Below are 57,671 nucleotides of genomic sequence, written 5' to 3' on the forward strand. Positions count from 1 at the left end.
TTATTGCAGGTTTCTCCGGCATACTACATTCCTCCTATATTTTTTTCTACTTTATTTTGCTCTACAAATGATACAATATACCAAATAAATTTCCGTACTTTACTACGTTTATTGAATTATTAAAATATTATTATTTCATTTAGCTAGAATATTTTAATGGTGTATTTATGAAAATAAACTTGCCTGAAAAATTCGATGAAGAAAATTGGAGGAAATTTAGATGGAGGGATAGAATAACTACCCCATCTCCAAATAGATGCGAAATAGTAAAAGAAAAGTGATAGAAGTGAATATCAATGATAACAAAAGATGAGCTTGAAAAAATCCTTTGGAGTATTGCTTTACCTGGGTTTGCCCAAATTCTGAACAAGAAATTTTTCAAGGGATTACTTTTGATTGGATTAGAAATATTGATTAATGTCCAATCCAACTTTAATAATGTAATTATTCTGAGTTTTCACGGGGAAATTGAAAGAGCCATTGGACAAACGAATTACCAATGGTTGATGTTTTATCCTTGCCTTTATTTTTTTGCGATTTGGGATGCATATAGTGATGCAATTGGTAAAAAAGCATCCTTAGTGTTTCTTCCGTTTGTGTTTTCCGCGTATTTAGTTACAGTAGGTCTTATTTACTCACCAACATTTAAAGTAAACGGAATGTTATTCGGACCTATTTGGTTACCAATGTTGACATTACCCATCGGAATACTGATTGGAATTTTTTTGAGATATATACTTTTAAAATTCATATATCGTGTCGAGGAGACTTAGGTACAATAACTCAAAGAAATTAGTGAGTCTACAAAAAAAATAAACGCAAAAGGGTTCAATAGGCGTTTATTTTTCTTGAACTCCCTCAGTTTGATACGAATATCTCTTGAATGCTCACTTATTCGCAGGATTTCATAACCCTTGTAATTGGATTTACGGGTAATTGAAATGAATTCAGATCATTTGGCTTCGCGAAGGCATAGTCAAATAAAGGAGTTAGCTACTACTCCATATTTTACCATATAATGTACATCTCCACGCCGCCCCTGGAGGCTTTCCCTCCCATGTCTCAACGGGTCAATCGCCCTCTCATTCCTTCGTCATGCCTATCCAAGGGGTGGAGGCCAGTTATGCTAACCTGATGGGTCACAATGCCCTTTTGTTCAAGAAACCTGGTACTCCGTACATATTTGAAATCCTACGAATAAGACAACATTCAAAATTTAAGATAACTATTTAACTATAAGACTTTTAGTCATACTGCTTCTATGCTGCCAATGGGATTGTTTCTTGTAATTTATTTGCACAGTAAGATTCGTTTCGCTTAGCTATACCTACAAAAATTCTTGCTAATTTACCGACCAACTTCATGATAGACTTCATTTTCTTCATCTTCTTGACCTTCACATTATATGCATGGATAGCTTTAAACTCAGGGTTATTCATCACAAGGCTCATGGTAGCTAGGTAGAGGAAACGCCGTAGTCTAGACCTCCCTCGTTTTGAGAGAATAATCTGCCCTTTCCATTTTCCTGAGCTTGCTTCAGCTAAATGGAGTCCTGCATGGCGTAATAGAGAATTCCCATGAGAAAACCCACTTAGATCTCCAGCCTCTCCTAAAATCCCAGCTAATGAAATTTCACTTATACCTTTAATCATAAGCAGCTTGCTTGCAAATGGTACTTTATTAAGAACTTCTTTAACTTGTTGTTCAACTCTTTCGAGTTGTTTTATGGCAAGGTCATACTCCTCCAGTAATTGTTCTAAATGGAACTTATAAGCGTCCAATGCTTGACCAGTTCCAATCGAGGTTTTTGCTAGATTTATTAGTAATTGAGCCTTTTTGGGTCCTGGTTGTCGCTGCATTATAGACTTCCATCCCCTCATGACATCTAGAGGCTCAAAGGAAGCTATTTCATTAGGAGTAGGAAACAATCGGAGGGTTGCGATTGCCCCTTTACAAGTAACATCTTTAAATACTTGTCTAAGTTCTGGAAACACAATATCTACCCATCTATGGATCTGATTGGTAGAGCTTACGAGACGTTTAACAATCACGTCACGATTAGAAATTAAAACTCTAATTTTCTCAAAGGATTCAGATGAAGGGCGAACAAAGGAATAATAGCCGTTTTTCACCATATCAGCGATAACGAGTGCATCTTTTTTATCACTCTTTGACTGAGTGTTATCACGATTCTCCTTGTTTCTCTTTACTAGGTGGGGATTGACTGTTACTACCTCAATTTTTTGTTTAATAAGCCATGTAGACAGGTTTTTCCAGTAGTGGCCAGTAGGTTCCATACCTACTATTGTGGAATCTAGATTTTTTAGTCTTTTTAACTTTTCAATCCAATTTTGCAGTTTAACAAACCCCTCTTTATTATTTACAAAAGTAAGGGGATCTCCGACTACAATTCCACGGAAGTTTACAGCTCGAGCAACGTGAAATTGTTGAGCAATGTCTACACCAACAATAAGATGTGTATCGGAAATTCTTTCTATTAGTTGATTTTGTTTGTCTTGCATTTTAAAATTCATAGTAGGGCTTCCTCCTTAAGAGTCTGAGTTAGAGTGGTGTCTATACTCATATCTTACTGAGGGGCTTTATTTTTTTCAAACCTGATATTTAACGATCTACAGGAATGCTAACCTGCTTCGTTAGTACTGAAAAGCAGCTTCAGAAATATGTATAAATATTAACAACTATACAGTTCCTCATTGAGATTTAATTCGTAAGATTAATAAGAATACAGCCAAAAAAGACATCAATTAATTGCCAGAAACACTATGGGTAAGATTCATGTTGAAAGGCTGAAGCAGTTGTTTTATCAGGCAGACAAGCCTATCATCTCCACTCTACCAGAAAGCACTATGTTTGTTAACATTAATAACTATAAATACTTACTGTAGATAACACTTCTCAAAGATAGTAAACAGACATTTTTCGTATCTTTGCTTACGCTTAATACGGTGTAAAATCATACTGTATATAGGGCAGTTTAGTGCAATAACAACTAAAAATTAAACAGTGGGAAACGAATGCTTCCCACTGCATTACGTTATTTAACTGGCGTTTTCATTAGTAGTTTAGAGAATGTGACTGATTTAATTTCACTAACAAATGTTGAGCCTAATAGCAATGCACCACCAAGCATTTGAATAAGTGTCATTTGCTCTAGCAATATAACAGCAGAAATCAGTATAGCTACAAATGGGTCTACATAGCTTAGCATAGCAATACTCTGTCCCTTTAACTTTTGCATACCTGAGAAAAATAACCAAAATCCCATACCAGTGTTAACAATCCCCAATAGTATGATAAAAGGAATGGATGAACTTGATACCTCCAAAATACTGAATCCCTCAGTAAATAGCACATATGGCAAGAGAAGTAGAGCAGTTGTTGCAAGTTGGATGATTGTAATCTCTAACTTAGCCATGTTTTGAATAAATTTATTTAATAACATTAATGCAGCGTAAAATGCAGCTGCAACTAATCCAAAAAAGACCCCTAGTACATCACCTTTTCCTGACGCACTTATGCCATTTCCAACAATCAATAACATACCTAATATCGCAACACCAATACAAACAATCTTTTTGAGAGGTAATTGCTCCTTTAGGATAATTGGTGAGAGAATCATGACAAACACAGGTGCAAAGTAATATCCTAAAGTTGCGTTAGTGATTGTTGTATATTCGTAAGATTGATAGAGAAAAATCCAATTTCCTCCTAATGCAATACCAGAGAGAAATAAGATGGAAGCATTAGCTTTCACTAATTTCCATGGAATAGATTTTTTCATCATCAAAAATAAGAAAATTAAAAATAGACATCCGATAGAACTACTTAGTAAAGCTGTTTCACTCGAAGATAAATCAATGTTCCTTTGAACTAAACCAATCGTACCAAAGATTATCATTGATAATATAAACTGAATTTTAGGTTTCATCGTCTACTCCTTCGAACCTGCGAAACAGCTTATATTTCGCAGATTCTTAATCTGTTATTAATATAAGCTTATTCAGTGCTGATTCAACGGCTGGAGTAAACGGTGGTGGCGGTGATGTTGAAAATGGCTTCCAAGTGTATATATTTAAATTTGATAATGGCATAATAATCCCCCTATTTCAATTAGCATATTAAATTTATCTATTATACTAGCTTATTTGACTAACGGGTAGCTTGAGTTTGATCAATGCTTCATTAAGGCTGCCTTTTCTTGTTGAACTACGGCAGAATACTTCAATAGGTATTCACAAATAAAATAGAATATAATGGTAAAATAATAAGAGTTAAACAATCTGGGGGAGATTATATGAACGCAAGCATTGATAAGCACCTTCAACTGAAGATGGTGCTTTTTTTGTTTTAATCCAAAAATTACTGTTATAAATTACTCTGAAGAGGGAAACTAGAATCTTAAAAGGGGGTTTTATAAGAAGTGCATGCATTAGATTTACACCATATTTTTAAACTTGCTATTACCTTAGTTATGATTGCGGCTGGAATAACAGCTATCGCAAAAAAAATCAACCAACCATACCCAATTGCATTAGTTATAGTTGGGACAATCATTGGTCTCGTAAACATTCCAGCTTTAGAGCCATTAAAGGATTTTATTACTGAAAGTGAGGTTTTCAACTTTGTTATCATTACACTGTTCTTGCCTGCATTATTAGGTGAAGCGGCTTTAAAGCTGCCATTTCCCCATTTAATAGAGAATAAAAAGCCGATACTTGCTCTAGCATTTGGGGCAACTCTTTTATCCTTTCTCCTTGTTGGTTTTTCCGCCATTTGGTTTTTAGGTTTTTCGATTTCGGCAGCATTTGTTTTTGCAGCATTAATGAGTGCAACTGACCCAGTAAGCGTAATATCTATATTTAAAAGTGTCGGGGTAAACAAAAAGCTTGCAATTGTATTAGAAGGAGAAAGTTTATTTAATGATGGACTGGCGGTTGTCCTTTTTAACATTTCCGCTTACTATCTACTCACTTATATTGATCTTGGAGTTGTGGGTTTAGGTTTTGGATTATGGGAATTTATTAAAGTAATCTCCCTTGGAATCATCATTGGCGGTGCCCTTGGCTATGTTTTCTCTAAATTAACCAGTTATTTTGACGATTATCCGTTGGAAATCATCTTTAGTCTTATTCTATTTTACGGTTCATTCTTACTGGCTGAAGCGGTCCATGCTTCGGGTGTCATTGCCGTTGTTGTGGCTGCATTGGTTCTAGGAAATTACGGAGCAAAAATTGGAATGAGCCCTACGACGAAGTTAAATATTAATAATTTTTGGGAAGTGACTGCACTGCTAGCCAACTCCATTGTATTTCTGATGGTAGGCTTGGAAATAACCAGGATTACCTTAACAGATAAATGGGGCTATATTTTTCTTGCCATTTTCATTGTGTTAATTTCTAGGAGCATTTCGGTATATACCAGTATATTATTCATCAATAATTTCCCAATCAGTTGGAAGCACGTTATCAATTGGGGAGGTCTTAAAGGATCCTTATCTATTGCACTTGTTTTAAGTCTTCCTCGTGACTTTACAGGACGGGAGAAATTTTAATTATATCGTTTAGTGTGGTATTGTTCTCATTAGTATTTCAAGGACTTTCTATAAAGCCGTTATTATCCATCTTAGGAATAAATAAAAAAGAAGAAGGGTTTAAGGAATATGAGAAACTTATAGCAAAAGGATTTGGTTTCGAAACGGCTATTAGTGAAGTGCACAAAGTAAGAAGGAATTTGTTTCTTTCCGAAACAGCAGCAAAAGATGTCACCAGCCAATACGAACAAGAACTTGTAGTAATACATAGTAAATTAGAGAAACTTTTTGAGAAGTATCCGAATTTAAAAGCGAAACAAAAATCCATCTTACAAAAACATGCCTTGTATGCACAACATGAGGCTATTGAAAAATTGAACAAAGCAAATATTATTTCTGATGAAATAGCTGAACACGAATACAACCAAATTATAGACAAAATAGTAAAATTAGATGGTTACATTAATAATTAAAATTTTATTAATAAATTCATAAACAAAAACCATTGAGTGTACCATAAAAAAGACATTTCATTTTTGGGGAAATTTTTTTAAAAGAAAAATATTACATGAAATTATAGGTGTTAAGGGGAGAAAAATTATGGATTTGTTTAGGAAAAAAGGGAATTTAGTTAGTTTGCATCCTGCCCAAATACTTGTTATCGGTTTCGGCAGTCTTATTCTATTGGGGACATTTCTTTTTATGTTACCAATCGCTACCTATGAAGAAGGACGTGGACTTAGCTTTATAGATGCATTGTTTGAAGCCACTTCTGCAGTATGTGTTACAGGGTTAGCAGTTGTTGATACGGGAACAACCTTTACTTTATTTGGAGAAATCGTACTTCTCTGTTTAATTCAAATTGGCGGTTGGGGTTTTATGACCACTGGTATTTTTATGTTTATTATCTTAGGGAAAAAGATTGGCCTTAAGGAACGCTTATTACTGCAAGATTCATTAAATGTATTTTCACTTTCAGGTGTAGTAAACCTAGTAAAAAGAATTATAGTGATTACTTTTATTGTTGAACTAATTGGTGCTATTACTTTAGCAATCCGTTGGTCATTTGAAATGCCGTTAGGGAAAGCCATTTACTACGGTATATTCCATTCCATTTCAGCCTTTAATAATGCTGGGTTTGGTCTCGAACCTGACAATCTGAGTAAATGGGTAGGTGATCCCACAGTTAATGTAATGATTACTTTCCTTTTCATCACAGGGGGGATTGGTTTTACTGTCATACTAGATATTTTTCATAAAAAATCCATTCGTAGATTATCCCTACATTCTAAAATTGCATTGTTGATGTCACTAATACTTGTCATTATTGGACCTTTAATTATTTTGGTTTCGGAATTTAATAATCCTGCTACGATTGGAGGTTTGCCGTTGGGTGATAAATTATGGGCCTCCTACTTTCAAGGTGTTGTAACTAGAACCGCTGGGTTTAATACGATTGATATTGGAGCCATGAACCTTTCTTCCCTAGTGTTTATGATGGCACTGATGTTTATTGGTGCTTCTTCTGGTTCAACTGGTGGTGGTATCAAGGTAACGACTTTTGCCATTATTATTTTTGCTTTTTGGGCAGTAGTAACGAATCGGAATGATGTGAATATTTTTAAACGGAGAATTTCGTGGGAACTGGTTAATAAATCATTATCGATCGTGGTGGCGGCAATGTTTTTTATCTTTCTTATTTTCTTTTTATTAACTTTTACAGAAAATGCTGATATGAGCAAACTTTTATTTGAAACGATTTCCGCCTTTGCTACAGTAGGTTTGTCTGCAAATTTCACACCCGACCTATCTCCTGCTGGTAGAATCTTAATAACCATTATGATGTTTATCGGAAGACTTGGACCTTTAACGATGGCTTTTGCACTCTTACATACTAGAAAAGAAGCGAAGGTTAGATATGCAGAGGAAAAAATATTAATCGGCTAGCGTTTGATCCATCAAAATTGATTCTTTGGGGTGAATGATGACTATGGTAAAGCAAAGTTATGCTGTTATAGGGTTAGGGAGATTCGGTTTAAGTATTGCGTCCAAGTTATTTGAAGCAGGACAAGAAGTTATGGGAATTGATATTGATGAAGAACGTATTGATGATGGTAAATTATCGCTAACTCACGCTGTCATGCTCGATTCTACAGAAGAGGAATCACTAAAATCGGTTGGGATTCGAAATTTTGATTATGTGATTGTGGCAATCGGCAATGATATGCAAGCTAGTATATTAACTGTATTGCTTTTAAAAGATATGGGGGTAAAAAAGGTAATAGCAAAAGCTCTAAATAAACGCCATGGACAAGTTTTAACAAAGGTTGGAGCAGATTGGGTTATACATCCTGAAAGAGATATGGGGGAACGAGTTGCCCATCAACTCCTTTCACCTAACGTGTTAAACTATATAGAACTGTCAAAGGAATACAATATTGAAGAACTAATGATTCCACCCGGTTTAACACATAGAAATTTACGAGAGCTTGACTTACGAGCAAAATATAATTTGACTGCCATTGCAGTTGTTAATAATGAAACTATAATCATATCACCATCACCGGACCATATTCTGCAACAAGAGGATAAGTTGGTTGTACTTGGACACCGTGATAATATCAATGAATTTGCAAATATAAAGTAAAAAGATTAAAAGACATTAAAGACATCCATGGATGTCTTTTTATTTTGCGTGCCCAGCAAGCCGTTAATTGCTAATTGGTGAAAGTCCAATCTGAGTAAGTGCCAGGACGCTCAGTAGCTGACAGGCATCTGGTGAAGAAATTCTAAGGATGAAGCCCTGTGACAAAGTAACTCTCTTAAAGAGTGCGAGCAAACTAACAGGTTGTAACATAAAGTGAATCCTGCCGTCTCGTCAAAAGAACCCACCAACGGTGGCCAAAGAGAAGTCGAGCCTTGGGAATATGGGCGAAGACCATGGAAGGTGTGAAGAACTTGGAACAGCAGCACCGATGAATCTCTCGGGGTAAGGGGAACGACATGTTAGGAAAGTAATTAGCGGAACTGGGGATACCCTCCTCGTCACTTTCTTACGAAAGTAAAGCAGAAACCTATAAGTGCAAACGAAGTGGTGGATGGATGAGAGGGAGTCGGAGGGGGTCATAGTACCAATGATGACAATGACAATACAACATTGTCTAGGGAAGGACGGCAAAAGCCTATACCCTACTTCGTTCATATGTCAGAAGGAGGTAAGAGTCAGTGAATGTCAAGAAAATGACTAACTACACCAATAATGCAAAAGCTCAAGAATTCTGGAAGACGTTATATCTTTGTGCCAAGGAAAATCCAACTCGTAGATTTCACGTTTTATATGACAAAATCTATCGTCCTGATATTCTATGGGAGGCATGGAAACGAGTGAAAAGTAAGAAAGGAAGTGGAGGTGTCGATGGACAGACGATTGAAAATATCGTCCTGGACTATGGGGAAACGAAATTTATGAACGAACTCTATCTAGAATTAAAAGATAAATGTTATCACCCAAGCCCTGTCCTAAGAACCTATATTCCGAAGGATGGTGGAAAGAAACGTCCACTAGGAATTCCCACGATAAAAGACCGAGTTGCACAAATGGCAACGAAAATGGTCATTGAACCCATTTTTGAAGCAGACTTTCATGACTGTTCGTTTGGTTTCCGACCAAAACGAAATGCCCATCAAGCCATGGGGAAAATAAGGAAAGCTAGTAAGAAATGTTTTTGGGTAGTCGACGTCGATATCCAAGGATATTTTGATAACATCAACCAAACCAAATTGATGAAATTATTGGAGCAACGAATTAGTGACCGTAGAGTCTTAAAATTGATTCGTAAATGGTTAGAGTCAGGCATTATGGAGGAAGGAAACGTTCGAAACCCAATAACGGGCACTCCGCAAGGAGGGGTAATTTCTCCGCTCTTAGCAAATATTTATCTAAATACAATGGATAAGCTTTGGAAAAAGAGATTTGAACATCTTGGGGAATTAGTGAGATACGCAGATGACTTCGTCATCATGTGTAGAACAAAACAACAGGCACTAGAGAGTATACAGGTGATTCAATCAATCATGGGTAAACTCGACCTTTCTATTAATCGAGATAAATCAAGATTAGTCAACTTATGGAACGACATAGATGGCTTTGATTTTCTTGGATTTCATAATCGTAAATTCCCTATCAGAAGAAAAGGTGGAAATACGTTATTCGTCATGTCACACATACCGAAAAAGAACGCAATGAAGAAAATGCGTTCAAAGATTAAAGCCTACACAGAGCCGAGAAATAAACTTTATCTGGATATTAGCGAATTGGTGAAAGGGCTAAATAAGAAACTGCAAGGTTTCAAGAATTATTATCTCCTCTCCACACACGCAAAGATATGGTTAAATCGCATTGATTGGTATGTGTTGGAACGCCTTACCTTGTTTTACAACAAGAAAAGGAATAGTCGAAAGAAACATAGAAATTTGACGAACGTAAGGAAAGAAATAGAACATATTTTAGTGAAATTAGCTAGTTAGATACCGTAAAGCCAAAGAAAGAAGAACGTCGGAAAGCCGTATGAGGGAAAACCTCATGTACGGTTTGATGAGGAGGAACTGAAAGTAAAAGAGATAGCCGAAGGCTATCCCATTGAAATCAGTTTCTTACTCTACTTCATAGTATTAGATAATTTTACTATTTATAATTTTTGCAATATGTTATTGCATGTTTTTTATTCATGTAATATTATTAACCATATTGATGTTAGGAGATGTAACATAAGTAAAGAGGTGAAGATAAAATGAAAAAAATAGAGGCGATTGTAAGACCGGAAAAACTGACCGAGACGATTAAAGGTCTAAAGAATATAGGAATTACAGGCTTTACAGTTTCACAGGTTGTAGGTAGAGGGAAACAGAAGGATACTAAAGGAGTTTATCGTGGTAAGAATTATAACGTGACTCTTCATCCAAAAGTTAAATTGGAGATTGTCCTTTCAGACTACATGGTTGAGCCTACAATTAATACTATTATTGACTCCTCTCGAACTGGGGAAGAAGGCGACGGGAAAATTTACGTCTATCCCATCCTAGAAGCCTATAACATTCGAACAGGTACCACAGACTTTGATATAGATGATCTCGCAAATAAGGAGGACTAAACCACCATGGAATTAATGTATTTAAATACCGTTTGGGTCGTGTTAGCAGCAGCAATGGTCTTATTTATGGAAGGCGGATTTAGTTTGCTGGAAGCGGGTCTTGTCCGAACTAAAAATGCTGTCAATGTAACAATGAAAATCTTTGTAGATTTAACCATTGGGGCTTTAGCTTTTTGGTTGATTGGCTTTGGTATTATGTTTGGAAAAGATGCCTTTGGAATTATCGGTACTAATTTATTTGGAAGTCCAGAGAAGATTGCTCTTTCGATCGAATTGCCAAGTGCTGCTTTTGTGTTATTTCAAATGGGTTTTGCAGTGGCTTGTATATCAATTGTTTCTGGTGCAGTAGCAGAGCGGATGAACTTTAAAGCGTATATTTTAACAGCGGCATTGATTTGTACGGTCATTTATCCCCTTTCAGGTCACTGGATTTGGAATAGCGATGGTTGGTTAGCGAAATTAGGCATGAAAGATTTTGCTGGTTCGGCTGCTATTCACGCGGTTGGAGGTTTTGCGGCTTTTGCTATGGCGAAAATTTTAGGAGCAAGAAAAGGAAGATTTAATTCAGATGGAAGTGCGAATGTATTTGCACCAAGTAATATTCCTTTAGCTTCAGCAGGTGCGTTTATTTTATGGTTTGGGTGGTTTGCTTTTAATGCAGGGAGCACATTAGATGCTTCCAATACAGCCCTCGCTTCCATTGCGATTAATACGATGCTTGCGGCAGCAAGTGGAGGTACATCAGCCCTTTTTATTACAATGAAAAAATTCGGAAAAGCAGATCCAAGTATGACGATTAATGGAGTATTATCTGGTCTTGTAGCTGTAACAGCTGGATGTGCCTTTGTCTCCCAATGGAGTGCCATAATAATTGGAGCAATCAGCGGAGTAATTGTGATTTATGCAACACTTTTCGTTGACCAATTAAAAGTTGATGATCCAGTTGGAGCCGTAGCCGTTCATGGTTTCAATGGTGTATTTGGAACCATTGCGGTTGGATTATTTGATACAACTCAAGGTCTTTTAACAACAGGTGATTTCTCACTTATCAAAGTACAATTATTAGGTGCAGCAGTAGTAGTGGTATGGGGGCTTTTAGGCGGTGCATTTATGGCAGCAGTATGTGAAAAGACCGTTGGTTTACGAGCGAGTGAACGTGAGGAAGAAGAAGGATTGGATATGTCATACCACGGTATTCCTGCTTATAATGAATTAGAACGATTTACAGATTTACCTACAAGCCTATATAACTTTGAAGAAACAACAGGAATATCGGTTGCTCCCACAAGAAAAGAGAAAGTAAGGGAAGTAATCTAAATATGTAAAGAAAGCTGTCCTTAGTGACAGCCATGATATTCTTAAACGTTATTTATAGGTTCTGTATTTTGTTCATTTATGGGACCACTACTGTACCTTTTTATTTAATAAAATAAAAAACAGGAGCCTGCATTATTAACATCTTAAGGATGAGATAAAGCAGGCTTTTTTTAATGAGTTATTTGGTAATTACAACAGCAATATCTTCCTGTTGTATCATAAATTCTTGTGGCGGATTAATATGAGTTTTGTCTCCTCTTTGTATTCCAACTAACATTTTATTCTTTTTCAAAAATAGTTTACACGCTTCATAAAATGGTTTTCCTATTATCTCATCAACAGGTTCACAGGTTAAGAGGTGGTGGTTATCAGAATCACGAATTAAGTTCAGGATGGAATTCATGGTAGAGTGAGATTCAAGACTGTTAAGGATAAGGGAGCTTGTTAGGACATTGGATTGGATAATCTCATCTGCTCCTGCTCTCCTTGCATTTTCCACTTGTTCAGAAGTTAGAATCTCTGCAATGCAGCGAATAGTTGGGTGAGTTCCTTTTATCGCTAACAGGGTAATAATCGTATTCATGTCAGCGTGCAATTCGTTTTTATTTTGGTCAGCAGTGATCACTACACATTGTGCTTGATGAATGTTTGCCTTTAATAAAATGTCGTCTAGATTGGCACGTCCCTTGATAAAGTGCACATTTTTGTATTCTGTTGGCATCGTATCCAATGTTTCATCGATAAGAACCACTTTCTTTGATGGATTTTTTTTAGATATGGTAGAAATCAATTCTTTGGAACGTTCATTCCATCCGATTATGATCATGTGTTGATGCCCCTTAAAAATAAGTTTGCCTTCCATATAGGCTGCTTGCATGGTGACTGCTACTGTGGCCAAGCTAACAAAATAAGAGGAAACAATTGCAATCCCAACTATCATAAGTATAATTCCTGTAATTCTCCCAGCAACTGATACCGGAGCATAGTCCCCATATCCAATCGTAGCCGTTGTAACAACTGCCCACCAAATACCTTCAAAAACCGTTGGGAAATTATCTGGTTCTATTAAATGAATGATATACCCAAAAATTATTGTAATAAATGAAGCTAATAAAAAAATTGTTACAACAACAGGTAGTCGTAAAAACTTAGCCAACCAATGCTGGACCATCTTTTCCCACCCCATAAAATTCATTCGTTCTTTATTATTCCCGAATTTCACTTGATGCATAATTGTAATAGTGATGAGATTAATCTATATTTACATTTTTGAAAACAATATTTGGGTTTTAAGTATCAAATTCAATTTGTTGACTAATGTAATGAAATGAATTTTTTATTGGCAGAATATATGTACAGTAAAGGCGATGTACGCCAATATGAAAAACACAATTCTATAACGACTAAAGGAGCTACCCGTGGGTAGCTCTTTATAGGATTTGTAAATAAAAAATAAATAACAGGTGGTACACGAATAAACTTACTGTTAAAGATTATCTGTATCAATTCTTGGGATACCTGGTTCATTAGCCGCTGCTGCCCTAGCATTTTCATTATGTCGATTGTTGTTGTAATTATCTTGATTACTGTTTCTTTCAATCGGTTTAGAAGTTCTCTTTTTGTCAGTCACCTTATCACCTCCTATGGATAATATGTCCAATTTTCAACTTGAAAATAAAAATGGTGGAGCAATTGGTAATATTACTATGGGTAAAATTGATAGAAAAAACAAATCTGCAAGAGTTGGAAAAGTTTTAGTCGGGGATAAAAACAAAAGATGGTTAGAGTAGTATCAGTCTAAATATCTCAATATTAAACATAAGAATTCTTCTTTTTTTAGAGGGAATCATATTTATAAAATTTATCAATATAAATATTGATGTAAAAAAATAATGTAGTTGTTTAAGAGATTACCATTTTCAATAACACCGTTCAAATCATTGCAACTTTGCAGGCAATTAGGATAAACGGTATAATAAATTTAAATGCATTTATTTTATGAACACTAAAGTTTTACAGAAATTTTTAACATGACAAAGAAACTAGTATGTTTATATAGTTGGGATAATTATTGAATCTAAGGTTGAAAGGGGTTAGATATGTTAGGGATATTATTCGCTGGATTTGCTCCTGGTTTAGCATTATTAAGTTATTTTTATTTGAAAGATAAGCATGAACCAGAACCCGTTTCTATGGTCCTTTTTACATTTATATCTGGGGCATTGGTTTTATTTCCGATAGCATTTATTGAATATATACTGAAAGTAGAAAATGTTGTTCTATATGATTCCATGAACGCTATATTTTCTGCGAGTTTAATTGAAGAAGTTTTCAAATGGTCCGTTTTATTTTTCTGTGCTTACAGGAGTGTTGAATTTGATGATCCTTTTGATGGAATCGTCTATGGAACCTCCGTATCTTTAGGGTTTGCAACTGTCGAAAATATATTTTATTTAATGACTAATGGGTTGGATTATGCACTAACAAGGGCGATGCTCCCTGTTTCGAGTCATGCGTTGTTTGGTGTTATTATGGGGTATTATATTAGCAAAGCCAAGTTTGCAAAAAATTCAAAATGGTTTTGGTTGATTATATCAATATTACTTCCAGTACTATTACATGGTGTGTATAATTTTTTATTGTTAAAAGCGGGTACTTGGTTGTCGGTGACTCCTTACATGGGGTTCTTATGGTGGCTAGGTTTGAGAAAAGTACATTTGGCTGAGAAATCTAGTTATGATTACTTCCAAAAAAATCCTTATACTAAACAAGGAACTAAACTAAAGCCAGGAATGAGATTCCACCTTCCAATAAGAGGATAGGGATTAATTATAGTACCCACTTCAGAAAAAACATATATAAATGCAAGTATAAAAGCAGGGATTTCGAAATCCCTGCTTTTTCGTATTATTTTGAATAAAAATTATTTTTAACTTAATAAAAATATGAAACTTATACTCTAATTAATTCGTAAAATAAGATAAGAATCATTTAATAATGTTAGGGAGGAAAGAAATAGTGATTTTCACACCTTGGACTATACTGATTTTAATAGCATTTGGATTAAGTCTGTTGGCACAATTTAGGGTAAAAGGAACGTTTAATAAATATATGAAGGTAGCTGCTTCATCTGGATTAATAGGTGCTGAAGCAGCGCGTAAAATGCTTGACGAAAATGGGTTAAATAACATTCCCGTAGAGTGTATAAGAGGTCCTTTAACTGACCATTATGATCCCATTTCGAAAGCGGTAAGACTATCAGAACATGTGTATTATGGGAATTCAGTTGCTTCCATTTCAGTCGCTTGTCACGAGATTGGACATGCAATTCAAGATAAAGTTAACTATCCAATGCTGGTTGCAAGACACAGACTATTTCCAGTAATTAATTTTTCATCTGGAATTGCTCCATTATTATTCCTAGGAGGATTCTTCTTTAAAATTTCAGGACTATTATTATTGGGAATTATCGCATTTAGTGCAGCAGTAGCTTTTCAAATTATTACTCTTCCTGTTGAGTTTAATGCTAGCAAACGAGCAAAAGATTATATGATTAAACTCGGATTTATAAAAAATAATGAAGAAAGAGCTGCAAGAAATGTATTAGGTGCCGCTGCATTGACTTATGTTGCTGCAACACTTGTTTCTGTTTTGCAGTTAGCTGAATATCTATGGATATTTAATAACAATGATGAAGATTAAAGGTTTTATCCAGAAGACGGAATATGAGAAAAACCCTTCAATCTTGTATTGGTAAAAGGATATGCTCTTGATTACATTAATAGAAACTGATAATCATAGTTTTTTAGTTGAATCCGCCTCAAAGAGACCTCCATCTCTTTGGGGCTTTATTTTTGTCCTCCTCCCTCCATGGAATGATTTACATTTCTGCATTTTCGCATAATTTTCTTCAAAAGTACCGACATAGAAATTTCCTAAAACAACAAAAAACACTGCCATTGAAAATGGCAGCGGACACTAGCAAACGAAAAATCACCACGGTATCGCTTTCATTATAAACGCGAACAATATATTTATTTTTTCAAATCAATGTTCGTGTTTTATTGAAAATATTTGCTTGTAATCATCGAAAATATAGGATATTATAATCAAAAGACAAACAATAGGGGGTTTTGTTTGGTGATTGGTAACCAGATAAAAAAGATAATGGTACTTGGTTCAGGTGAACTTGGAAAAGAGACTATTATTGAGGCTCAGCGTCTTGGGATGGAGACGATTGCCGTTGACCGTTATGAAAATGCTCCGGCGATGCAGGTGGCTCATCGTTCTTATGTAGTGGACATGCTTGATGGAGAAGAACTTCGTAGAGTGATAGAACGAGAGAAGCCAGATTTGGTGGTTCCCGAAATTGAAGCGATTGCGACAGAAACGCTAGTAGAACTTGAACAGGAAGGATTCTGTATCGTACCGACAGCGAAGGCTGTGAACTTAACGATGGATAGGGAAGGAATCCGACGATTGGCTAGCGAAGAACTTGGGCTTCCAACTGCAAAATACGCCTTTGCGGATACCCTTTACGAACTAAGGAATGCCGTCCAGAAAATCGGGACACCATGCGTTATTAAACCCATTATGAGTTCTTCTGGAAAAGGGCAAACGATTTGCCGTTCGATGGAGGATGTTGAATGGTCTTGGAATGAGGCGATGGCAGGTGGAAGAGGTAAAAAGGCTCGAATGATTGTAGAGGAATTTATCCATTTTGATTCTGAAATCACGCTTTTAACCGTCCGCTCCGTTTCAGGTACAACATTTTGTGCTCCTATTGGGCATGTGCAAAAAGATGGCGACTATATTGAATCCTGGCAGCCGCATTTCATGTCAAAGGACCAAATCCGAGAGGCGCAGGATATTGCCAAAAAAATCACGGATGCGCTGGGTGGGTACGGCGTTTTTGGAGTGGAATTATTTCTTTCTCCACAAGGTGTTTATTTTAGTGAAGTGTCACCACGACCACATGACACGGGGATGGTTACCATGGTTACGCAGGATCTATCCGAATTTGCTTTACATGTAAGGGCCATTTTAGGCTATCCGATCCCGGATGTTCAGTTATTGAAAACCGGGGCAAGTCATACGATTAAGGCTACCAAAGAAAGTAAGATGTTCCAACTATCTGGTATCGCTGACAGCTTAGCTGTTCCTCATACACAGGTTCGGGTATTTGGAAAACCAGAAACAAAAGTGGGACGACGAATGGCGGTTGTGTTAAGCAACGGGGAATCTGTGAATGAGGCTAGAGAACGAGCAGAATTAGCAGCTTCTAAATTAATGATAACATATGAAGGTTAACTCTATAGAATCAACAAGACCATACAATATGGAAAGAGGGATGAAAGAATGCATACAAAAAATCGTTGGCTAATCGCTTTATCTGCGGTTGGCATACACATTTCGATTGGTTCGGTTTACGCTTGGAGTGTTTTTACAAAACCACTGCAACAAGAAATGGGCTGGGGATTAAAGCAAATATCCTTAACATTTAGCTTAGCCATTCTTTTTTTAGGATTGTCTGCGGCCTTTTTAGGGCATTTTGTAGAGAAGTTTGGTCCGAGAGCAGCCGGAACACTAAGCGCAGTGTTTTTTGGAGCTGGAGTTGCTGGGGCAGGTTTTGCCATTCAAGTGGAATCATTGTTATTACTCTACTTATTTTATGGAATGATCGCTGGAATTGGGTTGGGAGTTGGATATATTACACCGGTTTCTACGCTGGTAAAGTGGTTCCCTGACAGAAGAGGTCTTGCTACAGGACTAGCGATTATGGGATTTGGATTTGCTTCCTTAATCAGCAGTCCAATTATGAATCATTTAATCGTGAACTATGGGATTTCCAACACCTTCTATTTACTTGGAGCGGCGTACTTCATTATCATATTTTGTTCTGCTCAATATCTTGCTCCGCCGAAAGCGGGTTGGGTACCTAAGGGTATGGCAGCGGCAGGCGAAAAATCAGGCAGTGTGAAATTAAAAGAGGATCTGCGTCAGTTAACTGCCAACGAGGCAGTCAGAACAAGACAGTTTTGGGCTTTATGGTTGATGTTATTTATCAATGTTACCTGTGGAATTGCGATTCTATCTGTTGCATCGCCAATGGCACAAGAGCTTGTAGGAATGTCAGCAGCAGGGGCAGCAGCAATGGTTGGAATCATGGGGTTATTTAACGGTGGAGGAAGGATTGCTTGGGCTGCCATCTCTGATTATATCGGAAGACCAAATGTCTACACACTCTTCTTTGCTTTTCAAATTGTTGCCTTTTTCATGCTTCCAAATATTACTGTAGGAATTCTATTTTCGATCATGGTTTATATGATCATGACCTGTTATGGAGGAGGCTTTGCATCGATACCTGCCTATATCGGTGATTTGTTCGGAACCAAGCAGCTTGGTGCGATTCATGGGTATATATTGACTGCATGGGCCGCAGCCGGTCTGGCAGGACCAATCTTTGTATCCTGGGTCAGAGAAACAACAGGAAGCTATCAGGGGACATTAGTAATTTTTTCAGGAATCTTTATTGTCGCTCTAACGGTTTCACTCCTCATTCGTCTTGATATCAGGAAAATTAGGGCGATGAGCGAAAATCAAATGATGAAAAATGCGGGAAATTTTTAGAAAGTAAAGTTGCTATAGTTTCTAGTGCCCTAATTTTTTATAGAAAACGGGTATAAAGGGAAGAGGAAAAAAGCTGCCAGTTTGGCAGCTTTTTGTGTGACGGGCAGTCGCTTGGTGTGTTGACTTAGTCGACACTCTTCTTTTTAAGTTGTTTTGTATATTTTTCAAATTAAAACAGAGAATAAAAAGATGAAAGAAAACAATGGAGGAATTGACAATGAAGGAAAGTAATCGAAATCAGAACAATCCTGAAAATAAAATGAAAAGATTTAAAAACATAAATCAGTCAGCTTTAAACTACGTGCAGCCAGCTATTGAAAATGCGGCAGAGTCGTCTCGAGATGCAACACAAAACTTAGTTAACAATACAATCAATAACCAAGAAAGGTAATAGTTAGTCATTTATATCTGATTGACTTATTTTTTATTACGACTCGAATGTTAGAAGTGATGGCGGTTGTATTTGATAGGCCCGGACTGCTAATTTTGGCAGATTGAAAGCAATTCCCAACAAGGAGAATTGCTTTATTTTTGGTATTATTCTATCCAATATCGATTTCAATTTCTCTTCTTAATATTCTTATTTCCATTCATCCCAATATAAAAAGACATACTCTGGTTCATGCTGTTTTTTCAACTCATCAATGCTTGCTATTTTATCTAATGTTTTCTGTTTATTCGTAGGTAAAGTATTACTTGCGTTCTGTTTTAAGCCCTTTTCATCCATGATATACACTCTCCTTTTTAGCATAGTTTGTACCCTGCCCCTCTTCTTATTCTTATTTTGCATGGAATGTAATCAACTTCACATAAGTTCTTTTTGTTGAAGCATACTGAAATAAAAAGGAGGCGACATGAATAAGTTTCAAGAAATAGAAAAGCACTATGAACAATTACGAAAGTTGTGGATGGATTACTGGACTCAAGAAGTGGTTTTTACTCATCAATGGTGGATAATGATTTTTACCTTAATTTTCCCTTTTTTCCTGTGGTGGAGATTGGTAGATAAAACTCGAATAAGAGAAATAAGTCTGGTTGGACTTATTGTATCTTGTATGGCATTCATATTAGACCAAATTGGTTCATCACTCGGTTATTGGACTTATCCATATACTTTAACACCTTTAGAAAGAGACTTATGGGCAGTTGCTGATGTTTCTATCATGCCATTTTTTTATATGATGCTTTATCAGTGGTTCCCTAAGTGGAAAACATACATATTAGGAACTATAATATTTTCACTTTTCGCTGCATTTGTCGGGGAAACCATTTTCCAATGGCTGGGGATTTATGAATTGTTACAGTGGGAGCACATTTACTCTGTACCACCTTATATTTTACTGGGTATATTTGTAAAAGTCGTACTTCAAAAGCTCAAAACAATTGAGACTACCTCCAAAGGTAAAGAATAATGTCCTTGTTAGGTTAACGGGTAGACGGACAGTGTTACTTAACCAATAAACACACTTCAGTAAACGCCACTGAAGCAAATTGCGTGTAAAATACATGCCTAACCCCTATACTATATGAGAAAAACGAATTGGAGGGACTAGTATGCATATTGAAATGTGGACAGATTTTGCTTGACCATTTTGCTATATTGGCAAAAGGCGTCTGGAGGACGCCATTAAACAGATTGACCATCCCATCGAAGTGACGTATCGGTGTTACGAATTGGATCCGACAATGGGCCGTGATAATAAAGAAAACATGTACGAATTATTAGCCAAAAAATATGGCATGAGTATCGCTCAAGCCAAAGCAAACACGGATAGAGTCGTTCAAATGGCGAAGGAAGTGGGATTGGATTATCAAATGGATACCTTAATCTTAACCAATACCTTCGATGCACATCGATTGACGATGTATGCGAAAACTCAGGGGCTCATGAAAGAGATGACAGAGCGAATTTTACATGCGTATTTTACCGAATCCAAACATATTGGAGACCATGAAACCTTAACGGAGTTAGCAGTGGAAGTAGGGTTGAACAGGGAAGAGGTAGCGAAAATGCTCGCCAGTGATGACATGAGTGACGTTGTTCGTGCCGATGAGCAGACAGCCAAACAATATGGAGTTACAGGTGTCCCATTCTTCCTGATTAATAAAAAATATGCCCTTACCGGTGCCCAGCCTACTGAGACGTTGGTTCAGGCTTTGAAAAAAGTGATTGCAGAGAATGAAATCACCGTTTTAAACAGCGAAGACGGTCTAAATTGCGATGATGACGGCTGTGAAATCCCTAAAAAGTAAAGCACAGCAGTTTGCGTTGCGTTTTGATGTGAAAATAGATAGCCCAGTCCAACTATTTGGACTGGGCTACTTCAGTTTTTATTTAAAAGCTTCTTCTCGTAGAATTTTTACACTTCTACTATCACTATAAGGGCTCTATAGTTACCCAAAACTATATGGAATCTGTTTTGATGATTAATCAAGCTCGACAAAGCCACCTTCTTTGATTTGATTCTTTTCAAACCATCCAATATTGACTTCAAGAGCATAATGATAAGAAAGTTCTGGATCATAAGTTGGACATATATCCTCCTTACAAGGCAACATATCTAGTATTTTTAGTATTTTCCCATCTGAATCCAGAAAAGCAATAGATAAAGGAATGAGGGTGTTTTTCATCCAGAAACCGCCATATGTTTCTCCTGAAAACACAAAAAGCATCCCCTCGTTGTTGGGTAAATTTTTAACAAACATTAAGCCTTTGTCTCTTTTTTGCGGAGTATCAGCAACTTGAACGGTTAAGTGGATTTTCCTGTTTCCACTGACTACTTTTATTATTTTAGTTTGAAGATCTGGTTCTTTTTTTTGACGAAAAAGATAATCCACTAATTTAATCCTATTTTTCAATCTATTCACTCACCTAATCTTTTCTCTTCCAGTACCTATGATACGGTTTTATTGTGGTCTTTGATACTTATTCACTGATTTTCTTATGGTCTAATCGCACCTTAGAGAAACAATTAGTGTTGAATAATTTTCTTCTGATTTTTATCCTGCTTATTTTCATGATATTCTAATGATGAATTAAGAAAACAGGAGGTTATAAAATGGCAATTGTTGATATTACAGTAATTCCAGTTGGGACAGGGACACCTAGTGTTAGTGAGTATGTAGCTGAAATACATAAAGTACTTCAACAGTATGAAGGAAGGGTGAAGTATCAATTAACCCCAATGAGTACGTTAATTGAAGGTGATTTAAAACTATTGCTGGAGATTGTTCACGAACTACATGAGGTTCCGTTTAGGAAAGGATTAAAGAGAGTATGTACAAACGTTCGAATTGATGACCGCCGCGACAAGGAAAACACGATGGAGCGAAAGTTGCAGTCTGTACAAGCGAAACTATAAAGCAATCCGCAAGACATTTTAAATTATTATTTAAGTTATATGTAATAATATTATGTTAACTTAGAAATGAATCCAAAGCTAGGAACCATCTTAAAAATGAATGGGTCCTGGCTTTTAATCGTTTAGGAACATCATGTTTAATGAAAAAGATAGCGCATTCACTCATTAATTGGATCCGAATAAGAAGAGTATCCAAACCCGATACTTTTCAATAATGTAATCATTTACAGCCGAAATCATCTTATGTTGATTTCGGCTGTTAGTTTCATTGATTGATAATTGTATGTTCATGAAGAATGGAGTGAATAATGTGCAAAGAGTTCCATTCCCCCGAAGATAACAGGGTAATGGGATATTTTTTTGGAAATAGGTTATGACTTATCTGAATCGGTGATAACCCATCTTCGTAGAGTTTGATAATATTTGCTTGGAGTTCTAACAAATAATCTAGCTTTCTCTGTAAAGCACCACGTCCGTCCTTTAGGAAGCCAGCATGGCAGCAAAATACCTCTCCAAAATCATAGGTTAATACTCTCGTTAACGAATCAATAATGGTTGGCATGCTTTCTTCACGTAAAATAACCTTTGTCTTCTCCTGACAATACAAGTCCCCAGTAAATAACTGACCCGTTTCACGATTTAGAAACGCCAAATGATCGATAGCATGCCCAGGTGTGTCAATTACGTCCCATATGGCATTTCGGGACGAAAAGGTTTTACCAATGGCGATTGCATGAAAAGGGCGGCGCTTCCCCCAGAAAACCTTTCGATACAATGGATAATCTGGCTTCCTTTTACAATAATCCAGCTTCATATCATTCATATAAATAGGGAGATTCAGCTCTTTTTGTAAAAAAGATGCACAGCCGGTATGGTCTTCATGAAAATGTGTGATCACCACTTGATCAATATCTTGTCGTTTGAAAAAAGGTTGAAACTCCTTTTCTAAGGAAGCGGCACCCGTATCAATGAGAACACCGTCTACGACGAAGCAATGAACATTTAATTTTACCCCTTGAAATGCGACTGTACCGTTTCCAGCCTGAACACCATTTATCGTTTGCTGGATGAAATTTTTCTTAAGCAACATAAAATGAAACCTCCTAAAGCCCTTTGTAAAATTTTAATACAAAATGAATAGTTATTCATTATAATATAAGAATTGTAGAGTTAAATAATAAATAATAATATTATGTTAACTTAAAAACAAATAGCGATATCATTCTAAAGGCGGGGGCACATATCCTCACGCTTCCATACGACTGTCCGAATAAATTGACATAGAAGTCAGAAGTATGGAGGGATAAAAATGAAAAAAGGTAAATTGTTTCGGATCATCTTATTAAGTGCTTTCTTCGTTCTTTCAATAATCCTTGTTTTTTTTCATCAATATTCCACGCCAACAACTACAGAACCTGCGAAAGAACCACAAACTGTAACAGAGACTGGTAAAGAAGGGGAGGCACCAGATAAACCACCTCAGCCTCAAGAATCTGTACAAGAGCCTCAACCTGCACCGCCAGCCCAAGAGCCGTCTCAAATTTTATGGGGAGTCGATACCGCTAGTCCGCTAGACCAAGCATTTTTACAATGTGTAGTGGATAACTATGGCAAGCCTTCTGTCTTTGGAAGATATCTAGAGACTAAGGAAGGGGTATCGGCTGGTTTGACACCGGAAGAAGTGGAGCTTCTTCATCAACAAGGAATTAAGATTATCCCCATTTACAACCATTTTTCAAACGCGACAACCTATGAAGGCGGGGCGCAAGAAGCACAAGCGGCGATTGCCTATGCACAACAGATCGGAATCCCAGAGGGGAAAGCGATTTTCGCAGATATTGAACCGACTTACCCAGTGGATGAAGCATTTATCCGTGGCTGGGTCGACACTTTACTTGGTTCACCATATAAGCCTGGTATTTACGGTGTCTTTACAAACGAAAGTGCTCTTACCACCGCATACCAAGCAGCTATTTTCTCCAATCAGAATGTTCAATCTCAATCCATTATATGGAGTAGTAACCCAGATCCTGGCGTCACTCCACAGGTCAATGCACCACAATTCCAGCCAGGCGCACCCGAAAACGTACCAGTCTCAATTTGGCAATATGGAATTGACGGCGAAACCTGTAATATTGACACGAATCTTATCCAATCCAATATCATAGATTTTTTATGGTAATGGATAGTTGTTAAAAGAGAGTTTTGGAGTTTAACAGGTTCCGTTTCCTTCGCAAACAATAAAAATGTAATGCTAAATGACCTTCAAATTGTATGGTAATTTGGAGGTCTATTTTTTTGTTGATATTATGAAAAATAAACGGAAAAATTCCGGCTAAATTGGGAAATACCCATATTTCCTTAAAAATAAGGGGAGTTTTTCCGCTTATATTATCCAAATCTTTGGATTTTGTCTTATTTAAAGCAGTTAATCGGAATATATCCGCTTATATCCATTATTAAGCCTCACTTATATAAATTAGCAGGAAATTCTCCGCCTATGCATTCTCATACCTACACTCTCTTTATTTTTTAGTTAGAGGGATTAGTCAGTACTAGAATCTTTCGGTAAAGAGTCTTGCAATTTCATGATAGGTCCCTTTGTTATGCAACTCTAAGGTTACTTGTTCTTGACAAGCAACCACAGGGTTACTTATACTCTAAATATGAATTGGGACAAAGACGCCATTTTTAAAGCACTAAGTGACTCAACGCGCAGGCTTATTTTAGATGAACTATCCGACCGTAACGAGCAGACCTTGTATGAACTTACGGTTCGTCTCATTACAAAGCACAATCTTTCCATTTCGCGACAAGCGATAGCTAAACATCTTTCTGTATTGGAAGATGCAGGACTCGTAATATCAAAACGAAAGGGAAAATACAGAGTCATTTTCTTCAACAACGAACCACTTAGAAATTTGCTAAAAAGATGGATAGAGTAATTTTATAAAATCGTAACAGAACTTTTAAAGGTACATGAGCACTAAATCAAAGGAGGCAAATAAAGTATGAAAATCGTTGTTACCAGTTTATTCGTTGAAGATCAAGCCAAGGCATTAGAGTTTTATACAAAAAAGCTTGGCTTTGTAAAAAAGCATGATGTTCCCACCGGAGAATATAGATGGATAACGCTTGTTTCTCCAGATGAGCAAAACGGTACTGAACTTTTGCTCGAACCCAATGTTCATCCTGCCGCAAAGGAATATCAAAAGAGGATATCTTCCGAAGGCATCCCTGCAACGATGTTTGGGGTTGCAGATATTCATGAAGAATATAAACAACTAGTAGAAAACGGCGTAAAGTTTACGATGGAGCCCACAAAAATGGGTGATGTCACAATAGCTGTTTTCGACGACACATGTGGCAACCTTATTCAAATCATTCAGCAGTAGCTTTATAACGAGTTATGCTAGTTCTAACGCTTTTTAGTCGTTAAGTCCGGTGAAGTGTGCTTTATAAATATTAAGCAATAGAAGGCGATTGTTCAATGATGAACAGTCGTCTTTTTAGCAGCTGGTGAAAACCAAGGCCATTATGGTATAAGCGATTTTAAAATAGGTGCCGAACCATACAAATCTTTCATAATTTAATAGGCAATTGTGCCGTAATATACTGGATAAATTCCCGAACTGCAGGTGAAGCATGTTTTCTCTTTTTTGAGATAAATCCTAAATTCCAGGGAATACTTGGATTTTCGATGGTGATTACCTTAATTAAATCTTGATTCATTTTTTTTGCTGTGGGTTTTGGACAAATCGAAACGCCTATGTTTTCTCCAATCATTTCGCTAATAAAACCCCACTCGGAAATTTCATAGGCAATTTTCGGATGAAAACCAGCTTTTAAGCATTCCTGAATAATCAGGTTATAAATCAGTGCTTGGTTAAATAAAATAAAGTTTTCATTTTTTAACTCACTTAATTCAACTTTTTCCCTATGTGCCAATCGATGGGTATAGTGGACGAAGAGCGCTAGTTCCTCATAAACAAAGGGAGTTACATCAAACTCCTTTTCATCTACCGGCAGCATGACCACTCCAAAATCCAATATTCCGTCACGGACTTCCTGTTTAACACTATTTGAATCATTTTCAAAGATATTTATTTTTATATCGGGGTACAGATTATTGAACCCTTTAATGATTTTCGGAAAAAATAAAAAACCAATAATGGGCGGAATACCTATTTTTATTTTTCCTTTTTTTAAATTCATTAAATCATATAGGTGGATGGATAAATCATTGATTGATTCCATAATAATCTCACCTTCCGCCAAAACGATTTCACCTGCGTCGGTTAATTCAATTTTCTTTGCGGAACGGTCAATCAGTTCTACCTTTAATTCTTCTTCCAAACTTTTCACTACTTTACTTATGGTAGACTGTGACAAGTGGAGGGACTTGGAAGCTTCGGTAAAACTTTTGTATTTGGCTACTTCTATAAAGTAAGTTAGATGACGTATGTCCATGAATGTAAACTCCGATCTATGAAAAATATGCATATTTTATATTCTTATTATTCATTTTACTCATAAAAGTATAAGATGTATACTAAGTGTGTCGAATTTGTGAACAAAATTTATTTTGCGGGGAGTGAACGAGGAGAAAACAACGGATTATGTTATCACTTGCGCATAATTGGTTGTTACAGCTGTTCAAACAGACAGGAATTGGTATAGTTATTTTTATTTACTTCGAATTTGAGATGTTTTAATTAAAAATATAAAACTATTTTTGCCTACCTCTGTAACGATTAAAAACTATAAAATGCGTAGCAGTCATCATTAAGAACTAGAGAATAAAGGGGAAAAATTACAAATGGATCTATTAGGATTACTGGGGATATTGTTAGGTATAGCAACAATTATTCTATTTATTATTAAAAAGTTCAATATTATCATTGCTGCACCGATAGCGACGATTGTCGTGTTATTGTTTAATGATGTACCAATACTAGAATCCGTTTTTGGTAAAGAAAATTCATATATGACAGCGCTTGCTAAGTTTGTTGGATAGGCGGTATTACGGCTTCAACTGTTGGAGCAATTGGCATTTCTGTTGCGAATTTTGCCCCTATCTATTTAGAAATGGGACTAGATCCAGAAACGGTTCACCGTGCAATCGCAATCGGTTCTGGTGCTCTATCCATTGTTCCTTATTCGGGATTCCTGATTATTTTTAATAATTTAACGGGACTAACGATGAAAGATACCTTTAAAAATGGATTTATCAGTATAAGTGTTACCCATTGGATCGCAATGACTGTTATCGTTATCATGGCGCTCTTGGGTTTAGCTTAATAACTGTAACAAGTTTTCAAACTTGATTACGAATGATTTAACAATGACGAAACATTAAGAACTTTATTTGAAAGTTTTTTATGTGATAGATTTAATGACTGAAAAATATAGAACAAAATGGAGGAATTTATCATGAGTAAAAAAATTGGATTTGTAGGTTTAGGAACAATGGGCTTCCCAATGGCAGTTAATTTAAAGAAAGCTGGTTTTGAAGTAATCGGTTATGATGCGTATAAAGGTGTATACGAGAAGGCAGAAGCTGCAGGATTCACAATGGTAGAAACATTAAAAGAAGTAGCGGAACTAGCTGACGATGCCATCATTTCAATGGTTCGTGACTATGCCCAAAATGTTGATATTATATTTAGTGAAGGTGCTCTATTATCTGCCCAACCTAAAGATAAAACCATTATTGTTATGAGTACACTTGACCCTGACACCATGAATGAATTAGGCAAAAAAGTCGAAGCAGAAAGTGAATTCAGATTAATTAGTGCTGCAGTTAGCGGTGGTGCTTCAGGTGCTCAAGCTGGGACATTATCAATTATGACATCTGGTTCAGAAGAAATCGTGAAATCTTTTAAAGCCTACTTTGACGCAATTGGATCTAATACTTTCTACTATGGTGAGGAACCAGGCAACAGCCAAGTAGCAAAATTAGTTAATAATATGATTCTAGGTATTAACATGAATGCTGTAGCGGAAGGACTTAAATTAGCGAAATACTATGGTTTACCTCAAGAAGAGGTTGTAAGCTTGTTAAAGGTGAGTACAGGTGATAGCTGGGTAGCTAGAAATTGGAGCGATGTTTCTGAATGGACAGCGGACACTGCCTTGGCTGTTTTACTTAAAGACTTAAAAGCGGCGTACAACGAAGGGCTTAAACACAATGTAACTTTACCATTCAATGCCTTATCATCTACGCAATTATTTGACTCAATGGGAAAAGAAAAACCAAAAGCTTAATAATTTAATAAATTGACTGATTATACAATCTATCAAATAGGAAAGTGTACTGTGTTAAACAGAATGCTTTCCTTTTTTTGTTTACAGTGAACATTAGTAGAAGATCCTAGCTGTCATTTAAGCGGCTTATTTGTGAAAAACGGAGCAGAATACTTCAATAAGTATTCACAAACAATCTCGAATCTAATGGTAACTCCCATTTCAATTCCGCTGAATGGCGAAAGATCGATACAATTAAAATAGTTTGAATTATATGTAGATTTAAAGAGAATTATGTTAAAATCTAGTAATATAGCAAGAGATTTGCCCCATGAAGATACATAGGAGGTTTTGTATGAACACAAAAGACAAATGGAATTTAAAACATCTGGATCGAATCACCCAGCTAAAGGAACCTCAACCAAATCCAAGATTAAAGAAGCTGGCCTCTTATTTTAAGGAAGGCGGTACGGCCTTGGATATCGCTTGTGGTCTTGGTGGAAACAGTTTGTTCCTTGCAGGGATGAACAATCAAGTGGAGGCTATTGATATTTCAGACGTTGCAATCAACTATGTACAAGAACAGGCAGCGAAAGATAATTTACGTGTGCAGCCTCGCGTAACCGATCTAACAGATTTAGATACTCTAAATTGGCCGAATAACCCTTTTGACTTTATTGTTATGTCCTATTACCTAGATCGCTCACTGTTTCCTATTGTAAAGGATGTTTTAAAAGATGGTGGTTATTTTTTTATGGAAACCTACTATCAATCACCATACATAGAGGAACAAGGAGTATCCGACCAATATAAATTAAAGTCAAATGAATTGTTAACAGAATTTGGAGATTGGAAGGTTCTTTATTTTGAAGAGAATGAACAAGAAGGCTGGCAATCAATCTTTTGCCAGAAACGCTAAGGATAGTTTGAACCGCATTATTAATGCGGTTCACTTTACTATTAGGACATTTTATTGTCGTTAAAATCAGAGGAGTCGTTGTAATCATACCGAAACCCGTCTTCTTGAGCAGGGATACTTTTGTTCGTTTGCATTGTGTCTGTTTCATTTGTTAGTACCGATTCATTGTTTAAACCTTTGTTTGATTTCCCATTCTTTGACTTCATCTGCGTTAGCCTCCTACATTAGATTATTATCTCACCTATTATCTCCCATTTTTATAGGCAAAAACACAACCTGCAAATTATTTCATATTTTAAATTATAAACAGTGAGACAGAGGGGATGGACCAATGTGAAAAGCTCACTTCGAGAGCAAGTTTTAAAAAAAGAAGGTACAACTTTTCCTTCTAAAACCTATACATCTATGGTACTTGAACCTGCCTATAATGAGGCTAAGCAACAATTTATAGACTCCATGATGGAAATTCATTATGCCCATTTAATCATGCTTACAGAGCAAGGAATTGTTGGAAAAGATGAAGCAGAAAAAATTGCGAAAGCAGTTTCTAACTTAGATGTTGAAGATGTTAAAAGAAGAAGCTATACCGGTGAATTCGAGGATTTATTTTTTGAAATCGAGCATTCTTTAATGGAAGATGCAGGTGATGTTGCAGGGAATCTTCATATCGCAAGAAGTCGAAATGATATGGGAATAGCCATTTACCGCATGACATTGAGGAAGAAACTATTAATCTTGATAGAAAAAGCGCTAACCCTTCGCGAGGGGCTTATCGAATTGACCGACGAGCATAAAGAAACCGTGATGATTGGATATACGCATACTCAACAGGCGCAGCCAACCACATTGAGTCATTATTTAAATGCAATGACTGATATGCTTACACGTGATATCTACCGTCTTCAAGCATCTTATAAAACGGTTAATCGAAGCAGTATGGGAGCAGCAGCCTTAACAACGTCAGGATTTCCGATAAATCGGGAACGGATGAAAGACCTCCTTGGCTTTGAGGACATGATTGATAATGCCTGGGATGCGGTTGCAGGCGCCGATTATATTGCCGAGACGGCTACTGCTGTTCAGTTATCCGCATTAAACTTAGGAAGATCGATGCAAGACTTCTTATTATGGGGTACACAAGAATATGGTGCATTTCTTGTTTCCGCACCATATGTGCAAATAAGTTCCATTATGCCGCAAAAGCGAAATCCTGTTTCCATCGAGCATATGAGAGCTCTCTTATCTAGTGTAGCAGGAGATTGCCAGACCGTTTTACTGATGGTCCATAATACACCATTTGGAGACATCGTTGACACAGAGGATGATATGCAGCCGTATATCTGGAAAGCGATTGAAAGACTCGGCGGCATCTATGATTTATTAACGTCTGTTTTACTCACGATGGAGGTCAATAAAGAAACCCTACTGAAAAGAGCAAAAGAAAGCTTTGCCAACGTGACTGAATTGGCCGATACTATTGTACGAATAGATGGTCTTTCATTCCGTCAGGCTCACCATGTTGTAAGTTTAACGGTTAAGGAATTAATGAAGAATGGAGAAACTTCATTACAAGCATTAACTTTGGAGCTTTTAAACGAGCAATCAAAAAAGGTGGTAGGAAAGGAATCTGTTTTAACTGAAGAAGAATTAAAACTATGCCTGAGCCCTGAATATTTTGTTAAAATTCGGGACCTACAAGGCGGACCAAGCCCCTGGAGGATGGAAAAAACAATCAAGGTTCGAAAAGATCAACAGGAAGAATTAGCAAACTGGTTAAAGGAAAGACAAAATCACCTTACTACATCAGCCGCAAAGGTTAAGGAGATTATCAAGAAATGGACTGAAGTCCATGAATAAAAACAACATTAAACAGCTTGCGGTCGACGCGGTGGAATAATTTTTTTACTTTTGATAATTACAGGTATAAAATAATGAATAGTAGGAAAATAATTGAAATATAGTGCTAATGAAATTGCCAGCCGAAGCCTTAACCATTGAAGTAGAAGATGGGTTAAGTCTTCGGTTTCTGTGTTCTAGACCTATAAGGGTGAATTTCTTATTTCCTATAAGCTTTTAAATTATTTAAAATTATCATATAATAGTATATAGTTAATTTATTAATAACATAACAAACTTATATATGGAAATAATCAAGACAGAAAAGATATGTGACTTGGTAACGCTACCAACGTAGCGTTACCCTGCAGCTTTCTTCAAATTTTTAAAAGAAAAGGTTGATAAAAATGAGAAACGGAGAAATGAGAACAGACGTCATATTAATCGGCGCCGGAATCATGAGTGCCACTTTAGGGACGATCTTAAAAGAATTAGTACCAGAATGGGAAATAAAAGTATTTGAAAAGCTCGAGAACGCTGGCGAGGAGAGCTCTAATGAATGGAATAATGCAGGAACAGGGCATGCTGCATTATGCGAGCTTAACTACACGTCAGAAAAACCGGATGGATCTGTAGATATTAGTAAAGCAATCAGTATTAATGAGCAATTTCAGATTTCCATGCAGTTTTGGTCTTATCTTGTAAACAGCGGGCTGGTACAGAATCCGCAGGAGTTTATCAGACAATTGCCGCATATGAGTTTGGTTCAAGGCGAAGAAAATGTAACTTTTTTAAAGAAACGTTTTGAAGCGCTCACGAAAAATCCGTTATTTCATGGGATGGAATTTTCTGATGATCCGGAAAAACTGATGGACTGGATTCCTCTCATTATGGAAGGCCGGAAATGGAATGACCCTATTGCGGCAACAAAAATCGACACTGGTACGGACGTCAATTTTGGTGCGTTAACGCGTATGTTGTTTAACCATTTAGAAAATAAAAATGTAGATATCAAATATAATCATAGTGTTACTGATCTTAAACGCACCAGCGATGGCATGTGGGAATTGAAGGTTCAAAATCAGTTTAGCGGGAATGTCAAACGCCATAAAGCAAAATTCGTCTTCATTGGAGGCGGAGGAGGAAGCTTGCATTTACTGCAGAAATCCGGTATTCCTGAGGGGAAAAATATCGGTGGTTTCCCAGTAAGCGGAATCTTTATGGTATGTAATAATCCTGCTGTTGTAGAGCAGCATCATGCAAAGGTATACGGGAAAGCAAAGGTTGGCGCTCCGCCAATGTCTGTTCCTCATCTTGACACAAGATTTATCGACAATAAGAAATCATTGTTATTTGGTCCATTTGCCGGTTTCTCACCAAAATTTCTCAAAACGGGCTCTATGCTCGATTTAGTAACCTCCGTAAAGCCAAATAATGTTTTAACGATGTTAGCGGCAGGTGCAAAAGAAGTGCCATTGACCAAATACCTGATCCAGCAAGTATTGCTATCAAAAGAACAGCGCATGGAAGAGTTACGTGAATTTATCCCGAGCGCGAAAAGTGAGGATTGGGATTTAGTAGTAGCGGGCCAACGTGTGCAGGTTATTAAAGATACTGAGGCAGGCAAAGGAACGCTGCAATTTGGTACGGAAGTTATTACGGCTTCGGACGGATCAATCGCAGCATTACTAGGGGCTTCTCCAGGTGCATCTACTGCCGTTCACGTTATGCTTGAGGTCATAAAAAAATGCTTCCCGCAACATGTCAAGGAGTGGGAACCGAAAATCAAGGAAATGATTCCTTCGTATGGTGTGTCACTTATGAAAAATCCAGATTTGCTACGCGAAATTCATTCATCGACTGAGCAGTCGCTCGGCTTAAAAGAAAAAGAAGCTAGCTTACAGCTAGTTCAAAATTGGTAATATCCATATACACTTTATAGAGCAGACACGTTACAAGTTTTTATTCACAACTTGTAACGTGTCTGCTTTTTTATGATTGGTGATATGTATGATGTGATCCTCAGTATCGTTCCCTTTTATTGATTATTATCAGTTTAAGGGATTGATTCTCCAAGTATTGTTCCCTTATCATGAATTTTTGCCGGTTAAAGGGAACGATTCTACTAGGGATTAAGACTATTCACCTGCATCACCATCATCACTGTCTCCATTATCACTGCTCATATCATCTTTACTATTCTTAAAATAATCATTAAATATATCAATCAATGATTTCTTTTGTTCATTTGGTTCATCTTCAAATGAATTGGAACTGTTACGCAAAAAAGTTTGGAGCGAGTAGATTTCGATTGCTTGGTTTTTATTTTTTATAAGTATAAAAAGTAGAATGGAAAAGATTATTAGTATAAAAATTGCAAACAAGACTATTTTTAACATAACACACATCCCCAACTTGTCCTTTTTTTATTGTATTTTTGTTATTACATAGGTATTCCGTCTATTCAAATAATCATCGATTATTTATTTTCGGTAATTTCTTTGAATTGAGACTAGCAGGCTAACAGACATTGGCCAGGGAGTGTAAGGATATCGATCCATAGAAAAAGATTTATGCAGCGTAATTCGGTATCTGAAAATTTGCTCTGCCTTTTTATTGAATCCAGGCTATGGAAAATAGAATAAAGTTTCATCTTTAATAAAATTTTCCAAATTTAGATAGATATTTACTAGTAAATTATTGTTATAGTTTATAATGTTATTAACAGCTGGGTAGCGAGAATTCCAATATTGCTTGATTTAACAAAATACAAACGGAAGAGGATATTCAAAATGAACAAACAGGAAAGCAGCTATAGATGGGTTGTTTTTAGTACCGTTTTATTGGCTTACTTTATCATAATAAGCCAAAGAACTGCTCCAGGACTTATCACGGACCAATTGATGAATGATTTCCATGTTTCCGCAGCTGTAATAGGTCTTATGAGTAGTTTTCAATTTTTTGCTTATGCAGGATTTCAAATTCCAGTAGGGTTATTATCAGACAGGTATGGTCCCAATCGATTTCTTATTTTGGGTACCATCATTACTGGAGTAGGCTGTATTATTTACAATTTTTCGCCAAATGAATATGTTTTGATCTCCTCTCGATTTTTGGTTGGTATCGGAGATTCGATGATTTTTATCAATCTGGTTATCATATTGAGCCAGTGGTTTAAAGCAAATGAATTTGTAAAATTATTGGGTGTGATTTCGCTTTTTTCGAGCCTAGGCTCATTAATGGCTACACTTCCTTTTTCCGTTTGGATTTCATTTACAGGGTGGAGAACTCCTTTCCTAACCATAGGGATTATATTAGTATTATTATCTTATTTTCTATATACTGTCCTTGTTTTGAGACCTGAAAAAATCTTTAAAAATGATTTTAATACGAAAAAGAAAAGTACCAAAAATCGAGAAAGCTTTTGGTTGATACTGCGCCGAACGATCTCTGCACGTCAAGCATGGGCAACGTTTCTCTGTCACTTTGGGCTAGTTGGTGCGTATGTAGGATTTATCGGTTCATGGGGAGTGCCGTATGGAATCCATGTACTGGATTTATCCCGTTCAGAAGCGAGTCAGCTCATGATGTATGGTCTTTTTGGAGCCATTCTCGGCGGTCCTTTAATTAGCTGGATTACAAGTAGACTAGGATCTATGAAAAAAGTGTATACCTTTGTTCACATCATTACCTTTTTAAGTTGGGGAGGACTGTTTTTATCAGGAGTGGACCCTTCATTTATACTTGTAGTCGTTCTGTTTTTCCTCGTAGGTTTTGGAAATGGTGCAAGTGCATTGACATTTGCAGTGGTGCGGAAATCCTTTCCTATTGAAGAGGTAGGGGTAGTGACAGGATTTTCCAATATGGGTGGATTTATAAGCGCCGTTTTGTTGCCAATTGTTTTCGGAAAGGTATTAGATATATTTCCTCAAGAGTCTATCGCTATTGGATATCATTATGGATTTATCATACCTGTTCTGTTTTCTTTGATGGGAGTACTAGGTGTCATCATGATTAAAGAGGAAAAAACGGAGGAAAAAATCGTGTTAAATCCTTTATAATAAATGACTTAATTCGTATTTTTTCACCAATGCAAGAAGGTACAAAGGGGATACAATTATGAAAATTGTTGAGCTTCAAAAGGGGAATGAATTTTTGGAGGAAGGCATTCAGGTATTTTGGAATGTTTGGGGAACAGAAGATAATTATAAGTTTTACCAGGATTGTATTCTTCATTCGGCTGAAACATCTGAAGACCTGCCAAGATTCTATGTGGCAGTAGAAAATGAAAATATTATTGGCACGTATGCTATCTTGAGAAATGATATTAATTGCCGCCAGGATTTATGTCCGTGGCTTGCATGCCTATTCGTTGATAAAAAATACCGGGGGCAAGAAATAGGCGCGAAGCTTTTGGAACATGGTTTGAGTGAGGCTGCCAAAAAAGGGTATAAGAAGCTTTATTTGACAACGGATCTAGAAAATTATTATGAAAAATACGGATGGGAACATAAGGGAATTGCGTATGGACCAAGTGGCGGGCATTTGAAAATTTATCAAAAAAGTACTGGTATTTAAAAAATGAATAGTATGAGAATAGTGGACTCGGGCACCATTCATCCCTCCATTAGAAAACTACTTTCCTTAGCCACTTCAATGGAAAAAGTTGAAATAGAATATAAGAATTACATAAATTACCCGAACAGGACCTTATTTGCATTTCAGTTGGAAGGGGAAAATGTAGGCTGTATTGGGGTTGAGATTAGTCGGTTAAAACTATGCGAAATTAAACATATTGCAGTTTCTTCAGAGCTTAGAGGAAAAGGGATTGGCAGTAAAATGATCAGTTTTGTTCTGGACATGTACCCATCGGTATTTGCCGAAACTGATTCCGACGCTGTTGAATTCTATCGTAAATATGGTTTCAAGATCACGAGTTTAGGAGAAAAAATACCCTGGTGTCGAACGATTTTTATGTGAATACTAGGTGGGAGTTTTTGATATGGAAAAAATAACTGTAGCTGTTGTAGAAAAAAGATAAAATTAAGATTAAGACTTGAAAGGATCCAACCTGCCAAGTCTTCTTTCATTTCATTTGTAGAATAGTGCTTTAGATTATTCGAAATGGACGATATCTGTATAGGTATCTTATCCTGCTGTTGGAGGTATAGGATTCAGAGGAATAAATTGTGTAATATCACAGATGCTGATAAACAATATTTCAGCATTAAAAAAGGCAGGGCCAAGACTTGGTGTATAAAGAGTTTTTACAACCCGTTCCATACGAAGGATTTTATCGTCAATTACCTCAATGATACTTCCTTGAATAGAAGCCTTATTCCCTTCAAAAATGATTCCAAAATGATTTTCAAACTGCTTCAGTTTTTCTGCCATTTCCTCTGCACAATTGCAACATTTATCCGCCACTTTTATCACCCTTTCTGTATTTTTATTGTTTAAGATTGTTTATTACAGAGACCAAATCTTCGGGGATGGCCCCTCCTACTGCTGGTGCTGGTCCAAAAGGAATGAATTCTGTAATGTCACAGATACTAATAAACATTAAATCGACAGAGTGAGTGAAATTCCCACTTGGCGTATAGAGAATTTTGACCACTTGCTCATACTGAAGCACTTTTTCATCGGTTATTTCTCTGATAACCCCAAATGAAGAAGATTGATTTCCTTCGAAGATAATAGCAAAATGATTTTGAAATTGCCTCAATGTTTCAGCCATTGCTTCTACGCAATAACAACAGTTTTTTTGATATTTAATCCCATTTTCCCCATCCTTTCACTATAATGTACATTACTATAAGTATGAAATATGGACAGGTTTGACCGATTAAATTGTCTATGTTAAATGACCATTTTTAATTTTTGGGTATCAAAGGGGACCGTTGAAATAACTTCCAAGAGTATGTGCCCCACTTATAAATTTGCCTAAATAATAAAAGGAATGCTTCATTAGTGACAGGCACCATGAATCACTCTTTTTAATTATTTTATTAAATCAAATCCCATTGGCAGTGTAAATCCTAGTGCAAATAAGAGAACTAGGACGATAGAGAATGCAATCCAGATTACGTCTGTTTTCTTTCCTTTTTGTTTCCGGACGATTACCATTTCAAACAGACCAATCATGAGTAATGTTTTCAAGTAGTATGAAAACGGAATCGAATAAGCTGCAAAGAAGAATATAAAGGGAATCTAAAGTAAGTATTAAACTTTTCTTAAATAGATAAGCGCAAAAAAGGATTTTGATAAATTCAAAAAGTTGAACAATAGGTCTTGGAAATTATCAGAATTTAGTATAGAATAGAGAAAATATACAATTCAAATGATAAAAACACAATGATTGGGAGTATTAAGGAATATTTATTGCTAAGAGAGCTGTCGGCTGGTGAAAGACAGTCAATAAATTCCCCAACTCGCCCAGGAGTGGTAAGGCTGATATGTAGGTCTTAACGGTTGACCACCGTCATTAAGTCTTAAAGTGGGTTCGTTTGTATCCTAAACGAACCAAAAAGAGTGGTACCACGAAGGCAAAGCCTGTCGTCTCTTATGAGATGATAGGCTTTTTTACGTTTATAAAATGAAAAGGTGGTTGTTTTGAATGAGAAATATTGAAAAGTATTCCAGAGGATATTTTATGCCCCCAGTAAAAAGTTTGAAATGGACAGAGAAGGAGTACATAACGGAGGCCCCTACTTGGTGCAGTGTCGATTTGCGAGATGGTAATCAAGCATTAGTCGTGCCGATGAGCCTTGAGGAAAAACTAGAATACTTTCAGCTGTTGCTGGAAGTAGGTTTTAAGGAAATAGAAGTGGGCTTTCCCGCTGCATCCGAAACAGAATTCCAGTTTTTGCGTACATTGATCGAACAGGATTTGATTCCAGAGGATGTTACCGTCCAAGTGTTAACACAATCTAGAGAGGCTATCATTAAAAAGACATTTGAAGCGCTTGAAGGTGTAAACAAAGCGGTTGTGCACCTTTATAATTCTACCTCGGTGGCACAGCGTGAGCAGGTATTTAAAAAATCCAATGAAGAAATCATCGATATCGCGGTAACAGGTGCGAAATTGCTTAAAAAATATGCAGCTGAGACAGAAGGAAACTTCCAGTTCCAGTATTCACCAGAAAGCTTTACGGGTACAGAGATGGAGTTCGCACTGGAGATTTGTAACGCGGTTCTTGATATTTGGCAGCCTACTGCTGAAAATAAGGTGATTATTAATCTTCCAGCTACTGTATCCATGTCAATGCCTCACGTTTACGCGAGTCAAATTGAATTTATGGGAGATCACCTAAAGTACCGGGACAATGTTATCCTTTCTTTACATCCACACAATGACCGAGGAACGGGAGTGGCTGATGCAGAGCTTGGAATGCTTGCTGGAGCGCAAAGGGTTGAAGGAACACTGTTTGGAAATGGTGAAAGAACCGGTAACGTCGACATCGTGACCCTTGCATTGAACATGTATTCACATGGGGTGGATCCACAGCTTAATTTTGATAATATCCGTGAAATTATCGCTAAGTGTGAGAAATTAACAAAAATGAAGGTCCATGAACGACATCCATATGGCGGCGACCTCGTCTTTACTGCATTCTCAGGTTCCCATCAGGATGCGATTTCCAAGGGGATGAAATGGCGTGAGGAAGAAGAACGTCAGTACTGGACAGTCCCTTATCTTTTGATTGATCCAAAGGATATTGGAAGAGAGTATGAAGGAGATATCATCCGAATTAACAGCCAATCTGGCAAAGGGGGTATTGGCTATATCCTTGAGCAGCATTATGGGCTTGATATGCCTGCAAAAATGCGTGAAAACTTCGGGTATAAGGTAAAAGATGAGTCTGACCGTATGCATAAGGAAATTAAGCCAGATGAAATCTATGAAATTTTCAATCATGAATATGTGAATATTAGTGCACCGCTCTCGTTTAACAATTACCGACCTACCCAAGGCAACCATTACGAAACGATTGTTTCAATCAGTATAGATAACGTAGTGCATGAATTTACTGGTGACGGGAATGGAAGACTTGATGCAATCAGCAACATTCTTCAAACCAAGCTCGATATCCAATATAAAGATTTAGTTTATAAGGAGCATGCGCTTGAAAGTGGGTCCAAGTCTAACGCTGTTTCTTATGTGGGTATTACGTCTTTGGATGGTGCTGAATATTGGGGCTGCGGGATTGACGCTGATATTATGACGTCCTCTGTAAAAGCTTTGTTTAGTGCCGTTAACAACATGATAACCAACCTTAATGCACCAATAGGAAAAGGATTTTCTCTAAATAAAAGAAGCTAAAACCATAACAAGAACCAACAGCAAGAAATATACATGCTGTTGGTTTTTTTATTTCAGTTAGAATATGAAACTTTCATCCTGCGGGTGAATAGCATGTAGGCAAAGAGGATTGCCCATATTGTTCAGTCAGCGGAACTGGAAATGAGGCGGTTCCATCAAAAAGTAACCGATAGATTGGAGGTAAGTTAATGCAGTTATTTTATACAGTCCGGCCAGGAGATACACTTTACCAAATAGCAAGACGCTGGGAGCTGCCGGTAGAGTCGCTGATCGCGGCGAATAATCTGTCCACGCCAAACTCGATTTATGTGGGGCAGCAGCTTTCTGTTCCTCCCGGAGTGGATGTGATTCGTGTGAAACCAGGAGATACGGTTTATCAAATTTCTCAGAACTTTGGGGTTCCAACTTCGGTCATTATTCAATCGAATAATCTTCAGCCACCTTATTTAATCCAAGCTGGCCAACTGTTGAAAGTACCACCCGGTGTGCCTTATTATGTGGTCCAGCCGGGAGACACCTTATTCCAAATCGCTAGCCGCTTTAACGTTATGACCGGGGGAAGCAGTAACTTTGAGTTAATCATGAAAGCTAATAACCTGTCATCTTCCGTTATTTCACCAGGTATGCATCTCGTCATTCCCTACGCTCCTCCTGGTGACAGAGGTTTACTTGCATATACCTCCAATCGAAGTGGAAGCTATGATATCTGGATTTATAATCCAAGTAATGGTTTGAATCAACCGCTCACAAATGGATTGGCAGAATCATATTCAACTCCATTTTGGTCACCCGACAGCACCAAAATCGCCTTTGTTGGAAAAAAAGCTATTCTTAACATTCTTAATTTAGTTGATAACAGTATTGCAAAAATTGATCAGTTTGCAGACGGATTGGGTGTTTTTCTAGACTGGTCTCCGAATAGCCAAGAAATCGTATATACAAAAACAAATGGCTTGGTCATTTACAATGTAATCACTCATCGAGCCCGGATCCTAAATGCTCCTGGCGCAACTGATGCACAATGGTTTCCGAGCGGGACGGAATTACTATTCCAAGCATCAGATACCAAGGGAGTAAGCCAGCTTTTTCGCATGAAAACCAATGGAACAGGTAAAGTGCAAGTTACTCGAAATACAGGTGGACGTCTTAATAATGTTCGACTTTCTCCTGATGGAACCTATGCTTTATATACGACCCCAGGTGTGAGCATCTCGATCATTTACAGTGTAAACCTTGCAACTGGAAACGTAATAGAAGTAAAGGGAGGTCCATTAGCGAAAAATTACTTCCCAACCTGGTCACCTGATTCTTCAACTATCGCATATAGTGCAACTGCTTTAGAAAACCTTGGGTATTTCTCACTGATAAGAACCTCTGGTAGACAAGGGATGAACGAAGTAACCAGAGCCATTTCTGATTGCTTTGCCACACCTGTCACCTGGTCACCAGATAGCAGGAAAATTGCCTATCTTTCTGGATGTAAGCAACAAGGCAGTTCCAGTGAAATCTGGCTGGTGGATTTAACTCACCCTGTCCCAATCCGACTTGTAGAAGGCGGCTCAATTACTGCATTACAATGGTCACCATTACCAATCACTTTTCTCAAAAAAACATACTCCAACTCAGTCTATAAAGTTCGTTTCCAATACCCATCCCATTGGCAGAGAGTAAACGATGAAAGATATGAGGGAGAAGATGGTTTCTTTCAAATTTCAGCCATAGCCTCAGACCAATCCATCGATGTGGTTTGTCAAAATGAAGCCTTCCATCAACTGAACCCATACGGTACACAACCGCGCATCCAGCATACGCGTATAGGTAATCAACCTGCTTGTTTGATTTTCCCATCTCAAGACCAACCAGCCGAGATGAGAAATCAAGCAGCCTTGATTGTACGGTATCCGACTCCGATTGTAATAGATGGAACACACTATCAGTACTTTATCCTGTGGGCTGACCAGAATCATATAATTGAAATCGGAAATTCACTTACATTTCAGTGATTCTCAAAGCGAGTTGCTCTTCCTATAGAGCAACTTTTTTGATAGGGTAGAATGTATATTAAATTTAGTATAAGGATGATACATATGAAAAAAGAGGAACAAAAAATGAATCAAGTGCTGGAAACCATGCTGGCACATCGCTCTATCAGGAAATACTCTCAACAACAAGTTTCAAATGAAGATTTGGATACCATTATTCGTTCTGTACAGGCGGCCCCATCCTGGGTTAACGGTCAACACGTTACCATTATTTCCATTCAAGATCCCGAGCGAAGAAAGAAGATGGCGGAGCTTGCAGGAAACCAAAAACATTTAATTGAGGCACCCGTGTTTCTGGTATTTTGTGCAGATTTCCACCGTATCAAGGTAGCTTGTGAAATGGAAGGGATGGAGTTCAAGGCTGCTGTTAATCCAGATTTATTACTAGTTGGATCAGTGGACGTAGGTATTGCATTAGGAAATGCCATTACAGCTGCTGAATCGCTCGGGTTAGGGACAGTGCCAATTGGAGGAATCCGGAGAAGTCCACTTGAATTCATTGAACTGTTGAATTTGCCAGAGTATGTAATCCCAGTTTCAGGCTTATGCATTGGTTATCCTAGTGAAACTCCAGATTTGGTACCTCGATTACCAAAGGCAGCCGTTTTTCATGAAGAAAAATACAAAGAGAATGTTGATGAAGAAATCCAAGAGTTTAATCAAATTCATCATGAAGCAACGAAAGGAAGACAAAGTGGAGGATCTACCTGGACACAAAGAATGGCTAATTTTTACAAAGATCCCTTCTATATAAATGATGGTTATAAAGATGTAGGAAAAATGCTGAAACAACAAGGTTTTCGAAAAGGCGATTAGATCCTATTGAGTTTGATATGATAAAAAAACTGTTTTGGTTACCTGTGCTCTTTAAAAATGGGACTTAAGGGAACCAAAAAACTGTTTTGGTTCCCTTTCCTTATAAATAATGAAGTAAAAGGTAATCAAAAGGAAGTTTTGATTACCTTTCCCTTTGGTAAAATAGGATTAAGGGAATCCAACAGGCAATTTCATTCGAATAAATACACTAAAAAGTCCTCACTATCTTAAGACTGGAGGACTTTCATTATATTATGACATACTTTGCTTCGCTCTCATGTATACCTCTTCAAAAGGCTGAATCACCACAAAGCCGTCACCATCAAATTTCATTTGAATCGACTCACCGCTGCCTCTTCCTAGAAATGTTTTTAACGTAATATCGGTTTGAAAGCTGGGCATAAGATTACCAGACCAGGCGACGGTTGCATTTGGGTCGGTAATAATTGGATTCCCTGGCGATACCCTTAATGTGATTGGCTCATAATGTGCCGTAAAGGCAATCATTCCGGTTCCTTCAAAGCGAACATTAAATAGCCCGCCAGCTAGCATTCCGGCAATTTTCTTCATTAATTTAATCTCCCACTTAATACTAGGTTCAAAGGCTAGTAGATCGTTCCCATTAATATAAATAGAATCATTTTTTAAATTGAGGATAATAATTTTCTTTCCGCTATCCGCGAGATATAATTTTCCTTTCCCATTGGCCTTCATTAAAGAAGCGCCTTCTCCTGTGAATGCCTTTTTTAAAGCAGTGCCGAGACCATGCTCTAATATTCCTTCACGGACAAATTTCATTTCCCCATGATACGCTACCATAGACCCAGCTTTGGCCCAAACCTGTCCGTCTAAGTTTACCTCCAGCATCCGAGGCGTCTCCAATTCAAAAAAACCTTCACCTTTATCTTTCTGCTCTGTTTGTTTGATGAATTCTTCAATCGAATATCTGCTCATTATTCCCACATCCTTCCATCTTTTATTATGTATCTCATTATTCTGTGTTTCAATGATTTTAGTAAAAAGAAAACCCACTAAATCGGTCCCTATCTGACCATGTAGTGGGTTAGTTATTATTCAGTAAAATTGTTTTCTACTTTTTTAACCTTAGAATTTATTGTCTCTTTTTAACCAAAAGGGAGTGGGCATTACCGACTTTTTCTTCTAAATAACTCAAAGAAAAATTACCGGAAGGATCAGTTAAATCACCAACTGCACGTGATAGGTTATCGATTACCATTGTCAGGAGTTCAGGCGGCATTTGCACATTTCTAAGATTTACCTCATCCATAATTTCATGAGCTAGCCTTTGAATTTTTCGTAAACGCATACCATCTGATGTCATCATCCATATGTCCTCCTTTAATATCATCCTGCCAAAAATATATGTAGCAGAACAAGATTCTTGACAACAATTTAATAATTCAAATAATTTAACAGCTAAACTAGAAGTAATGATTGACATTGATAATCATTATCAATTATTATCAAATTAACTACGTTGAACAAAATACATTTAGGGGGAGGTTTGACCATGAATCAAATACTGGCTATCACAGAGGATAACTTAAAAGACTTCATCACATGTCCTTACAAATTTTATTTTGAGTACTACGAAAAGAAAAAGCGTTCAATCAACTGGAGACAAGTCGTGCAGCATGTGGTAAATAAGGTTGTTTATACTTTTTATCAACTCCCTGCTGAACACCGACATTCAGGAAAAGTGCTAAGACTTGTAGATGAATATTTGAGTAGGGTATCTCCACACCTATTTGAATCTAGGATTCAATATTATTTGGTGACTGCAAAAATAACAGATTATCTAATACAACATATACAGGCCGAATCGAAGGAAGCTCCTCCTTTGTTTTTGTTTGAAAAACTAACTACATATATTGAGGAGTTGGATGTTGATTTATCCTTAACATTCGATGTTGCAGAGTGGTCTGATTCCTCCTTTGTGATAAAAAAGTACTTAGTGGACGCAACCCCAGAAATGTTAACGCTCTACTACCATCTGTCGATTGTCTTTTCTGAAAAGGTATTAAAAAGAACCCCGAAGAGAGTAGAAGTAATTACACTGCTTGACGGAAAGAAGCATGTCTTCATACCGACTCCTGAAGATTTACAGGAAGGTCTTAATTATCTGCAAGTGATGAAATATTCGATTGAGGATACTTCCAACTACTTTAAGACTAACAATGTAAATGAATGCAATTTATGTCCGTTTGTTAAGGATTGTGATCACGATACACAAGAATTTAACCCCAAAAAATACTTGTCATAATCGATATTGAAACATGAAAACTCCCACTCAATTGAATGGGAGTTTTCTTTGTTCACTGTGAGGATAGATTTAAGTAGAGATCACATGGTTATACGGTTTCTTGCTAAACTTTTACAATTGGGTCATGCATAATAAATGTTTTGAATAGGATAGGAGTAATTATTGAAAGAGTATGAGTTAACCGTGTGCGCTCGTTAGTGAAAGGAGTTCAAAGAATGATAGCTAAGTATAAACATCTTGTTATCATGCCAGTGCTGTTTATTTTTTCCTTTTGCATTTTAGCTTCAGCGGCGGAAGCAAAAACTAATTCCACTATTCCTAAAAATAAAATTGTTGCGCTTGTATATGATGATTCTGGCAGTATGTGGCAACAGTCTGGAAATGTACCGATTGATAATTGGAAGTATGCGAATTATGCTCTTCAAAGCTTTGTTGCGCTATTAGAAAAGCAGGACCAGTTAAGGGTCGTTTCTATGAGCTCACCAACCATACCGGAGCCGATTGAATTAGATGAAAGACTTCGTCAGCACGAAATTGAACAAATTCGAACATGGACGGGGAAAAGAAGTACTCCACTAGAATCTTTACATACAGCGATCAAGGATTTGAATAAGGCTGTAGAAAGTAATAAAAACTCTGATTTCTGGCTAATCGTTCTTACCGATGGGATTTTTAATGAAATTAACCATCTTGAACAAAAGCTTACAGCAGTACAAATTGAAGAGAACAAGAATACCCTTTTTACTAGTTTGAGAGAACTAAAGGAGAAAATGGATCAAAACGGTGCTAGTTTTCACAGCACCTTGATTCCCATTGAGTCCTATTTGAGTACGGAAGAGTTAGAGATTATGGCTGATTTTAAACGACAATGGACAGAAAGCTCTGCAGGAAATGTGTTAGTTAGCAATGGTGAGCAAGATATCATCCAACGCATTAATGAGGTTGCTGCACTCATGACCAATCGAGATCCGAGTGAACAGGAGAAATTTGATTTGCATCCGGTTTGGGAAGGGAATCAATTAGTCTTAGAATCTCCTTTCCCATTAAGGAGAATTACTCTTATTGAACAGTCCGCTGAAGAGAATGCCTCGTTCAAGGAATTTTATATGAACAACCAACGCATTGAACAAGGCATGGAGGGTCCATACAAAGTTATAACACCCGATGACCCAGCAAACTTACACCCACCCATTCAAGGAACATTCACGCATTTCAAAAACGTGAATGGTGACGGCGTTATCAAAAAAGGCACATACAAGATTGTTTTTGATAAGCCGCTCTCGGAAGAACAACAGAAATCTATCAAGATATTAGCAGAACCTGCGATTGATTTTAGAGTCGATTTTAAAAAAGCCAATGATGATGGGAGTCTAACTAGTGATTCTGAGGTTTTCTTTGCTGGCAGTAAGATGAGGCTTGAAGCCACATTGTTGAAGAGTGAGAGTAATGATGAAGAAATCGATTTACGTGATATCGATGTGAAAAGTTTGTTTGATGTAGAAGCAGATATTGATGGAGTGAAGCTCCCCCTTAAATATGATTCTAAGGTTAATAAATTCATTGGGGATTTCAAATTACCTCAAAAGGATAAAATTCCTGTCAGTGTAAAAGTCAATATTAAAGGATTTTATCAAAAAGTAAAGGAATCGAGCCTTCAAGTTAACCCAACTCGAAAATTGAGTCTTGTGGCCAATACCGATCGCTGGAGTACACCGTTAGATAAGTTAAACGAAAGTGATCCCTTTGTAATTACTCCGATGGTAAATGGTAAGGAAATGACTTCAGATGAGCTTAAAAAGGTTTTCAAAAAAATGAAAATTGACACCTCGAGTCATCTAAAAATTGAAAAAGAACAAAAAGGGAATCAAATTCTCATTTTTCCTAAGAGTTTATCACCGATTTTCCGAACATCGGTAGGTGACGTGCGCCTTCATGTAACCCTTCCTGGTCAGTATCCTAATGAAATCGCTGAAGAGACATTTACACTCACGATTGAAGATATTTCACTCATAAAAAAATATGGGAGTGTTGCTATAAAAGCGTTAATTTGGCTGGCCCTACTTGTGTATATCATTGGAATCATCATAAAACCAAGGTTTGACAAAAACCATATTTCGATTGAATACAAACAAAGCAGGAAGCGAAGTAGGCTACGAGATGCGCGCGGGATGACAGAAAACTTCCATACCAATTGGGTATATCGATGGCTTGTCCCCTTTTCGGCAGAAAAAAAGACCATTGGTGATTTAACATTTAAGGCTGACCGAAAAAAGGATCGTGTTTCGCTTGTGAAAGAGTCCCAGGACCCCAACCTCATTGTGAGACATGAAAAGCTTGAGAGTAGAAGTAAAAAGGCAGACTTACAGATTTATCATAACGATGAGATTCAAATTGAGAGAACTAACTACCATTCAGTTTATATATTTAAATCCCATTAAAAGTACCTTAAAAGGTGGTAATCAGATGAGCTTTAATGTTCCAACGATATTAATCGGTTTAGGCGGAATAGGGAGTAATATTGCCAATATGGTATATGGAACTGTTCCCCAGGAGCAGCGAGGGAGAGTCGCTATCCATGCGTTTGATACGGATGCGAATAGCATTTCTAAATTAGAGCACCTGAGAAACAGCGCTACACAAACAAGCACAAGCCATTCGGTAAATGAATATCTTCAGGCTAATCCTGAAGTATTAAAATGGTTTCCGAATAATCCCCAAATTAAACGGAAAACGATGACAGATGGAGCCGGCCAAGTTCGAGCGGTATCAAGACTGGCTTTTCGTTCAGCGATGTCACAAGGGAAGTTAAATGCCATGTGGGATGGGATTGAACGAATATTTCCTGTCGACAGCCACGCCCAATCATATAATGTCCGGGTGATTATTATTAGTTCCTTAGTGGGCGGAACAGGATCAGGGATCTTTCTTCAAATTGCTCTCTATCTCCGTGAAATGCTTGAGCGTAAGTTAAACTCGGAAAGTGTTCTCATTCGAGGTGTTTTCCTACTTCCGGATATTTTAGTAAGAAGTAATACGGTGGACCAAACGGAGTGGGAAGCAGTCCAAGGGAATGGGTACGCAAGCTTAAAAGAGCTGAACGCCATAACGCTTAGCGCCTCAGGTAATCATAAACAAAATGTGACAATTGAACTCGAATATCGACCGAATCAAATTGATTTAGAGGGCAGAACGGCACATGCGATTACAGATAAACATCTTCCTTATGATTTTTGCTTTCTATTTGATTACGAAAACACGAAAGGGCAGCATTTGACCAATGTCTCGGAGTATATGGACCAGGTTGCACGATCAGTTTATCTCCAACTCTTTAGCCCGATTTCAACAAGAAGCTTTTCTCAGGAAGATAACCAAATTAGAAGTTTGGTCGAATCAAACGGTCAAGCACGGTATTGTGGTGCTGGCGTTGCTTCCTTGACTTATCCTTATGAAGAGATTCTTGATTATTGTGGGTTAAAATGGTCTGTTAGTGGATTAGATGACTCTTGGCTTCGATTAGATAAGTTATTTAATGATGAAAAGAAGCGACATGACGATGACTTAAGAAATGGAATTCATAATGAAAAACCAAAGATAAGAGAGCTTTACGTTAAGTACTTTGAACAGATGGTGAATGACCAAGAAAAACCGAACCCGTTTTTCCGTCAGCTTGATTTTCAAGTTCATGAAATCGAGGATAAAGGTAAAAAAGGCGCTTCAAAAGCCGATATTTTCTTGGCAGAGGTAGAGGAATATGCAAAAAAAGTACTGAGAGATGATGTGGAGCTAAAAGAGGATTATGAAGATCATTGTGTGCTTGATGGGGGAAAACTGAAAATTAAAGATCGAGCGAAACAAGAAATTAATCGAATGGAGTCTGCCCTAGAAGACTATGCCAAAGAAATTAACAAGAAAATTAATGAATACAGTCATTTCATTGTTTACCAGATTATTGACGCCGATTATCATTCGCCGAATGGTGGTAATGGCAGCAGGTACCAGCTAAATACCTGGATCCTGAAAAAAGATTCACCTATACATCCCGTTGGGGTCCGATATCTACTCTATAGTATTCACAATAAACTTATAAAGAAGATCTCGCAATTAAAAGAGGAGAATCGCAGATTTAAAGAGCAAATGGATCGCTACCAAGATATTTATGATTTAGACCGCAATGATGGTGACGTAGATGATGCGGTTCGCCGGGTCGATAAAGCGTTAAAACAAGGCTTTATTTCCAGTGTGTTTCGAAATCAATTTAAAGATTTTGTTGAAGAATATACGGAAAAGGCGACGCATCAGCTGAGTACGCTTAATCGCTATAAATATTCCATGTTGTTAGAACTAGTCTTTTCTGCTCTAAATCAATCCATCAAGGAAATGATCGAGGATTGGCAAAGATTCTTTGATCATTTAATTGAAACCAGAGAAACGCTCCTGATGGAAATAAATCAATTAGGGAGAAAGTTTGATGGTGTGAGCGATCCAACGAAAATGTATGTTCTAGCAAACCAGGAAATGCTCGAACAAACGTGGGAACGGATTCGTCAGTCGGTGGATCATGGTTTTTTACCAGACAGTATCTCTCAGAAAATTTATCAGAGTCTCTACAACCGTTTTATTGAGCGGAAAAACAATCGAGGGTCTGAGGAGTTTTATAAAGAAACAAAGGTTGAAGTGTTTTTTAAAGAGAATGTTTTAGCCTTTTGTAGGAAGGAATTGGCGAGTAAGCATCACGATAAATTAGATTTAAGTATTACCCAAGCAATCAGAATAGAGGCTGGCCGTTTAGGGATGGACCCAGATGATTATCTTTATAAAAGAATGAAGGCTATAGAAGAACTGGCACAGCCTTATGTTCCAATTACCAATGATTATCGAAGTTTGAAATATTGGGGACTCCATACGGAAAGTTTTAACCTGCTCTCGGAGCAGCTGCAAAATGAGTTATTTAACGAAAAACAAATTGTTGATGATGCATTTAAGCGCAATGAAATTGTTTGTTATCGTGCCCATTATGGATTATCTGTTAGTGACTTTACCAAATTTTCCGCCGGGAAAAATGGGAAACCTCCAGGTGTTTATTATGAGGCCTATCATCGTTTAGTGAGTAAGCTAAATGAGGATGAACATCGAACGATTACCCCGCATTTGGACCGAAATTGGCATCTCCCTGCATATATGCCAGACTTAAATCCGGAACGCGCTGAGTTGGAAACCAATCGTACGGATCGTGCGTTATTACTCGGAGTAATATATGGCTGGCTTCAGTTAGTTAACTCTGACGGGAAGAGAGTCTATCAATATAGTGGAAATCAAGGCACAAAATTGCTACTGAAATTTGGAGAAAAGGTTGAAGGAGATACTTTCTTACTTCATGAAGCACTACCTCATAATCCAGTTATCTATGATGAAATTTTAGAAAGATTCCAAGAAACACAAGAAACTCAAATCAGAAATAACCGCAATATTCATGAGCACGATTTTTATAGGGGAGCGATAGAAATTTCAAAAGTAAGAAAAGATGGAATTCGTAATATCTTAGATTTGGTCTTGGCTTATGACCAAGAATTTATCTCCAATCCTTCCTTAATAGAGCGAGCCGACCGCCTGCGACAATGTCTGTTAAATGAGATTTGTGAATACTTTAAAAAAGTAAAGAGAACGGAATCTGCCAAACGTGGGGCTGCCAATTTGATTTACCAGCTTTGGAAGGAATCTGAGGTCAGACAAAGAACACCACAGGATTCAGAAGAGTACCACAAGTGGTTAAATGATATTAACAATAAATTGAACTCACTAAATCAAGAGCGAGTTTTAGTATAGCTTGTTTATAAAGGAGTGATCGTTGGTGCACTCAATCGTTATACACTTTGGTAAAAAATATGAGGACTGGCATTTCGTTGAGCCATTCTTTTATAAGCTGCAGAATAGTAAAGAATTAACCTTTTACTGGGAGGAGGAGGCCCCGGCCTCTAATCCTCTTTTTTTATCTGTCGTTGATACAATGATTGAACATCTCGACCGTCATCGAATAAAGGATTGGCAGTTGATTATTCTATTAAACTTAGATGATGAGCTTAATAGAAGGTTACGACTTACAACGCATCTCTCGGAAATAAGAAGAGACCTGCTAGATCCTTTAAAGGACAAGGGATTCTATCCGACTCAAACCATTTTACATTTAGTGGATATGATTCAGAGAACTTCTAATTATGCACCAATAGAGGAAGGGTTAAAACGCTATTGGGAACTTGACCATTATGGCTATCTGCTGAAAAGCACCATGTGGCCAATAGTAGGTAATGCTTTCTGTGAGGAAGAGATTAATCAACTAGACGAAGAATGGGGGGAACCCATTCAGCTTCAAGATATTGTCTTGGACCAGCCAGGTGAACAATTCATGGAGGCTTTAGAGATGAAATGTGAGCGGGTCACGACCTGCCTGGCTAAAAAGATAGACAAAAAGAAGGATCTTTTATTGTTACGTGAAGAGAAGCCGGGTCGTGATGAATGGATGACCAAGGATCAACTCGATATCGCCATGAAAGATTTTGAGAATAAGATTAAGCAAATACTCACACTGCCATTAACCCCTTCTTTAACCTATTTTACTCCTTCAAGAGAGCTTTCAAGCAGTTTGAAGTTTCATGTTGGTATCCAAAGTGAAATCGGTGATATTCGTTTGATTCGTCAGGAAATCATCCAAAGTTCTCATCGGGAACGAATGAAAGGTTATTTGGAACTGGTCTATTTTCTTCTCACCATCAGCCACCATCCAAAACTAATTGAACGGCTGGAAAAAGGAAGTACAAGTGAAATACAGATTTTATTGGAAAATGAGAGTCTCGAAACATTACTCAATCATTATTTTATGAGTTTGGTAAAAGCGAAAAGGCAATTAGAGGATCAATTATTGCTGCAAAACCAGTTTCATACCCATCGATTTCGAGACGATGATTTTTCTCCTTATACTGCAGCAAGTATTGAAAAGAGAAGAGATGTTCATCAACCATTGTTGAAGAGTTCAAAAATTACCTATCAATTCTATGATCAATGGCAAGATCAACTTTATAAAGCTGAAACTACTCTCATTGACCGCGAAAATGAACTGCTGAAAAAATCAAGAGAAGCGATAAGTAAATTGAATGTGTTAAGAAGGAGAAATGACTTTCTCGAAGAGGAAGAATTGATCGGAATTAATGACTATAAACAGGACATCCTCCAAAAAATTGGTGTTGTGCAAAGAGATGTCATCCATTCAGCTCCTGGAAGATCACAAGCTCTTACTACATGGCAGGATTTTGTGACAAAAGCAAAAAATCAAATGCATTTTCTCCTTCAGCTACTGCCAAATCAGCAGCAGTTCCTGATGTTGAGTATCCTGATTGTTATAATCCTATTCATACCTTTCCTGCATATGTTGGGGTCAAATGGATCTGCTGAGGTACCATCCTATTTTTACGGTATTGGATTTATTGTCACGCTTCTTGTTACGTACTGCGGGTATTTTTTTACCAAACGAAAATCCTATTATCACATATGGAAGTTTCAAGAAAAAACCTATGAGTATACCGAGAACATTTATCAAATGCAAGTCGATGCCCAGCACAAATATAATGACTACTTAAACCATTTATTCAGGCTTTTTTCGTTACGTAAATATCTTGAAAAATTATCTATAATCGGAGAAGAAAAGAAGGTACAGAATCTGCTTTACCGCTACCACCTTATTAAATTAGACGAATTCGTTCAGAGGACAAATCGATTGCTTCATATCCTGCAGATGAATAAAGAGACGTTTGCTGCTAAACAAGAACTAAGGGTACCAGGAATTAAATTTGAAAAAAGTATCATCGAGAATCCTATCTATTCTCCGTTTCAACCGTTAGGGGTACAGGGGTTAAACGGGCATGGAATTGAAGTGTATCTCGGCAGTGCCATCGAACAATACCCATCAGACTATATTCATGAACTTGAGCAAATTCGAATCCAAGAAGATAAGGTGTATAAACTATGAACGTATACCTTGAAATGTTAGGAAGTTTTGTCGTCTTTGGTATCAGTATTACGCTTCTCTATACGGCCAATTTTTCCCAGAATCAACGTTTTAAACAACTTTACCATCCGCTAATGGCTTTATTTATCTGTTTATCCTGGCTTTTATTGGATGAATGGCTTGCCGGTATATACCAAGAATTTCTTAAAGAAAGAATGCCTTCTCTATTGTCGAATGTCCAACTGTTGATAAATGTAACGATTTTGTTCTCGGTGTTGAGTGTTAAATGGTGTTGGAGAATTGCCGGAAGACCGCCTTTTAAATCTTTTGGAAAGACACGCTTCGTAAAATTAGTCAAAAAATTTGGTTCTGTTTTTTACCTACAAGAACTCGTGGACCGAGCAAAATCCAAGCTATTGGAGCAGGGCACCGTTTCACTGGTTTATTTTAAAAGTCGGGGACAGTTTTACTTGAAAAAGGAGTGGACCTATCTATCAACCTTTTTTAAGCTTACAGCTATTTTCCCACTGCTGCTTCTTGTGCTTCTTATTATTGCCAATGTATATGAACTTACCCTGATGCAGTATTTGCCTGCCTATCCTATTATCTCTTTTATTCTATTAATGGAGATTGCTTGGTTTTTAAATGGCCAAAAGGTACCCTATAGTGAAGGTATTATTGCTGGCAATAATGCCATCTCTAAAAGACTGGCAACCTATGAGGAATTATTTGATCAATACAAGGAATTATGGGAAGACCGACTTCTGGCCGCTGGGATTGTAAGAGAGAATGAGTATTTTCACCATCGAAAAGATCATTTCGCCTATGAGAATATCTCAACAGACCTGGAACATCAATTGATTATTCGTTCCATTTGTGAGGAATTAAAGAAAAAGAACATCATTATCGATGAAAGCTATACGACGATTATGTCAGAAATCATTCAGGAACATGATGTGATGATTAAGGATGTCCATTACCACGAATTCTCTTCCTATTTCTTTCCCGCTTTGTACCATTTGCTGGCTAAAAATAAGAAGATATTGATGATTGCCCACAGCCAAGGTGCTGCAGCGGAAGCGGTCGAATGGGTGTCAAAGGGAATTAGAGAAGTGACAGGGATGGACCAGTTATGGAAGGTTAGCACCTATTTAGATGCCCTCGAACAAAACATAGATTCTGATGTATTAATTGTTTCGCCAGATACGTTGAAAGAGAAACGATTTCTGCACTACTTTCGTCAGTTAGAAAAAACAAAGCTTTTGGAAGGCATATTGTTGTTACATGCAGAAAAGCTGATTCCTACCTATTCCACTATCATTCAAGCCTTTAACCTAAATGTTAGGGAGCTACTTGGAAAAAAGCCACAATATATCATTTTAACAGAATGGTATGAAGGACTAGAACATACCATCCGATCACTCTTGCAATGTGAGCCTAAGGGTATTCCTGCTCCGTCAAGCACCAGTCAAAATTTATATTATATGGTTTGGAAAAATGAAGGTAAAAAATGGTTTCAGCATAAGATCCTGCCGAAAATTTCGCACCGTCATTTGGATGCAGAAGTGGTCTTATCCATGCCTGCTTTAAAGGCGAATATTGAACCTATACACTTCATCAACCAGCAAAACACTACTGTTAAAGAAAGTATCCAAGAAATGATGGATATGAAGAAGGCGTTATTTGATCTTGGTTTTGATTTAGAAACGCTGGATCAAATGGCAAAAATGATACAGGTTCAGGATAGTACCCTGTCGATTCCGTTGGATGATTTTACACTTCTTCTCATTCGGGATGATCACCACAATTTAGTGAGGCATTTAAATGTGTGGAAAGGAACCGGCAAAGAGGCTTCCTTCGTTCACATCGTCAGCCCGCCTTACTTACTTCGAGATTATTTAGCGGATCAGTTGGATTTCTATATGAGTACGAATCGGACCATTGCTCCTTTAGCTCCACGCTTATCTCAATCACTTTGGAGTATTGCGTATGGTCTGTTAGAACGCTTATGTCATTTTTATATCATGGAAGAGGAAGTAGAGAGCTATTTAAGCAGAGCGAAAATTAGCTCTTATCGCTCGATTGTCGAAGGTATTCACGAGTTGTTCTCAAACGCCTTTGGTCTTAAAGTAGCATATCGATACAGTATTGAATCAGAGGAACTTGTAACCTTTGATCGTTCCAAAAAGGATTTTGTGACGAAAAACCGATACAGGATTCAGTATGCAGCTAAGGAAAAGATTTTACCAAAAGGGTTCCGTTTTATTCAGATTAAGCATAACGACAAGTGTCTCGCTGAGATTTTTGAGGGTCACCTCTATCAACAATACCTGCCTGGACAATACCATTCTTTTAATGGTGAACTTTATAAAATCCAAAAGGTCGATTTAGAACATGGAATGGTGGAAGTCACCTTTGAACAAATTTTTGAGCAGAAAAATTACCGCCCGATTAAAGAATATAAATTAAGCAAAATCTCAGAAGAACGCAATTTTAAAAGAAAAATGATTTCATTTGAACAGATTGATGTCTGTATGGGTATGCTGCAGGCCAATGTGGAGATTAAAACAAGCGGTTATCTAGAATTCAACGGAATGTTAAACCTAAAAACGATGAAGGTTCATTCTTATCATCAAGAAGAACAGATAACAAGGAATTATGAGAACGGTTATATTTTACGTATTGAGATACGATCAAAACTTGGGCTAATTGAAAATGCCACAAAAATTGAATTTACGCTCACGCTATTACTGAATGAGTTGTTTTTATCTTTATTCCCGGATACACACCATTTTGTGAAGGCATGCTCCCGTTTGGATGAATCATTTTTTGACCTGACAAATTCACAGTCTAGAAATTTACATTTGATTACTCCTTCCTTCCAAGTAGATGATGACCCAGAGGAAGAAGGGAAAATCACGCTTTACATTATTGAAGATTCTCCTGTGCACTTGGGTATGTTAGAAGCAATTGAACATAATTGGGAAAAAGTCTTTGATCTATTAAATGACTATTTATTTTGGTTATTAAATGAAAGTAAAGGTAGTAGTGATTATCTGTATTTTGGTTACGACCAGTATCCTGCGGAACTTATTTTAAGCGAAACGTTTGCGATTTTAGATATGTTGTTAACAAGGAAAAAACTAAGGGAAGTTCGAAATGAATATCTAGGAAGAATGGTAGATGGAGATATCGTAAAAATCATTAGCAGTGAAACGCAATGTGTGTTCTGTGGCAGAAGTGTTTCTGCGGCTCAAATTCATCAACTTAATGATGGCAGACAAAGGTGCTTAACTTGTAATGAGTCCGCTGTCGACCACGTACTAGGCGTTGAGCCGCTTTATAGAGAGGTTCGTCAATTCTTTAAAGATGTATATTTAGTAAACTTACCTGAAGATATAGCGCTATTTGTGCTAAGTGCAGCAGAAATTCACAAAATGAGTGGTTTACCTTTTATTCCGGAAGCAGGTAATCCTCGTTTAACCGGTAAAGCCAGCCTGGATGGTGATGGCAACCTCAGAGTACTAGTTGAAAACGGATCACCGAGAACCCACACACTTTCCACCCTAGCGCATGAATTAACCCATATTTGGCAATATGAAAATCTACAAGCGAGTGAACTGGATATAGAAGAGCTTGAAGGATTTGCTTCTTGGGTAGAAGTACACATGATGACGCAAATGGGAGAAGTACCTTATACCAACATGCTGAAAGAACAACTTGAATACAGGCAGGACTCATATGGCAGAGGTTACCGACTCATCGAAGAGAAATTATCCATTCTCCCATACAACGCGACTCCATTTGACTTGTATGCACCTGATGAGGTCGGGATGTAATCAAATACAAAGTAGCTTAGTGGAAAAGAGTTCACACTAAGCTGTTTTTTTATTGCCCAAAAAATTATTTTGTAATGCTGTCCTGTGTTCGAAGGTTCTAATATGAAATATTGTTCTAATGACCTAATTTCATGTAAAATAGGTAAATAAGACGTTAAGGAATTGTAAATAACCAATGCATGGGGGACATAAAGTGTCATATCAATTAAAAAAAGGTATTAAATTGTTTGCACTAAATTCAAATCAGAGCTTGGCAAAAGAGATGGCCAAGCATTTAGGCTGTGAGGTTGGGAGGAGCTCGGTCACTCAATTTAGTGATGGAGAAATCCAAGTGAATATAGAAGAGAGTGTGCGCGGCTCCGACGTTTATGTGGTTCAATCCACTTCACACCCAAATAATGACCATATCATGGAGCTGCTGATTATGATTGATGCGTTAAAAAGAGCTTCAGCGAAAATGATTAATGTGGTCATTCCTTATTACAGCTATGCACGCCAGGATCGTAAAGCTAGATCCCGAGAGCCGATTACAGCTAAATTAATTGCGAACCTCCTTGAAAAATCAGGTGCTACTAGAATTCTGACCATGGATTTTCATTCCCCACAGGTACAGGGCTTTTTTGATATCCCTGTGGATCATTTAATTGGAATTCCGATTCTAGCACAGTATTTTGAGAAAAAGGGACTTGAGGATGTTGTAATTGTGGCACCCCACAACGGTGCCGTGGGGAGAGCGAGGAAAATGGCCAATCTATTAAATGCCCCGCTTGCCCTCATCGATCGACGCCGCCCTACACCATATACGTCTGAAATTTTGAATATTATTGGGAATATTGAAGGTAAAAATACGATTATTGTAGATGATTTAATTAATACTGCAGCAACTACGACCTTAGCTGCAAATGCTCTAATGGAGCATGGGGCAAAAGAGGTATATGCTTGCTGTACACACGCTGTTCTCTCTGGACTAGCTGTCGAAAGAATTGAATCATCAGCCATTCAAGAATTAGTCGTAACGAATACGATTGATCAGCCCGACGAAAAGCAAATTAATAAAATTACGAAGCTATCCGTAGCACCATTACTTGCAGATGCGATTGACCGTATTCATAATGAAAAAGCAGTTAGTCCTTTATTTGAATAATTTAAAGTTTTGAAGGCAGCCGGATGGTATTCAGCTGCCTAAATTTTTTTATAGGATTGTAAAATTTGGTGCTGATATCCTAATTTTTAAAATTATAAATTAAGAAGTAGGGAAAAATGCTCTTTTTTATAAAAATGAAAATATTTAGTTCTACCTCCATTTTGAGATAGGCATAAACTAAATGCATTTTGAATAATAGCCACTCACTCGTAGCGA

The 57,671-nt window shown here is 37.3% G+C and carries 51 protein-coding genes, 2 pseudogenes and 1 other annotated feature (1 of these 54 cut by a window edge); of the genes and pseudogenes, 37 read left to right on the forward strand and 16 right to left on the reverse strand.

What is annotated here, in order from left to right; genetic code table 11:
* A protein-coding gene (locus tag QFZ28_RS12700) for a DUF3231 family protein (protein ID WP_307194956.1) crosses the window boundary here: on the reverse strand, window positions 1-22 show its start. It extends 992 nt beyond the left edge of the window; the window shows 22 of its 1,014 coding nt (coding positions 1-22); the start codon lies at window positions 20-22; the stop codon falls past the left edge of the window.
* 274 nt (window positions 23-296) lie between these two features.
* Between QFZ28_RS12700 and QFZ28_RS12705 the strand changes: the two genes are divergently transcribed.
* A complete protein-coding gene (locus QFZ28_RS12705; protein WP_307194957.1) occupies window positions 297-773 on the forward strand; it encodes a hypothetical protein in 477 nt (158 codons plus the stop codon).
* A gap of 486 nt (window positions 774-1,259) precedes the next feature.
* Here the strand turns inward: QFZ28_RS12705 and QFZ28_RS12710 are convergent, their stop codons facing one another.
* Window positions 1,260-2,534: an IS110 family transposase gene (locus QFZ28_RS12710; RefSeq protein ID WP_307194958.1), complete on the reverse strand. Its 1,275-nt coding sequence runs from the start codon at window positions 2,532-2,534 to the stop codon at window positions 1,260-1,262.
* Between the two features lie 521 nt (window positions 2,535-3,055).
* The gene (locus QFZ28_RS12715) at window positions 3,056-3,949 is read right to left on the reverse strand and encodes a DMT family transporter (protein WP_307194959.1); all 894 of its coding nucleotides are present in this window, start codon (window positions 3,947-3,949) and stop codon (window positions 3,056-3,058) included.
* Window positions 3,950-4,441: 492 nt separating this feature from the next.
* On the opposite strand from QFZ28_RS12715, the pseudogene QFZ28_RS12720 reads away from it, so the two are divergent.
* The 6 genes and pseudogenes from QFZ28_RS12720 to QFZ28_RS12750 all read left to right on the forward strand — a co-directional run bounded on the left by QFZ28_RS12720 (window position 4,442) and on the right by QFZ28_RS12750 (window position 12,018).
* A pseudogene (locus tag QFZ28_RS12720) lies at window positions 4,442-6,024 on the forward strand (cation:proton antiporter).
* A 127-nt stretch (window positions 6,025-6,151) separates the two neighbouring features.
* Entirely contained in the window at window positions 6,152-7,498 is a 1,347-nt protein-coding gene (locus QFZ28_RS12730; RefSeq protein WP_307194962.1) for a TrkH family potassium uptake protein, read from the forward strand.
* A 43-nt stretch (window positions 7,499-7,541) separates the two neighbouring features.
* Entirely contained in the window at window positions 7,542-8,198 is a 657-nt protein-coding gene (locus QFZ28_RS12735; protein WP_307194963.1) for a potassium channel family protein, read from the forward strand.
* Between the two features lie 578 nt (window positions 8,199-8,776).
* Entirely contained in the window at window positions 8,777-10,078 is a 1,302-nt protein-coding gene (ltrA, locus tag QFZ28_RS12740; protein WP_307194964.1) for a group II intron reverse transcriptase/maturase, read from the forward strand.
* 263 nt (window positions 10,079-10,341) lie between these two features.
* Window positions 10,342-10,701, forward strand: a complete 360-nt coding sequence (locus QFZ28_RS12745) for a P-II family nitrogen regulator (RefSeq protein WP_307194965.1) — start codon at window positions 10,342-10,344, stop codon at window positions 10,699-10,701.
* 6 nt (window positions 10,702-10,707) lie between these two features.
* On the forward strand, window positions 10,708-12,018 hold the full coding sequence (locus QFZ28_RS12750) for an ammonium transporter (RefSeq protein ID WP_307194966.1): 1,311 nt from the start codon (window positions 10,708-10,710) through the stop codon (window positions 12,016-12,018).
* Between the two features lie 178 nt (window positions 12,019-12,196).
* On the opposite strand, the gene QFZ28_RS12755 is transcribed toward QFZ28_RS12750, so the two are convergent.
* Window positions 12,197-13,189, reverse strand: coding sequence for a potassium channel family protein (locus QFZ28_RS12755; protein WP_307194967.1), 993 nt, complete (start codon window positions 13,187-13,189; stop codon window positions 12,197-12,199).
* A 315-nt stretch (window positions 13,190-13,504) separates the two neighbouring features.
* Window positions 13,505-13,648 carry a hypothetical protein gene (locus QFZ28_RS12760; protein ID WP_307194968.1) on the reverse strand — a complete coding sequence of 48 codons (144 nt, stop codon included), beginning with the start codon at window positions 13,646-13,648 and terminating at the stop codon, window positions 13,505-13,507.
* A 61-nt stretch (window positions 13,649-13,709) separates the two neighbouring features.
* Here QFZ28_RS12760 and QFZ28_RS29760 point away from each other — a divergent pair.
* The 6 genes and pseudogenes from QFZ28_RS29760 to QFZ28_RS12790 form a co-directional block, all read left to right on the forward strand.
* Window positions 13,710-13,796 (forward strand): annotated as a pseudogene (locus QFZ28_RS29760) (GNAT family N-acetyltransferase); the annotation flags it as partial.
* A 321-nt stretch (window positions 13,797-14,117) separates the two neighbouring features.
* Window positions 14,118-14,840 carry a glutamic-type intramembrane protease PrsW gene (gene prsW, locus QFZ28_RS12770; protein ID WP_307194970.1) on the forward strand — a complete coding sequence of 241 codons (723 nt, stop codon included), beginning with the start codon at window positions 14,118-14,120 and terminating at the stop codon, window positions 14,838-14,840.
* A gap of 175 nt (window positions 14,841-15,015) precedes the next feature.
* Entirely contained in the window at window positions 15,016-15,720 is a 705-nt protein-coding gene (locus QFZ28_RS12775; protein ID WP_307194971.1) for a zinc metallopeptidase, read from the forward strand.
* 438 nt (window positions 15,721-16,158) lie between these two features.
* Window positions 16,159-17,328 carry a formate-dependent phosphoribosylglycinamide formyltransferase gene (gene purT, locus QFZ28_RS12780; protein ID WP_307194972.1) on the forward strand — a complete coding sequence of 390 codons (1,170 nt, stop codon included), beginning with the start codon at window positions 16,159-16,161 and terminating at the stop codon, window positions 17,326-17,328.
* A 48-nt stretch (window positions 17,329-17,376) separates the two neighbouring features.
* On the forward strand, window positions 17,377-18,648 hold the full coding sequence (locus tag QFZ28_RS12785) for an L-lactate MFS transporter (protein WP_307194973.1): 1,272 nt from the start codon (window positions 17,377-17,379) through the stop codon (window positions 18,646-18,648).
* Between the two features lie 217 nt (window positions 18,649-18,865).
* A complete protein-coding gene (locus tag QFZ28_RS12790; protein ID WP_307194974.1) occupies window positions 18,866-19,039 on the forward strand; it encodes a hypothetical protein in 174 nt (57 codons plus the stop codon).
* Between the two features lie 189 nt (window positions 19,040-19,228).
* Here the strand turns inward: QFZ28_RS12790 and QFZ28_RS12795 are convergent, their stop codons facing one another.
* Complete coding sequence (locus tag QFZ28_RS12795) at window positions 19,229-19,375, reverse strand: hypothetical protein (protein WP_307194975.1); 147 nt, start codon at window positions 19,373-19,375, stop codon at window positions 19,229-19,231.
* Between the two features lie 127 nt (window positions 19,376-19,502).
* On the opposite strand from QFZ28_RS12795, the gene QFZ28_RS12800 reads away from it, so the two are divergent.
* Window positions 19,503-20,060: a CBO0543 family protein gene (locus QFZ28_RS12800; protein ID WP_307194976.1), complete on the forward strand. Its 558-nt coding sequence runs from the start codon at window positions 19,503-19,505 to the stop codon at window positions 20,058-20,060.
* A 187-nt stretch (window positions 20,061-20,247) separates the two neighbouring features.
* Window positions 20,248-20,901 carry a DsbA family oxidoreductase gene (locus QFZ28_RS12805; RefSeq protein ID WP_307197017.1) on the forward strand — a complete coding sequence of 218 codons (654 nt, stop codon included), beginning with the start codon at window positions 20,248-20,250 and terminating at the stop codon, window positions 20,899-20,901.
* 174 nt (window positions 20,902-21,075) lie between these two features.
* On the opposite strand, the gene QFZ28_RS12810 is transcribed toward QFZ28_RS12805, so the two are convergent.
* Window positions 21,076-21,507, reverse strand: a complete 432-nt coding sequence (locus QFZ28_RS12810; RefSeq protein WP_307194977.1) for a DUF192 domain-containing protein — start codon at window positions 21,505-21,507, stop codon at window positions 21,076-21,078.
* Between the two features lie 200 nt (window positions 21,508-21,707).
* On the opposite strand from QFZ28_RS12810, the gene QFZ28_RS12815 reads away from it, so the two are divergent.
* Complete coding sequence (locus QFZ28_RS12815) at window positions 21,708-22,010, forward strand: MTH1187 family thiamine-binding protein (protein WP_307194978.1); 303 nt, start codon at window positions 21,708-21,710, stop codon at window positions 22,008-22,010.
* A gap of 265 nt (window positions 22,011-22,275) precedes the next feature.
* Here the strand turns inward: QFZ28_RS12815 and QFZ28_RS12820 are convergent, their stop codons facing one another.
* The gene (locus tag QFZ28_RS12820; RefSeq protein WP_307194979.1) at window positions 22,276-23,100 is read right to left on the reverse strand and encodes an MBL fold metallo-hydrolase; all 825 of its coding nucleotides are present in this window, start codon (window positions 23,098-23,100) and stop codon (window positions 22,276-22,278) included.
* Between the two features lie 219 nt (window positions 23,101-23,319).
* Here QFZ28_RS12820 and QFZ28_RS12825 point away from each other — a divergent pair, with 219 nt between their 5' ends.
* The 3 genes from QFZ28_RS12825 (at window position 23,320) to QFZ28_RS12835 (ending at window position 25,405) form a co-directional block, all read left to right on the forward strand.
* A complete protein-coding gene (locus QFZ28_RS12825) occupies window positions 23,320-24,192 on the forward strand; it encodes a glycoside hydrolase domain-containing protein (RefSeq protein WP_307194980.1) in 873 nt (290 codons plus the stop codon).
* Between the two features lie 484 nt (window positions 24,193-24,676).
* Window positions 24,677-24,955 (forward strand): ArsR/SmtB family transcription factor, encoded by a 279-nt coding sequence (locus QFZ28_RS12830; RefSeq protein ID WP_307194981.1) that lies wholly within the window; start codon window positions 24,677-24,679, stop codon window positions 24,953-24,955.
* A gap of 66 nt (window positions 24,956-25,021) precedes the next feature.
* Window positions 25,022-25,405: a VOC family protein gene (locus QFZ28_RS12835; protein ID WP_307194982.1), complete on the forward strand. Its 384-nt coding sequence runs from the start codon at window positions 25,022-25,024 to the stop codon at window positions 25,403-25,405.
* Between the two features lie 187 nt (window positions 25,406-25,592).
* Here QFZ28_RS12835 and QFZ28_RS12840 read toward each other — a convergent pair whose 3' ends face one another.
* A complete protein-coding gene (locus tag QFZ28_RS12840) occupies window positions 25,593-26,480 on the reverse strand; it encodes a LysR family transcriptional regulator (protein ID WP_307194983.1) in 888 nt (295 codons plus the stop codon).
* Window positions 26,481-26,829: 349 nt separating this feature from the next.
* Here QFZ28_RS12840 and QFZ28_RS12845 point away from each other — a divergent pair, with 349 nt between their 5' ends.
* The 4 genes from QFZ28_RS12845 to QFZ28_RS12860 all read left to right on the forward strand — a co-directional run bounded on the left by QFZ28_RS12845 (window position 26,830) and on the right by QFZ28_RS12860 (window position 29,175).
* Window positions 26,830-27,027, forward strand: coding sequence for a hypothetical protein (locus QFZ28_RS12845; protein ID WP_307194984.1), 198 nt, complete (start codon window positions 26,830-26,832; stop codon window positions 27,025-27,027).
* Window positions 27,028-27,098: 71 nt separating this feature from the next.
* Window positions 27,099-27,311, forward strand: coding sequence for a hypothetical protein (locus tag QFZ28_RS12850; protein WP_307194985.1), 213 nt, complete (start codon window positions 27,099-27,101; stop codon window positions 27,309-27,311).
* Window positions 27,312-27,443: 132 nt separating this feature from the next.
* Window positions 27,444-28,277 (forward strand): NAD(P)-dependent oxidoreductase, encoded by an 834-nt coding sequence (locus tag QFZ28_RS12855; RefSeq protein ID WP_307194986.1) that lies wholly within the window; start codon window positions 27,444-27,446, stop codon window positions 28,275-28,277.
* A gap of 334 nt (window positions 28,278-28,611) precedes the next feature.
* Window positions 28,612-29,175, forward strand: coding sequence for a class I SAM-dependent methyltransferase (locus QFZ28_RS12860; protein WP_307194987.1), 564 nt, complete (start codon window positions 28,612-28,614; stop codon window positions 29,173-29,175).
* Window positions 29,176-29,216: 41 nt separating this feature from the next.
* Here the strand turns inward: QFZ28_RS12860 and QFZ28_RS12865 are convergent, their stop codons facing one another.
* Window positions 29,217-29,381: a hypothetical protein gene (locus QFZ28_RS12865; RefSeq protein WP_307194988.1), complete on the reverse strand. Its 165-nt coding sequence runs from the start codon at window positions 29,379-29,381 to the stop codon at window positions 29,217-29,219.
* A 127-nt stretch (window positions 29,382-29,508) separates the two neighbouring features.
* Here QFZ28_RS12865 and argH point away from each other — a divergent pair, with 127 nt between their 5' ends.
* Window positions 29,509-31,032 (forward strand): argininosuccinate lyase, encoded by a 1,524-nt coding sequence (gene argH, locus QFZ28_RS12870; protein WP_307194989.1) that lies wholly within the window; start codon window positions 29,509-29,511, stop codon window positions 31,030-31,032.
* Window positions 31,033-31,418: 386 nt separating this feature from the next.
* Complete coding sequence (locus QFZ28_RS12875; RefSeq protein WP_307194990.1) at window positions 31,419-32,933, forward strand: malate:quinone oxidoreductase; 1,515 nt, start codon at window positions 31,419-31,421, stop codon at window positions 32,931-32,933.
* Between the two features lie 216 nt (window positions 32,934-33,149).
* On the opposite strand, the gene QFZ28_RS12880 is transcribed toward QFZ28_RS12875, so the two are convergent.
* Window positions 33,150-33,296, reverse strand: coding sequence for a hypothetical protein (locus QFZ28_RS12880; protein ID WP_307194991.1), 147 nt, complete (start codon window positions 33,294-33,296; stop codon window positions 33,150-33,152).
* A gap of 507 nt (window positions 33,297-33,803) precedes the next feature.
* Between QFZ28_RS12880 and QFZ28_RS12885 the strand changes: the two genes are divergently transcribed.
* From QFZ28_RS12885 to QFZ28_RS12895, 3 genes are read left to right on the forward strand one after another with little or no spacing between them, the layout of a single operon-like run.
* A complete protein-coding gene (locus QFZ28_RS12885) occupies window positions 33,804-35,072 on the forward strand; it encodes an MFS transporter (RefSeq protein ID WP_307194992.1) in 1,269 nt (422 codons plus the stop codon).
* A gap of 58 nt (window positions 35,073-35,130) precedes the next feature.
* Window positions 35,131-35,589, forward strand: coding sequence for a GNAT family N-acetyltransferase (locus QFZ28_RS12890; protein ID WP_307194993.1), 459 nt, complete (start codon window positions 35,131-35,133; stop codon window positions 35,587-35,589).
* Between the two features lie 12 nt (window positions 35,590-35,601).
* Window positions 35,602-35,991: a GNAT family N-acetyltransferase gene (locus tag QFZ28_RS12895; RefSeq protein ID WP_307194994.1), complete on the forward strand. Its 390-nt coding sequence runs from the start codon at window positions 35,602-35,604 to the stop codon at window positions 35,989-35,991.
* Window positions 35,992-36,159: 168 nt separating this feature from the next.
* Here QFZ28_RS12895 and QFZ28_RS12900 read toward each other — a convergent pair whose 3' ends face one another.
* From QFZ28_RS12900 to QFZ28_RS12910, 3 genes are all read right to left on the reverse strand, one after another.
* On the reverse strand, window positions 36,160-36,405 hold the full coding sequence (locus QFZ28_RS12900) for a hypothetical protein (protein ID WP_307194995.1): 246 nt from the start codon (window positions 36,403-36,405) through the stop codon (window positions 36,160-36,162).
* Between the two features lie 55 nt (window positions 36,406-36,460).
* Window positions 36,461-36,748 carry a hypothetical protein gene (locus tag QFZ28_RS12905; protein ID WP_307194996.1) on the reverse strand — a complete coding sequence of 96 codons (288 nt, stop codon included), beginning with the start codon at window positions 36,746-36,748 and terminating at the stop codon, window positions 36,461-36,463.
* Between the two features lie 263 nt (window positions 36,749-37,011).
* A complete protein-coding gene (locus QFZ28_RS12910; protein WP_307197018.1) occupies window positions 37,012-37,221 on the reverse strand; it encodes a DUF1516 family protein in 210 nt (69 codons plus the stop codon).
* 135 nt (window positions 37,222-37,356) lie between these two features.
* Window positions 37,357-37,577, forward strand: a binding site (T-box leader).
* 50 nt (window positions 37,578-37,627) lie between these two features.
* Here QFZ28_RS12910 and QFZ28_RS12915 point away from each other — a divergent pair.
* From QFZ28_RS12915 to QFZ28_RS12925, 3 genes are all read left to right on the forward strand, one after another.
* Window positions 37,628-39,334: a 2-isopropylmalate synthase gene (locus QFZ28_RS12915; protein ID WP_307194997.1), complete on the forward strand. Its 1,707-nt coding sequence runs from the start codon at window positions 37,628-37,630 to the stop codon at window positions 39,332-39,334.
* Window positions 39,335-39,522: 188 nt separating this feature from the next.
* Window positions 39,523-41,337, forward strand: coding sequence for a LysM peptidoglycan-binding domain-containing protein (locus tag QFZ28_RS12920; RefSeq protein WP_307194998.1), 1,815 nt, complete (start codon window positions 39,523-39,525; stop codon window positions 41,335-41,337).
* An 84-nt stretch (window positions 41,338-41,421) separates the two neighbouring features.
* A complete protein-coding gene (locus QFZ28_RS12925; RefSeq protein ID WP_307194999.1) occupies window positions 41,422-42,192 on the forward strand; it encodes an NADPH-dependent oxidoreductase in 771 nt (256 codons plus the stop codon).
* A 252-nt stretch (window positions 42,193-42,444) separates the two neighbouring features.
* Here QFZ28_RS12925 and QFZ28_RS12930 read toward each other — a convergent pair whose 3' ends face one another.
* Together QFZ28_RS12930 and QFZ28_RS12935 are read right to left on the reverse strand one after the other, a co-directional pair.
* Window positions 42,445-43,146 carry an AIM24 family protein gene (locus QFZ28_RS12930; RefSeq protein ID WP_307195000.1) on the reverse strand — a complete coding sequence of 234 codons (702 nt, stop codon included), beginning with the start codon at window positions 43,144-43,146 and terminating at the stop codon, window positions 42,445-42,447.
* A gap of 157 nt (window positions 43,147-43,303) precedes the next feature.
* On the reverse strand, window positions 43,304-43,537 hold the full coding sequence (locus QFZ28_RS12935; RefSeq protein WP_373428065.1) for a hypothetical protein: 234 nt from the start codon (window positions 43,535-43,537) through the stop codon (window positions 43,304-43,306).
* 186 nt (window positions 43,538-43,723) lie between these two features.
* On the opposite strand from QFZ28_RS12935, the gene QFZ28_RS12940 reads away from it, so the two are divergent.
* The 6 genes from QFZ28_RS12940 (at window position 43,724) to QFZ28_RS12965 (ending at window position 57,455) form a co-directional block, all read left to right on the forward strand.
* Entirely contained in the window at window positions 43,724-44,476 is a 753-nt protein-coding gene (locus tag QFZ28_RS12940) for a hypothetical protein (protein WP_307195001.1), read from the forward strand.
* 215 nt (window positions 44,477-44,691) lie between these two features.
* A complete protein-coding gene (locus QFZ28_RS12945; protein WP_307195002.1) occupies window positions 44,692-46,914 on the forward strand; it encodes a vWA domain-containing protein in 2,223 nt (740 codons plus the stop codon).
* A 25-nt stretch (window positions 46,915-46,939) separates the two neighbouring features.
* A complete protein-coding gene (locus tag QFZ28_RS12950) occupies window positions 46,940-50,299 on the forward strand; it encodes a tubulin-like doman-containing protein (RefSeq protein WP_307195003.1) in 3,360 nt (1,119 codons plus the stop codon).
* A 25-nt stretch (window positions 50,300-50,324) separates the two neighbouring features.
* Entirely contained in the window at window positions 50,325-52,493 is a 2,169-nt protein-coding gene (locus QFZ28_RS12955; RefSeq protein ID WP_307195004.1) for a hypothetical protein, read from the forward strand.
* Window positions 52,490-56,311 carry a hypothetical protein gene (locus tag QFZ28_RS12960; RefSeq protein ID WP_307195005.1) on the forward strand — a complete coding sequence of 1,274 codons (3,822 nt, stop codon included), beginning with the start codon at window positions 52,490-52,492 and terminating at the stop codon, window positions 56,309-56,311. The genes QFZ28_RS12955 and QFZ28_RS12960 overlap by 4 nt, the downstream gene beginning before the upstream one ends.
* Window positions 56,312-56,504: 193 nt before the next feature.
* On the forward strand, window positions 56,505-57,455 hold the full coding sequence (locus QFZ28_RS12965; RefSeq protein WP_373428066.1) for a ribose-phosphate diphosphokinase: 951 nt from the start codon (window positions 56,505-56,507) through the stop codon (window positions 57,453-57,455).
* Window positions 57,456-57,671 lie beyond the last annotated feature (216 nt).

Source organism: Neobacillus niacini, from assembly GCF_030817695.1.
GTDB lineage: Bacteria > Bacillota > Bacilli > Bacillales > Cytobacillaceae > Neobacillus > Neobacillus niacini_F.

Bases quoted from the DNA above. Each gene is read 5' to 3' on its own strand.
- QFZ28_RS12785 (WP_307194973.1), top strand. From the start codon at position 17,377: ATGCATACAAAAAATCGTTGGCTAATCGCTTTATCTGCGGTTGGCATA.
- QFZ28_RS12930 (WP_307195000.1), bottom strand. From the start codon at position 43,146: ATGAGCAGATATTCGATTGAAGAATTCATCAAACAAACAGAGCAGAAA.
- QFZ28_RS12855 (WP_307194986.1), top strand. From the start codon at position 27,444: ATGAGTAAAAAAATTGGATTTGTAGGTTTAGGAACAATGGGCTTCCCA.
- QFZ28_RS12750 (WP_307194966.1), top strand. From the start codon at position 10,708: ATGGAATTAATGTATTTAAATACCGTTTGGGTCGTGTTAGCAGCAGCA.
- QFZ28_RS12745 (WP_307194965.1), top strand. From the start codon at position 10,342: ATGAAAAAAATAGAGGCGATTGTAAGACCGGAAAAACTGACCGAGACG.
- QFZ28_RS12940 (WP_307195001.1), top strand. From the start codon at position 43,724: ATGAATCAAATACTGGCTATCACAGAGGATAACTTAAAAGACTTCATC.
- QFZ28_RS12800 (WP_307194976.1), top strand. From the start codon at position 19,503: ATGAATAAGTTTCAAGAAATAGAAAAGCACTATGAACAATTACGAAAG.
- QFZ28_RS12715 (WP_307194959.1), bottom strand. From the start codon at position 3,949: ATGAAACCTAAAATTCAGTTTATATTATCAATGATAATCTTTGGTACG.
- QFZ28_RS12845 (WP_307194984.1), top strand. From the start codon at position 26,830: ATGGATCTATTAGGATTACTGGGGATATTGTTAGGTATAGCAACAATT.
- QFZ28_RS12795 (WP_307194975.1), bottom strand. From the start codon at position 19,375: ATGGATGAAAAGGGCTTAAAACAGAACGCAAGTAATACTTTACCTACG.
- QFZ28_RS12950 (WP_307195003.1), top strand. From the start codon at position 46,940: ATGAGCTTTAATGTTCCAACGATATTAATCGGTTTAGGCGGAATAGGG.
- QFZ28_RS12865 (WP_307194988.1), bottom strand. From the start codon at position 29,381: ATGAAGTCAAAGAATGGGAAATCAAACAAAGGTTTAAACAATGAATCG.
- QFZ28_RS12895 (WP_307194994.1), top strand. From the start codon at position 35,602: ATGAGAATAGTGGACTCGGGCACCATTCATCCCTCCATTAGAAAACTA.
- QFZ28_RS12820 (WP_307194979.1), bottom strand. From the start codon at position 23,100: ATGTTGCTTAAGAAAAATTTCATCCAGCAAACGATAAATGGTGTTCAG.
- QFZ28_RS12735 (WP_307194963.1), top strand. From the start codon at position 7,542: ATGGTAAAGCAAAGTTATGCTGTTATAGGGTTAGGGAGATTCGGTTTA.
- QFZ28_RS12790 (WP_307194974.1), top strand. From the start codon at position 18,866: ATGAAGGAAAGTAATCGAAATCAGAACAATCCTGAAAATAAAATGAAA.
- QFZ28_RS12825 (WP_307194980.1), top strand. From the start codon at position 23,320: ATGAAAAAAGGTAAATTGTTTCGGATCATCTTATTAAGTGCTTTCTTC.
- prsW (WP_307194970.1), top strand. From the start codon at position 14,118: ATGTTAGGGATATTATTCGCTGGATTTGCTCCTGGTTTAGCATTATTA.
- QFZ28_RS12775 (WP_307194971.1), top strand. From the start codon at position 15,016: ATGTTAGGGAGGAAAGAAATAGTGATTTTCACACCTTGGACTATACTG.
- QFZ28_RS12710 (WP_307194958.1), bottom strand. From the start codon at position 2,534: ATGAATTTTAAAATGCAAGACAAACAAAATCAACTAATAGAAAGAATT.
- QFZ28_RS12925 (WP_307194999.1), top strand. From the start codon at position 41,422: ATGAAAAAAGAGGAACAAAAAATGAATCAAGTGCTGGAAACCATGCTG.
- QFZ28_RS12835 (WP_307194982.1), top strand. From the start codon at position 25,022: ATGAAAATCGTTGTTACCAGTTTATTCGTTGAAGATCAAGCCAAGGCA.
- QFZ28_RS12840 (WP_307194983.1), bottom strand. From the start codon at position 26,480: ATGGACATACGTCATCTAACTTACTTTATAGAAGTAGCCAAATACAAA.
- QFZ28_RS12945 (WP_307195002.1), top strand. From the start codon at position 44,692: ATGATAGCTAAGTATAAACATCTTGTTATCATGCCAGTGCTGTTTATT.
- QFZ28_RS12730 (WP_307194962.1), top strand. From the start codon at position 6,152: ATGGATTTGTTTAGGAAAAAAGGGAATTTAGTTAGTTTGCATCCTGCC.
- QFZ28_RS12960 (WP_307195005.1), top strand. From the start codon at position 52,490: ATGAACGTATACCTTGAAATGTTAGGAAGTTTTGTCGTCTTTGGTATC.
- QFZ28_RS12830 (WP_307194981.1), top strand. From the start codon at position 24,677: ATGAATTGGGACAAAGACGCCATTTTTAAAGCACTAAGTGACTCAACG.
- QFZ28_RS12905 (WP_307194996.1), bottom strand. From the start codon at position 36,748: ATGGCTGAAACATTGAGGCAATTTCAAAATCATTTTGCTATTATCTTC.
- QFZ28_RS12860 (WP_307194987.1), top strand. From the start codon at position 28,612: ATGAACACAAAAGACAAATGGAATTTAAAACATCTGGATCGAATCACC.
- QFZ28_RS12815 (WP_307194978.1), top strand. From the start codon at position 21,708: ATGGCAATTGTTGATATTACAGTAATTCCAGTTGGGACAGGGACACCT.
- QFZ28_RS12755 (WP_307194967.1), bottom strand. From the start codon at position 13,189: ATGGTCCAGCATTGGTTGGCTAAGTTTTTACGACTACCTGTTGTTGTA.
- QFZ28_RS12890 (WP_307194993.1), top strand. From the start codon at position 35,131: ATGAAAATTGTTGAGCTTCAAAAGGGGAATGAATTTTTGGAGGAAGGC.
- QFZ28_RS12705 (WP_307194957.1), top strand. From the start codon at position 297: ATGATAACAAAAGATGAGCTTGAAAAAATCCTTTGGAGTATTGCTTTA.
- QFZ28_RS12900 (WP_307194995.1), bottom strand. From the start codon at position 36,405: ATGGCAGAAAAACTGAAGCAGTTTGAAAATCATTTTGGAATCATTTTT.
- QFZ28_RS12935 (WP_373428065.1), bottom strand. From the start codon at position 43,537: ATGATGACATCAGATGGTATGCGTTTACGAAAAATTCAAAGGCTAGCT.
- QFZ28_RS12875 (WP_307194990.1), top strand. From the start codon at position 31,419: ATGAGAAACGGAGAAATGAGAACAGACGTCATATTAATCGGCGCCGGA.
- QFZ28_RS12915 (WP_307194997.1), top strand. From the start codon at position 37,628: ATGAGAAATATTGAAAAGTATTCCAGAGGATATTTTATGCCCCCAGTA.
- QFZ28_RS12920 (WP_307194998.1), top strand. From the start codon at position 39,523: ATGCAGTTATTTTATACAGTCCGGCCAGGAGATACACTTTACCAAATA.
- QFZ28_RS12885 (WP_307194992.1), top strand. From the start codon at position 33,804: ATGAACAAACAGGAAAGCAGCTATAGATGGGTTGTTTTTAGTACCGTT.
- QFZ28_RS12850 (WP_307194985.1), top strand. From the start codon at position 27,099: ATGGGACTAGATCCAGAAACGGTTCACCGTGCAATCGCAATCGGTTCT.